General features: G+C 69.7%; 49 protein-coding genes, 2 tRNA genes, 1 pseudogene and 1 riboswitch (1 of these 53 only partly in view). Of the genes and pseudogenes, 16 read left to right on the top strand and 36 right to left on the bottom strand.

Translation table 11 applies throughout. From position 1 onward, the window contains the following. Positions 1-148: 148 nt before the first annotated feature. The gene (locus ACFPIJ_RS46415) at positions 149-622 is read right to left on the bottom strand and encodes a hypothetical protein (protein WP_380125904.1); all 474 of its coding nucleotides are present in this window, start codon (positions 620-622) and stop codon (positions 149-151) included. A gap of 734 nt (positions 623-1,356) precedes the next feature. On the opposite strand from ACFPIJ_RS46415, the gene ACFPIJ_RS46420 reads away from it, so the two are divergent. Next, positions 1,357-1,800, top strand: a complete 444-nt coding sequence (locus tag ACFPIJ_RS46420) for a tyrosine-type recombinase/integrase (RefSeq protein WP_380125905.1) — start codon at positions 1,357-1,359, stop codon at positions 1,798-1,800. 45 nt (positions 1,801-1,845) lie between these two features. Here ACFPIJ_RS46420 and ACFPIJ_RS46425 read toward each other — a convergent pair. After that, positions 1,846-1,919: transfer RNA gene (locus ACFPIJ_RS46425), tRNA-Gly, on the bottom strand. Between the two features lie 9 nt (positions 1,920-1,928). Continuing rightward, positions 1,929-2,435 (bottom strand): pyridoxamine 5'-phosphate oxidase family protein, encoded by a 507-nt coding sequence (locus ACFPIJ_RS46430; protein ID WP_380125906.1) that lies wholly within the window; start codon positions 2,433-2,435, stop codon positions 1,929-1,931. A gap of 66 nt (positions 2,436-2,501) precedes the next feature. Between ACFPIJ_RS46430 and ACFPIJ_RS46435 the strand changes: the two genes are divergently transcribed. Together ACFPIJ_RS46435 and dcd are read left to right on the top strand one after the other, a co-directional pair. Further along, positions 2,502-2,963, top strand: a complete 462-nt coding sequence (locus ACFPIJ_RS46435) for a MarR family winged helix-turn-helix transcriptional regulator (protein WP_380125907.1) — start codon at positions 2,502-2,504, stop codon at positions 2,961-2,963. A 13-nt stretch (positions 2,964-2,976) separates the two neighbouring features. Beyond that, entirely contained in the window at positions 2,977-3,558 is a 582-nt protein-coding gene (gene dcd, locus ACFPIJ_RS46440; RefSeq protein WP_380125908.1) for a dCTP deaminase, read from the top strand. A gap of 9 nt (positions 3,559-3,567) precedes the next feature. Here the strand turns inward: dcd and ACFPIJ_RS46445 are convergent, their stop codons facing one another. From ACFPIJ_RS46445 to ACFPIJ_RS46460, 4 genes are all read right to left on the bottom strand, one after another. Further along, entirely contained in the window at positions 3,568-4,554 is a 987-nt protein-coding gene (locus ACFPIJ_RS46445) for a C40 family peptidase (RefSeq protein ID WP_380125909.1), read from the bottom strand. A gap of 8 nt (positions 4,555-4,562) precedes the next feature. Further along, a riboswitch (cyclic di-AMP (ydaO/yuaA leader) is annotated at positions 4,563-4,702 on the bottom strand. A gap of 107 nt (positions 4,703-4,809) precedes the next feature. Continuing rightward, positions 4,810-5,601 (bottom strand): LamG-like jellyroll fold domain-containing protein, encoded by a 792-nt coding sequence (locus ACFPIJ_RS46450; RefSeq protein WP_380125910.1) that lies wholly within the window; start codon positions 5,599-5,601, stop codon positions 4,810-4,812. 115 nt (positions 5,602-5,716) lie between these two features. Next, positions 5,717-6,733, bottom strand: coding sequence for a hemolysin family protein (locus ACFPIJ_RS46455; protein ID WP_380125911.1), 1,017 nt, complete (start codon positions 6,731-6,733; stop codon positions 5,717-5,719). Next, the gene (locus tag ACFPIJ_RS46460) at positions 6,726-8,054 is read right to left on the bottom strand and encodes a hemolysin family protein (protein WP_380125912.1); all 1,329 of its coding nucleotides are present in this window, start codon (positions 8,052-8,054) and stop codon (positions 6,726-6,728) included. The genes ACFPIJ_RS46455 and ACFPIJ_RS46460 overlap by 8 nt, the downstream gene beginning before the upstream one ends. A gap of 170 nt (positions 8,055-8,224) precedes the next feature. On the opposite strand from ACFPIJ_RS46460, the gene ACFPIJ_RS46465 reads away from it, so the two are divergent. Next, positions 8,225-8,458, top strand: coding sequence for a hypothetical protein (locus tag ACFPIJ_RS46465; protein WP_380125913.1), 234 nt, complete (start codon positions 8,225-8,227; stop codon positions 8,456-8,458). 44 nt (positions 8,459-8,502) lie between these two features. On the opposite strand, the gene ACFPIJ_RS46470 is transcribed toward ACFPIJ_RS46465, so the two are convergent. Both ACFPIJ_RS46470 and ACFPIJ_RS46475 read right to left on the bottom strand, forming a co-directional pair. Next, a complete protein-coding gene (locus ACFPIJ_RS46470) occupies positions 8,503-10,644 on the bottom strand; it encodes a (Fe-S)-binding protein (protein ID WP_380125914.1) in 2,142 nt (713 codons plus the stop codon). 228 nt (positions 10,645-10,872) lie between these two features. Next, the gene (locus ACFPIJ_RS46475) at positions 10,873-11,157 is read right to left on the bottom strand and encodes a cell division protein CrgA (RefSeq protein ID WP_380125915.1); all 285 of its coding nucleotides are present in this window, start codon (positions 11,155-11,157) and stop codon (positions 10,873-10,875) included. A gap of 130 nt (positions 11,158-11,287) precedes the next feature. Here ACFPIJ_RS46475 and ACFPIJ_RS46480 point away from each other — a divergent pair, with 130 nt between their 5' ends. Genes ACFPIJ_RS46480 through ACFPIJ_RS46495 form a run of 4 tightly spaced genes read left to right on the top strand, consistent with a single transcriptional unit; the run spans position 11,288 to position 14,149 of the window. Continuing rightward, positions 11,288-12,097, top strand: a complete 810-nt coding sequence (locus ACFPIJ_RS46480) for a DUF881 domain-containing protein (protein WP_380125978.1) — start codon at positions 11,288-11,290, stop codon at positions 12,095-12,097. Between the two features lies 1 nt (position 12,098). Next, positions 12,099-13,199 carry a class E sortase gene (locus tag ACFPIJ_RS46485; RefSeq protein ID WP_380125916.1) on the top strand — a complete coding sequence of 367 codons (1,101 nt, stop codon included), beginning with the start codon at positions 12,099-12,101 and terminating at the stop codon, positions 13,197-13,199. 5 nt (positions 13,200-13,204) lie between these two features. Then, positions 13,205-13,495: a hypothetical protein gene (locus tag ACFPIJ_RS46490; protein ID WP_380125917.1), complete on the top strand. Its 291-nt coding sequence runs from the start codon at positions 13,205-13,207 to the stop codon at positions 13,493-13,495. Positions 13,496-13,504: 9 nt separating this feature from the next. Continuing rightward, positions 13,505-14,149 (top strand): aminodeoxychorismate/anthranilate synthase component II, encoded by a 645-nt coding sequence (locus ACFPIJ_RS46495; protein WP_380125918.1) that lies wholly within the window; start codon positions 13,505-13,507, stop codon positions 14,147-14,149. Positions 14,150-14,236: 87 nt separating this feature from the next. Here ACFPIJ_RS46495 and pknB read toward each other — a convergent pair whose 3' ends face one another. The 7 genes from pknB to ACFPIJ_RS46530 form a co-directional block, all read right to left on the bottom strand. Further along, positions 14,237-15,961, bottom strand: coding sequence for a Stk1 family PASTA domain-containing Ser/Thr kinase (gene pknB, locus ACFPIJ_RS46500; protein ID WP_380125979.1), 1,725 nt, complete (start codon positions 15,959-15,961; stop codon positions 14,237-14,239). Between the two features lie 65 nt (positions 15,962-16,026). Beyond that, positions 16,027-17,748 carry a serine/threonine-protein kinase gene (locus ACFPIJ_RS46505; protein ID WP_380125919.1) on the bottom strand — a complete coding sequence of 574 codons (1,722 nt, stop codon included), beginning with the start codon at positions 17,746-17,748 and terminating at the stop codon, positions 16,027-16,029. Between the two features lie 13 nt (positions 17,749-17,761). Beyond that, positions 17,762-19,282 carry a peptidoglycan D,D-transpeptidase FtsI family protein gene (locus ACFPIJ_RS46510; protein ID WP_380125920.1) on the bottom strand — a complete coding sequence of 507 codons (1,521 nt, stop codon included), beginning with the start codon at positions 19,280-19,282 and terminating at the stop codon, positions 17,762-17,764. After that, a complete protein-coding gene (locus tag ACFPIJ_RS46515) occupies positions 19,279-20,781 on the bottom strand; it encodes an FtsW/RodA/SpoVE family cell cycle protein (protein WP_380125921.1) in 1,503 nt (500 codons plus the stop codon). Before ACFPIJ_RS46515 ends, ACFPIJ_RS46510 begins: the two co-directional genes overlap by 4 nt. Positions 20,782-20,823: 42 nt before the next feature. Further along, entirely contained in the window at positions 20,824-22,227 is a 1,404-nt protein-coding gene (locus tag ACFPIJ_RS46520) for a protein phosphatase 2C domain-containing protein (protein WP_380125922.1), read from the bottom strand. Beyond that, positions 22,224-22,703, bottom strand: a complete 480-nt coding sequence (locus tag ACFPIJ_RS46525) for an FHA domain-containing protein FhaB/FipA (RefSeq protein ID WP_203849382.1) — start codon at positions 22,701-22,703, stop codon at positions 22,224-22,226. The genes ACFPIJ_RS46520 and ACFPIJ_RS46525 overlap by 4 nt, the downstream gene beginning before the upstream one ends. Positions 22,704-22,792: 89 nt before the next feature. Continuing rightward, on the bottom strand, positions 22,793-23,569 hold the full coding sequence (locus tag ACFPIJ_RS46530; RefSeq protein ID WP_033359881.1) for an FhaA domain-containing protein: 777 nt from the start codon (positions 23,567-23,569) through the stop codon (positions 22,793-22,795). A gap of 137 nt (positions 23,570-23,706) precedes the next feature. Here ACFPIJ_RS46530 and ACFPIJ_RS46535 point away from each other — a divergent pair. The 3 genes from ACFPIJ_RS46535 (at position 23,707) to ACFPIJ_RS46545 (ending at position 25,920) form a co-directional block, all read left to right on the top strand. Next, positions 23,707-23,789 (top strand) — tRNA-Leu (locus ACFPIJ_RS46535). Between the two features lie 248 nt (positions 23,790-24,037). Continuing rightward, positions 24,038-25,111: an NAD-dependent epimerase/dehydratase family protein gene (locus ACFPIJ_RS46540; RefSeq protein ID WP_380125923.1), complete on the top strand. Its 1,074-nt coding sequence runs from the start codon at positions 24,038-24,040 to the stop codon at positions 25,109-25,111. Further along, positions 25,093-25,920, top strand: a complete 828-nt coding sequence (locus ACFPIJ_RS46545; RefSeq protein ID WP_380125924.1) for a WecB/TagA/CpsF family glycosyltransferase — start codon at positions 25,093-25,095, stop codon at positions 25,918-25,920. The genes ACFPIJ_RS46540 and ACFPIJ_RS46545 overlap by 19 nt, the downstream gene beginning before the upstream one ends. A 76-nt stretch (positions 25,921-25,996) precedes the next feature. On the opposite strand, the gene ACFPIJ_RS46550 is transcribed toward ACFPIJ_RS46545, so the two are convergent. The 5 genes from ACFPIJ_RS46550 to ACFPIJ_RS46570 form a co-directional block, all read right to left on the bottom strand. Further along, complete coding sequence (locus ACFPIJ_RS46550; RefSeq protein WP_380125925.1) at positions 25,997-26,293, bottom strand: hypothetical protein; 297 nt, start codon at positions 26,291-26,293, stop codon at positions 25,997-25,999. A gap of 123 nt (positions 26,294-26,416) precedes the next feature. Next, entirely contained in the window at positions 26,417-27,385 is a 969-nt protein-coding gene (gene add, locus ACFPIJ_RS46555) for an adenosine deaminase (protein ID WP_380125926.1), read from the bottom strand. Positions 27,386-27,541: 156 nt separating this feature from the next. Next, entirely contained in the window at positions 27,542-28,009 is a 468-nt protein-coding gene (locus ACFPIJ_RS46560; protein WP_380125927.1) for a hypothetical protein, read from the bottom strand. Between the two features lie 150 nt (positions 28,010-28,159). Beyond that, positions 28,160-28,387, bottom strand: coding sequence for a DUF397 domain-containing protein (locus ACFPIJ_RS46565; RefSeq protein ID WP_380125928.1), 228 nt, complete (start codon positions 28,385-28,387; stop codon positions 28,160-28,162). Further along, entirely contained in the window at positions 28,387-29,187 is an 801-nt protein-coding gene (locus ACFPIJ_RS46570) for a helix-turn-helix domain-containing protein (protein WP_373318855.1), read from the bottom strand. The genes ACFPIJ_RS46565 and ACFPIJ_RS46570 overlap by 1 nt, the downstream gene beginning before the upstream one ends. A 397-nt stretch (positions 29,188-29,584) precedes the next feature. Here ACFPIJ_RS46570 and ACFPIJ_RS46575 point away from each other — a divergent pair. Further along, positions 29,585-29,859: pseudogene (locus ACFPIJ_RS46575) on the top strand (hypothetical protein); the annotation flags it as partial. Here ACFPIJ_RS46575 and ACFPIJ_RS46580 read toward each other — a convergent pair. Beyond that, the gene (locus ACFPIJ_RS46580; protein WP_380125929.1) at positions 29,839-30,822 is read right to left on the bottom strand and encodes a PASTA domain-containing protein; all 984 of its coding nucleotides are present in this window, start codon (positions 30,820-30,822) and stop codon (positions 29,839-29,841) included. The pseudogene ACFPIJ_RS46575 and the gene ACFPIJ_RS46580 sit on opposite strands and share 21 nt — an antisense overlap. Positions 30,823-30,976: 154 nt before the next feature. Here ACFPIJ_RS46580 and ACFPIJ_RS46585 point away from each other — a divergent pair, with 154 nt between their 5' ends. After that, positions 30,977-32,299: a hypothetical protein gene (locus tag ACFPIJ_RS46585; protein ID WP_380125930.1), complete on the top strand. Its 1,323-nt coding sequence runs from the start codon at positions 30,977-30,979 to the stop codon at positions 32,297-32,299. Positions 32,300-32,352: 53 nt separating this feature from the next. On the opposite strand, the gene ACFPIJ_RS46590 is transcribed toward ACFPIJ_RS46585, so the two are convergent. Then, positions 32,353-33,828, bottom strand: coding sequence for a glutamate-cysteine ligase family protein (locus ACFPIJ_RS46590; RefSeq protein ID WP_380125931.1), 1,476 nt, complete (start codon positions 33,826-33,828; stop codon positions 32,353-32,355). A gap of 222 nt (positions 33,829-34,050) precedes the next feature. Next, on the bottom strand, positions 34,051-34,626 hold the full coding sequence (locus ACFPIJ_RS46595; RefSeq protein WP_380125932.1) for a YceI family protein: 576 nt from the start codon (positions 34,624-34,626) through the stop codon (positions 34,051-34,053). Positions 34,627-34,722: 96 nt separating this feature from the next. Between ACFPIJ_RS46595 and ACFPIJ_RS46600 the strand changes: the two genes are divergently transcribed. Then, positions 34,723-35,211 (top strand): MarR family winged helix-turn-helix transcriptional regulator, encoded by a 489-nt coding sequence (locus ACFPIJ_RS46600; RefSeq protein ID WP_373318854.1) that lies wholly within the window; start codon positions 34,723-34,725, stop codon positions 35,209-35,211. 261 nt (positions 35,212-35,472) lie between these two features. Here ACFPIJ_RS46600 and ACFPIJ_RS46605 read toward each other — a convergent pair whose 3' ends face one another. The 12 genes from ACFPIJ_RS46605 to ACFPIJ_RS46660 form a co-directional block, all read right to left on the bottom strand. Beyond that, positions 35,473-37,821 (bottom strand): ATP-binding protein, encoded by a 2,349-nt coding sequence (locus ACFPIJ_RS46605; protein ID WP_380125933.1) that lies wholly within the window; start codon positions 37,819-37,821, stop codon positions 35,473-35,475. Between the two features lie 64 nt (positions 37,822-37,885). After that, a complete protein-coding gene (locus ACFPIJ_RS46610; protein ID WP_380125934.1) occupies positions 37,886-40,213 on the bottom strand; it encodes an MMPL family transporter in 2,328 nt (775 codons plus the stop codon). A 48-nt stretch (positions 40,214-40,261) separates the two neighbouring features. Further along, positions 40,262-41,419 carry an acyl-CoA dehydrogenase family protein gene (locus ACFPIJ_RS46615; protein ID WP_380125935.1) on the bottom strand — a complete coding sequence of 386 codons (1,158 nt, stop codon included), beginning with the start codon at positions 41,417-41,419 and terminating at the stop codon, positions 40,262-40,264. A gap of 12 nt (positions 41,420-41,431) precedes the next feature. Beyond that, positions 41,432-42,934, bottom strand: coding sequence for an acyl-CoA carboxylase subunit beta (locus ACFPIJ_RS46620; RefSeq protein ID WP_380125936.1), 1,503 nt, complete (start codon positions 42,932-42,934; stop codon positions 41,432-41,434). Between the two features lie 163 nt (positions 42,935-43,097). Continuing rightward, positions 43,098-44,717, bottom strand: a complete 1,620-nt coding sequence (locus ACFPIJ_RS46625; protein ID WP_380125937.1) for a chaplin family protein — start codon at positions 44,715-44,717, stop codon at positions 43,098-43,100. A 259-nt stretch (positions 44,718-44,976) separates the two neighbouring features. Beyond that, positions 44,977-45,903 carry a hypothetical protein gene (locus ACFPIJ_RS46630; protein ID WP_380125938.1) on the bottom strand — a complete coding sequence of 309 codons (927 nt, stop codon included), beginning with the start codon at positions 45,901-45,903 and terminating at the stop codon, positions 44,977-44,979. Between the two features lie 134 nt (positions 45,904-46,037). Next, complete coding sequence (locus ACFPIJ_RS46635) at positions 46,038-46,931, bottom strand: hydroxymethylglutaryl-CoA lyase (protein WP_380125939.1); 894 nt, start codon at positions 46,929-46,931, stop codon at positions 46,038-46,040. Continuing rightward, positions 46,928-48,280 (bottom strand): acetyl-CoA carboxylase biotin carboxylase subunit, encoded by a 1,353-nt coding sequence (locus ACFPIJ_RS46640; protein ID WP_380125940.1) that lies wholly within the window; start codon positions 48,278-48,280, stop codon positions 46,928-46,930. The genes ACFPIJ_RS46635 and ACFPIJ_RS46640 overlap by 4 nt, the downstream gene beginning before the upstream one ends. Positions 48,281-48,348: 68 nt before the next feature. Then, on the bottom strand, positions 48,349-48,972 hold the full coding sequence (locus tag ACFPIJ_RS46645; protein ID WP_380125941.1) for a TetR/AcrR family transcriptional regulator: 624 nt from the start codon (positions 48,970-48,972) through the stop codon (positions 48,349-48,351). 52 nt (positions 48,973-49,024) lie between these two features. Next, the gene (locus ACFPIJ_RS46650) at positions 49,025-51,835 is read right to left on the bottom strand and encodes a hypothetical protein (RefSeq protein WP_380125942.1); all 2,811 of its coding nucleotides are present in this window, start codon (positions 51,833-51,835) and stop codon (positions 49,025-49,027) included. Next, complete coding sequence (locus ACFPIJ_RS46655) at positions 51,825-53,621, bottom strand: HSP90 family protein (RefSeq protein WP_380125943.1); 1,797 nt, start codon at positions 53,619-53,621, stop codon at positions 51,825-51,827. The genes ACFPIJ_RS46650 and ACFPIJ_RS46655 overlap by 11 nt, the downstream gene beginning before the upstream one ends. Positions 53,622-53,664: 43 nt before the next feature. Continuing rightward, positions 53,665-54,888, bottom strand: a complete 1,224-nt coding sequence (locus tag ACFPIJ_RS46660) for a YncE family protein (RefSeq protein WP_380125944.1) — start codon at positions 54,886-54,888, stop codon at positions 53,665-53,667. Positions 54,889-54,925: 37 nt separating this feature from the next. On the opposite strand from ACFPIJ_RS46660, the gene ACFPIJ_RS46665 reads away from it, so the two are divergent. Both ACFPIJ_RS46665 and ACFPIJ_RS46670 read left to right on the top strand, forming a co-directional pair. Continuing rightward, the gene (locus ACFPIJ_RS46665) at positions 54,926-55,837 is read left to right on the top strand and encodes an ADP-ribosylglycohydrolase family protein (protein WP_380125980.1); all 912 of its coding nucleotides are present in this window, start codon (positions 54,926-54,928) and stop codon (positions 55,835-55,837) included. Positions 55,838-55,985: 148 nt separating this feature from the next. After that, positions 55,986-56,903, top strand: the 5' end (the start) of a protein-coding gene (locus ACFPIJ_RS46670; RefSeq protein WP_380125945.1) for a glycosyltransferase. It continues 1,536 nt past the right edge of the window; only the first 918 of its 2,454 coding nucleotides appear in the window; the start codon lies at positions 55,986-55,988; the stop codon falls past the right edge of the window.

Here is a 56,903-nt window from a genome sequence, read left to right on the forward strand (position 1 = left end):
ACCTCCGTCGTCACGTGCCTCACGTTCACGGTAGTCCACCGACCAATCGCAACGAGTCACGCCATTCATCTACGAGCAGGCCGAAGCTGACAGTAGTGCGCGGGCACTCGGCGCCTTGGGCGCAGGGAAGCCTGTCGAACCGACCACGTCAGGTGTCGTACTCGCCGTTCCAGGGCTCGTGGAACCCAAGCTGTTGAGGGTAAAGCTCGGCCCATGGACCCCCGTGGCCCTCGTATGGATCGTCGATGGTCTCGTCGATAAGGCCGAAGACGACGTCGTCGAAGTCGGCTCGGAAGGGCCGGATGGCGATGTCGCAGTAGGTGACTGCCTCAAAGTTCGACAGCCAGCCCGACACCATCTGCTGGGCACGTTCGATGACTTCAGGGCTGTCGGCCCTGACGCCGGCGAACCAGATGTCCGAACCCAGATGATGCCCGCTGTCGTCGAAGCGATGGAGAACCGCATAGATCCGCTGCTGGTGGCGCCAATCGGGCCCTCGGGTGACACCTTCTTGGTAGGCGCCAGTGATGTCGGCGAAGAACTGTCCGCCCGCATGTCGGCCAATGCAGCTGGTGCGGTAGTCGGGCATGTACTTGATCGGGATGACTTCCGGGAGCCGCACAGCGCGGATCGTAGCCAGCTTGGAGAAGGTCGGATACAAGGGTCGGCGGCGTAGCGCGTGACTGGGCGCTGCGATCGCGGTAGGCGTGGCGGGAGGCCAAAGTGCGACCGACCACCGCGGAGAGCGACCATCGATCGCGGGGTCTGGGGCTCGGGCCCCAGGCGAGAATGGCGAAGGATCCCCGGTTCGCGCTTTCCGCGAACAGAGGGCCCCCAGGTCCGAGCGGGTGAAGGGAATCGAACCCTCACTGTCAGCTTGGGAATCGCGTTGATCTACACGCAGAGTGGCCAGCTAACTGTCGGTTCGACTACAGAGAGTAGAGCATGGCACGCCATCGGCACCGGTGTTGACCGCTGAAGACCCCACAGTCGGGCACGGAACGGGCACGGGGAGGGGGTCTACCCGAAGTTGGATCGGTATCGTTCATTATCACGCTGGTGGCCGGGGCGCTATCGCCCGATCGGCCCGAAATTGACGCGCAGGAGCACGCTGGGGGGCGCCACACTGTTGGTCGCGGCGCTGGTTGTGGCACGATCGTGGGTAACCCGACCCTGACATGGAATCTCTGCTGCCCGAAGTCGGATCGATAGGTTTCGGTATCGCGCTGGTGGCCGGGGGCGCTATCGCCCGATCGGCTGTGTGGATAGTTATTGCCTGCCGATCGCGACGGGAGGATATCCCAGCGGTTGCCAAGGCATTCGCGCGGTCAGGCGGTCTCCTGCCAAGGAGACATGGTGGTTCTGGCTCATCCCGGTCGTGACACGTACGTGTCAACGGTGCCGACCGCGATCCGCCCGGATGTGCGCAAGCATCTGCACGACTTCACCGGCGCCGCAGCGGACTCGCTGATCTTCTCCGGTGTCACCGGCGCGCCGCTGCGCCGCTCCAACTTCCAGCGAACCACTGACTGGACCGTGGCGGTCACCGCGTGCGGGCTGCCGGGCTTCCACTTCCACGACCTTCGGCACACCGGAAACACGCTCGCTTCCCGCACCGGCGCGAGCCTCGCGGACCTCATGGCACGGATGGGACACAGCTCGACACGGGCCGCGCTGATCTACCAGCACGCGGCACATGAGCAGGACCGGAGCATCGCCGACGCGCTCAGCGCGCAGATCACCCGACAGTGTGATCGGGCACGTAACGGGCACGCCAGGAAACGGCAACGACCGGCATAGATGAAGGCCCAGGCTCGGCATCGCGCCTGGCCTGGGCCTTCGAAGTGGAGCGGGTGAAGGGAATCGAACCCTCACTGTCAGCTTGGGAAGCTGATGTTCTGCCATTGAACTACACCCGCGAGCGACGCCTACTGTACCGAATCCGCGGCCGCCGTGCACGGACCATTCCGGCGGGCTCTGGGAACTCGGGCTAAGCGGTCGCGCCAGAGGGTCTTCGTGGAGGTGAGCGGGGAGTCGCGTTGGACGATCATCGCCACCTCGATGGTGAGGGCGTAGAGCTTCCAGTCGACCCGTTGGGCGGCTCGCATCTGGAGGGCCAGGGAGGCCACGACCAGGGGATCCATGACGGGGGTGGCGCGGCCGGAGAGGTATGCCTCGTCGGAGGTGTCCTCGGCCGGGAAGCTGTGCAGCGCGTAGCGGCCGTCGCGGTCGAGGTCGTGGCGCTTCGGGGAGGGCAGGACGAAGCAGTAGAGGCCCTCGTCGGTGATGACGGGCATCACGGGGTGGACGCGGGGTCCTCCGTCGGGGCGGATGGTGGCCAGGTAGCCCATGCCGGGCCCGTACTGGCAGATCAAGGTGCGGATGGCCGTCGCCAGGAGGGGCTCGGCCGCGGAGAATTCAGCCCACGTCGCCATGCCTCCAAGTTACTCGTACACGTGTACGAAGAGTGTGTGATTCCTCGAATGGAGGACAATGACGTTGTGGGTGATGCGGGTGAGCTGATCGACCTCCTGCGGACGTTCAACCTCGAGGCGGATCGGTTCGTCGAGGTGTTCACGCGGGCGCACGGGCTGCATCGGACGGATCTCAACGCGGTGGCGTACATCTGGCGGGCCGCCGAGGAGGACAGGCCCCTCACGCCGGGCGAGCTGGCCCGCAAGCTCAGGCTGAGCCCGGCGGCCACGACCGCACTGCTCGACCGGCTGACGAGGGCGGGGCACGTCGAGCGGCGGCACGACACGGCGGATCGGCGTCGCGTGCACCTCGTGATGCAGCCGTCGGCACGGGCCTTGGCGCAGGCGTTCTTCACGCCGCTGGGGAAGCACCTGCGGGCGGCGTTCGACGAGTTCGACGACGAAGCACTGGACGCCGCGACCAGAGTGCTGATCAAGGTCAACGAGGCAACCGCAAAAGCCGCCGACGAAGCAAAAAGCACGGCGTAATAGGGTCAGGGACGTGCTGCTCTCCGATCGTGACCTGACCAAAGAACTCGCCGACGGCCAGTTGCGGCTGGAGCCGTTCGAGAAGGACCTGGTCCAGCCCTCGAGCATCGACGTGCGGCTCGACCGGTGGTTCCGGGTGTTCAACAACCACCTGTACACCCACATCGATCCGGCGATCCAGCAGGACGATCTCACCGCGATGGTGGAGGTCGAGGACGGTCAGCCGTTCGTGCTGCACCCGGGCGAGTTCGTGCTCGCCTCGACGCTCGAGGTGATCAGTCTCGGCGATCAGCTGGCCGGCCGGCTGGAGGGCAAGTCCAGCCTCGGGCGGCTCGGGTTGCTGACACACTCGACCGCGGGGTTCATCGACCCGGGGTTCTCCGGGCACGTGACGCTCGAGCTGTCCAATGTGGCCAACCTGCCGATCATGCTCTGGCCGGGGATGAAGATCGGCCAGCTGTGCATCTTCCGGCTGTCGAGCCCGTCGGAGCACCCGTACGGTGCCGCGGTGTACGGCTCCCGGTATCAGGGACAGCGCGGCCCGACGGCGAGCCGGTCCTACCAGAACTGGCGGACCTGGCCCACCGCTACGTGAGAACGGGCGTCAGGCGACCCGGCCGTACCCCGCGATCGGCGCGGAGTCGATCTTCTTCATCCTGACCACGTCGCCGCTGGTCGGTGCGTGGACCATCCAGCCACCGCCGACGTAGATGCCGACATGGTGCAGGTCGCTGTAGAAGAAGACCAGGTCACCGGCCTTCAGGTCGGCGCGTGAGACCCGCTTCGTGTCCGAGTACTGCCACTTGGTGTAGTGCCGCAGCGTGTGGCCGGCCTGCTTCCAGGCGTAGAGCGTCAGGCCGGAGCAGTCGAAGGTGTTGGGGCCCTCGGCCGCCCACACGTACTTCTTGCCGATCTGCTGGCAGGCGACCTGTGCGGCCTTCGCGGCGTCGCCGCCGGAGTATTCGACCGGGCAGGCGACGGGGCGCAGCTCGCCGGTGGCGCCGCCGGACCCGTACGCCTTGGTGCGCAGGTCGTTGAGCGTCTTGATCTCGGCGTTGATCGTCGTTTCCTTGGCCGCCATCTCGGCCTCGGCGGCCTTCTGCGTGGCGATCAGCTCGTCGAGGGGCTTCTTCTGCTCGTCCAGGACCTTCTTGCTGTCCAGGACGTCCTTGATGCCGGCGGCCTCGTCCTTGGCGAGCATGTTGAGCATGACCAGCTGCTCGGCGAACGTGTCCGGCGAGCCGGTGGTCATGAGGGCGTTGAAACTGGAGACGCGGCCGGTCTTGTACTGCAGCACCGAGAACGCACTCACCCGCAGCAGCGCCGTGTCGACCTGCGCCTGCAGCGGGTCGATCTGGTTCTTCAGCTGGGCCTGCTTCGCCAGGTTGGCCTTCAGCTCGCCCTTGAGTTGGTTGTGCTGCTCGATGATGGGCTCGACTTCGTTCCACTTCTTGTCGATCTGCGCTTCGAGCTCGGCCGGGGTCGGCTCCGCGTGGGCGGCACCGGTGATCCCGACGGCGAGCGACAGACCGCCGAGCGTGGCGACGAGGAGTCGCACCAGACGCTTGGGCCGCCTCGTATGGGTCTCCACCGAGGAGATGCTCCTTCTTCCAGCCGCCTACCGGGTTAGCTGACGGGTTCGGACGGAGAAGGTCGTCCTACCGCGACCTGGTCGCGGATTCACCCCGATGGCGCAGTTGGGTCCCCGGCTCAAAAATTCGACTCGGCGGTGCCGTCTGGCGCGCCCGTGCTGGGCGCGGACATCCATCCGACCGGAAATTACGGTATGGCGAGCGCTCCCAACCGGCAAGTCAACGAACGATTGTTGTCCGAATTGGGCGAAAAGTCATGAGGATAGAGTGACGAACACGTCATCAATTGCGCCGGCGAACTGATCGTTGTTCGGGCTGGTCCCCTTGCCACCAATACAGAGCGGATCCGCGTTCGCTATGGACAGTGACGAAGGAATAGCCAATCGCCCCTTGAGCTTGCCGTCCACAGCCACCGTGAGCAGGGCGTCACTGCGCGAACACTCCACCCGGTGCCACCGTCCGTCGGCCACGGTCAGCGATGCGAGAGCTACGTAAATGGCAGGTCCGGCAGTGCCGACAATCACACAACTCGGATGTCCGGCGACGCCGTCCACCTGCAACTTGAACTGACTGTCACCGACCGAGAACCCTTTTTGGATGACATTGGCGCCCTTGGAAGTCTCATCGGGCGTGACGAGCACACTCGCGCCATACGTGAACGCACCCTGACCCGGGTTGAGAAATTCCGCCGGGCCACTCTGCAGGATGGCGCGCGCACAACTCTCCGCACCGTAATGCTCACACCGCTGCGGAAATCGGACCGCCAGTCCGCCGCCGTGCGGCACGGCGGACAGTTCGCCGCCGGCCTTGCGGACCCGCAGCGGCAACCGGCCCGAGCCGTCCTGGACCTGACCGGCGATCCCGCCGTCGAAGGTGTACCGCACACCGGGCGCCGCGTGCGTCACGGGCGGCGGTGCGGCCGGATGAACCGCCTCGACGCCCGGGGCGGCAGGAGACGGGAGCGGCGAGGAGGCCAGGGCAGACGGCAGCGGCTCGGCCTGCCCCGTGGGGCCCCCGCGCAGAGCCCAGCCGCCGGCCGCGACCACCGATGCGAGCGCAACAAGAACTACGAGCCGTCGCCGGCGGGGCCACGTACGCATAGCCGGACATTATGCCGAGGAACGGACACCAAAGGTCGGTGCTCCACGGCGGAACCACACGTTAGAGCGAGACCGGCTGCCCGACGACCGCGGTGAGGACGTCGTCCAGCGTGACCACGCCGATCGGCACCCGGCCGTCGCTGACGAGCACGATGTGCTGGCGCTCGCGGCGCATCGCGAGCAGCAGCTCGGCGAGGGTCCGCGTCGGCGGCACGATGCCGAGCGGGCGGATCAGGTCCAGCGGGATCGGGGCGCGCCGCTGCGGGCCGACGAACCCGATGACGTCCTTCACGTGGACGAAGCCCAGCACGCGCCGGGACGAGCGCTCCACGACGGGGAACCGGGACCGGTTGGTGCGGGTCGCGAGAACCTCGAGGGAGGCCGGCGAGACGTCCTCCGCCACCGTGGTGATCTCGGACCAGAGGCGCAGCGCGTCCCGGGCGGTGCGCTGGCTCAGCGCGAGGGCCCCGGCGATGCGGGCGTGCTCCTCGGGTGCGAGCAGACCCTCCGTGGTGGCCTGGGCAGCAAGCCCGGCGAGCTCCTCGGCGGTGAAGACGGTCTTGACCGAGCCGGTCGTCTCGATCCGCCACAGCGACAGGATCGTGCGGGACGCCCACTTCATGGCGACCAGGACCGGCTTCAGCGCCATGCAGAACGCGAGCATCGGCGGGCCCAGCCAGAGGACCGCCTTCTCCGGTGAGGCCAGGGTCAGGTTCTTCGGGACCATCTCACCGACGACGGTGTGCGCGAACACGACCACGCCGAGCGCCAGGATGAACGCCACCGGGTGGATCAGCTGCTCCGGCACGTGCAGCGCCTCGAACGGGCCCTGCAGCCCGTGCGCGAGGGCGGGCTCGGCCAGCGCGCCCAGGCCGAGGGAGCAGATCGTGACGCCGAGCTGGGCACCCGCGATCATCAGCGGGATCTCGTTCATCGCCCGCAGCGCGGTGCGGGCCCGGCGGGACGTGGCGGCCATCGGCTCGATCACGGTGCGCCGCGACGCGATCAGCGAGAACTCGCTGGCGACGAAGAAGCCGTTGCCCAGCAGCAGCGCGACGGTGAGCAGAAGGTCACTCATCATAGGGCTCCGGGCGCAAGACGCGGACCTGCTCGATGCGGCGCTTCTCGACCTCGACCACGGTGAACTCCCAACCGTCCTCCTTCCAGATCTCCCCGACGGCGGGGATGCGGCCCAGGCGGGCCATCAGGAAGCCGGCAAGCGTCTCGTAGGGCCCTTCAGGCATCCGGAAGCCGGTCACCTCGGCCAGTTCGTCCTCCCGCAGCACGCCGTCGACGAGCATGGTGAGCTCGTCGCCGGGGGCGGTCAGGTCGGGCATGCCGTGCGCGGTGGTCGGCTCCTCCTCGATGTCGTGCTCGTCGACGATCTCGCCGACCAGCTCTTCGACCAGGTCCTCGACGGTGACGACGCCGTCGGTGCCGCCGTATTCGTCCACGACGATCGCAAAGTCGGAGCCGCTGCGGCGCAGGGCCTGCAGGACGCCGTCGAGGTCGAGGCTCTCCGGCACGAACACCGGCTCCCGGGCGACCGCGCCGACCCTGGTGGTGGGCCGGCGCACCGGGGGCACGCCGAGCGCGTCGGTGACCGTCACGACGCCGGTGACCTGGTCCAGCGTCTGCACGTAGATCGGGAAGCGGCTGTATCCGGTCTGCACCGAGGTGGCCAGCAGGTCCGCGACGGTGGCGTCGGCGCGCAGCGAGATGACGTCGACCCGCGGGGTCATCGCCTCCGCGGCCCGCTTGTCGCCGAAGCGGATGGTGCGTTGCAGCAGCACCGCGGTCTCGCGCGGCAGGGCGCCGGCCCGGGCCGAGATCGCCGCGAGCAGGCCGAGCTCCTCCGGCGACCGGGCACTGGCCAGCTCCTCCTGCGGCTCGACGCCGAACCTGCGCACGACCCAGTTGGCGGAGTCGTTGAGCAGCCGGATCAACCATGAGAACAGCTTGGAGAACATGCGCTGCGGGCCGGCGGTCGCACGGGCGACCGGCATCGGCTTGGCGAGCGCGGCGTTCTTCGGGACGAGCTCGCCGAACAGCATCGACAGCAGGGTGGCCAGGACCAGCGCGGCGACGTGCGCGGCGCCCTTGGTCATGGTGCCGAACACCGGCTTCAGGACCGGCTCGAAGATGTGCGCCAGGGCCGGCTCGGCGAGGTAGCCCGCGAGCAGCGCGGTGATGGTGATGCCGAGCTGCGCGCCGGACAGCTGGAACGACAGCTCACGCAGGGCCAGCCGGACGGTCCGCGCCTTGCGGTCGCCACCGCTGGCCTGCTGCTCGATCTCCGCCCGGTCAACCGTGACCAGGGCGAATTCGGCCGCGACGAAGCCAGCATTCGCCGCAGTGAGCAGCGCGAAGGCCAACAGGGGCAACAGGGTGGTGAACACGCGCGCGCGACGATCCCTTCAAGGTGACAGCCGATTGTTCCACGTGAACCCACGCACCGCCGACGGCGCCCGGCTCCACATCGAGAGGTGTAGATCACCCTCCCTCTTTCGGGGACTTCTCGCCTCCCCGGCCGGCGCGGATGCTGTGGAAACGAGACAGGGAGGGCGAAATGGGAGCGGCACTGATCGGTGTCTGCATAGCAGTCATAGCCGGGTTCGCCGCCGGCAGCGCCAACACCAAGGCCAAGCGGGCCCGGCTGGACTACACCCGGACCAGGGCGCTCGTGCCGTCGGCGCGCAAGGCCGCGTGGGCGGAGAGCCTCCGGGGCTTCCGTGTGATCGCGACGGCGGCGGCGGTGCTGGTAGCGCTCGCGATGGCGATGAACGTCATCGGGCAGCGCTGACCCGACGCCGGAAATTAAGGCTAAAAGTCCATTTTGTCATAAAGTCACGACGACGACAGCGACCGCAGCAGCACCGACGCCACGTCCACGACCTCGACGTCGTCCGGCGCCGCACCGGCCGCCTTCTTGCCGGTCACGCCGTCGCCGAGCATCGTCAGGCAGAACGGGCACGACACCGCGACCGTCTTCGCACCGGTCGACAGCGCCTCCTCGACGCGCTCGACGTTGATGCGCTTGCCGATGCGCTCCTCCATCCACATGCGCGCGCCGCCGGCGCCGCAGCAGAACGAACGCTCCGCGAAGCGGTCCATCTCGACCAGACCGGCGTCCTCCTGGGAGGAGGCGACCGCGCCGAGCACCTCGCGCGGCGGCGCGAAGACCCGGTTGTGCCGGCCCAGGTAGCAAGGGTCGTGGTAGGTGATGGCGCCGTCGAGCGGCTGCACCGGGGTCAGCTTGCCGGCGGAGACCAGCTGAGCGAGGAGCTGCGTGTGGTGGATGACCTCGAAATGACCGCCGAGCTGGCCGTACTCGTTGGCGAGGGTGTTGAAGCAGTGCGGGCAGGTCGCGACGATCTTCTTGACGCCGGCCTCGTTGAGGGTCTCGACGTTCTGCTGCGCGAGCATCTGGAAGACGAACTCGTTGCCGATGCGCCGGGCCGGGTCGCCGGTGCAGGTCTCGCCCTGGCCGAGGATCGCGAACGACACGCCGGCCTCGTTGAGCAGGGTGGCAACGGCGCGGGTCGTCTTCTTCGCACGGTCCTCGAAGGCGCCGGCGCAGCCGACCCAGAACAGGTATTCGAAGTCGCCGCCGTCGGCGACGTTGGGCACCGTGAAGTCCAGGCCCTTGGTCCAGTCGTCGCGGGTCGACTGGGCGGCACCCCACGGGTTGCCCTTGTTCTCGAGGTTGCGGAGCATGACGCCCGCCTCGGTCGGGAAGTTCGACTCGATGAGCACCTGGTAGCGCCGCATGTCGACGATGTGGTCGACGTGTTCGATGTCGACCGGGCACTGCTCGACGCAGGCGCCGCAGGTGGTGCATGACCACAGCACGTCCGGGTCGATCACGCCGAGCTCGTCGACGCCGCCGATCAGCGGCCGGTCCTTCTCCGCGAGGGCGAGGACGTCGACCTTGGCCAGCGCCTCCTCGCTCGCCGACGAACCGCCGGCCAGCAGGTAGGGCGCCTTCGCGTAGGCGTGGTCGCGCAGGCTGAGGATCAGCAGCTTCGGGGAGAGCGGCTTGCCGGTGTTCCAGGCCGGGCACTGCGACTGGCACCGCCCGCACTCGGTGCAGGTGGAGAAGTCGAGCATCCCCTTCCAGGTGAACTGCTCGACCTGGGCGACGCCGAACTGGTCCTTCTCCGGGTCGGCCTCCTCGAAGTCGAGCGGCTTGCCCTCGCTCATCATCGGCCGGAGCCCGCCGAGGCCGGAGCCGGCGCGGCCCGGGTTGCGCTTGAAGTAGATGTTGAAGAACGCCAGGAAGCGGTGCCAGGCAACGCCCATCGTGACGTTGCTGGCGATCACGATGACCCAGGTCATCGAGACAATGATCTTCAACATGGCGATGAGGCTGACCGCGGCGGCGCTGGCGGGCAGCACGGCGCCGAGCCCGTGGCTGACCGGCGCGGCCCACACCGGCCACTCGAGCGTGTCGTTGGCGGCCTTGAAGCCACGGATGAAGAAGCCGCAGAGCAGCACCGCGAGGATCGTGTACTCGACGTAGTAGGCCTGCCACATCGTCGACCCGGCGAATCGGGAGCGCCGGTCCGGATTGCTCGGCAGGTTGCGCAGCCGGATGCCGATCAGGACCAGGATGCCGATGAAGCCGAGCACGCCGATCCACTCGGTGACCAGGCCGTAGACGTTCCAGGCACCGATCAGCGGCAGGCCGTGGTCGGGCACGGCGACCTCGAAGTACGCCTCGAGCACCAGCGACGACAGCGCGATGAACGCGATCATGACGAACCAGTGCGCGGCGCCGACGACGGTCCAGCGCAGCATCCTGGTGTGCCCCAGGGTCTCGGCGAGCATCGTCTTGAGGCGCAGGCCACGGGAGCCGCCGCGATCCGGATCGGGCTGGCCGAGCCGCACCACGGAGATCATGCGCCGCACGGTGCGCACAACGAGCACGGTGGCGACGACGGTGATAACCGCCGCGACGCTCGTCGCGATGATCTGCACTGGGCCCATGCCGATGCCTCCAACGCTGCTGGTCCTGGGAAGGACCTTAGTCCCCTCGTTACCCGCGAGTAACGTGAAGTTTCTCGCAGCAAACGCTAAGACACCCGCCAGCAGGGCAAACAGTCGACTCGGCAAGTTGTGACACATTCGCACCAAACAACCCGGTACGCACGCCAAGAAGCCCCTTCAGCACGTTGGTGTGCCGAAGGGGCCGCAGGGTCGACGCTGAGCCTTAGCTCAACGCCACTTGGACAGCACGCCGAGCGACGCCACGAGGAACCCGAACCCGATGGCCAGGTTCCAGTACTGCAGCTTGGCAACGGCGGAGAACGCATCCACGTCGAAGAAGCCCTGCGTCAGGTAGTAGGCGACCAACCACCCGATACCGATCACGATGAAACTCACCGCGAGGACCGGCACCCAGACCGGACTCGGACGGCGCTTGGCGGCCACCGTCTCCTGTGGGCGCAACTCCGCCGGTGGCGTGTACACCTTCTTCTTACGAACTGTCGACTTCGGCACGGCGCTCTCCTGGAGGGGTCGTCTGGCCAACACTATCCACGTGACGCCGCCACCTCCGCCAGCGTCGGCCTGAATAATGTTCTACGTCTAGCGTAGTCAAGTCGGCACGCGTCTGCGGGGAGGGGTCGTGGTGGAGTACACATCGGGCGACTCTTCGTGGGCTCGCGCCCTGCGCAGGCTCGGTCGCGCTATGCTGCCCCGTCGCCGCCAGGACCGACGTTTGGGCTGGTCAGTGGCGACTCCGGTGGTGTTCGGAGCGGCCGGGCTGCTCTTCTCGCTGACGGCCGCGACGGCGCACGGCACTGACCTGCGCGACGACCGGCGACCCGAGCTGACAAATCTGATCGCCGAAAGAAAACAGGAAATTGCCACGGCCCGCGCCAGGGCCGGCCGGCTGCGCGCCGAGATCGAGGCGCAGCAGCGGGGGCAGGCGGGCGCCGACGGCGCGGTCGACGAGCAGCGCCGCCGCGGCGAGAGCCAGCTGGCCGCGGCGGGCCTGACGGCGGTGCACGGTCCGGGCGTCGTGGTCGTGCTCAACGACGCCCCCAGACGGCCCGACGGCAGCCGTCCCGCCGGCGCGCGCCCGGACGACCTGGTGGTCCACCAGCAGGACGTCCAGGCCGTGGTCAACGCCCTGTGGGCCGGCGGCGCCGAGGCGATGACGCTCATGGGTGTCCGGGTGATCTCCACCAGCGCGGTACGCTGCGTTGGCAACACGCTGCTGCTCGACGGTCAGGTGTATTCACCCCCGTTCGAGATCGCCGCGATCGGCGACCAGGCGCGCCTCCAGCGCTCGCTCGACGAGACGGAGGGAGTTGCCCTGTTCAGGGACGCGGCGGACAACTTCGGCCTGGGCTACCAGGTCCGGATGGAGGCAGACGTGCAGGCAAAGGCCTACGACGGCTCCACCGCGCTGCGCTCGGCAACGACCGGGCCCTGACATGAGCGACCCACACCGCCCCCGCCACCGCGCGCTCGACCAGGACGACATCGCGACCCGGCTGATCCCTCGCATCCGGGACGACCACCCGCCGGCGGAGACCGCGCCGGGCACGGCTCCCCCCGCCAGCACCGTCCCCGACGACGCCACGGCCTACATCCCCCGGTTCACGGAGCAGCGCTCCAAGGAACCAGAGCCGGCCGACGCGACCACCGTGCTGCCCAAGATCCCGGCAGCGGACGCCACCACAGTGCTGCCGAAAATCGCGGCAGACCCGGAAATCACCACAAATACCACCCCCCAGGATGAACCGGAAGCAACTCCCGAGCCTGACCCCGAAAAGGGTGTCAAGGTCGTGCCGTTGCGGCCGGTCCGCACCCAGGAGGGTTATCGCAGCGTGTACTCCGAATACACGAGGACCACGTTCGGCACGGTCGTGCGGGCGGTCAGCCGGGGCACCGGCGAGCTGCTCATCACGTTCGGCCTCATCGTGCTGCTCTTCGCCGGCTACGAGGTCTGGGGCAAGTCGGCGATCGTCGAGGCGCATCAGGACGAGCTCAACCGCCAGCTGGAGCAGCAGTGGGCCCAGCCTGGCTCCGATCCCACGGTGTCGCCGTCCGGACCGCCCAGCCCCGTCGCCAAGCCCACCAACGGCGCGGTGATCGCGTCCGTGCACATCCCGCGGCTGAAGAAGAAGTGGGCCGTGGTCCAGGGCGTGACCCCCGCGGACATCCGCTACGCACCCGGGCACTACCCGGACACGGCGCTGCCGGGTCAGATCGGCAACTTCTCGATGGCGGGGCACCGGACGCCGGCGATCTGGTGGGACCTCGACCAGCTCAAGCCCAACGATCCTGTGGTCATCAAGACCGCCGACACGTGGTACGTCTACCGCGTCACCGGTCATGAGATCGTGCTGCCGACCGCGGTGCAGGTCGTCGCGCCCGTGCCGGACCAGCCCGGGGTGGCGCCGACGAAGGCGCTGCTGACGATGACGACGTGCAACCCGAAGTTCAACAACTACCAGCGACTGGTCGTGCACGCTGAGCTGAACCGGACCCAACCGGTCGCCGACGGCGACCCCGCCGAGCTGAAGGGCTAGCCGCGGTGTACGCATGGATCTGGCGGCACATCCCGTTCAAGCAATGGCAGCTCAAGTCGCTGGTCTCGGTGGTTCTGATCGGCGCCGTCGGCGCGCTGCTCTGGTACAAGATCTTTCCGGCCGTCGAGCCCATCCTGCCGTTCGACGACGTGCAGGTGGAGACCACCGACCCGGCCGGTGGGCAGATGGAGCCGCCCAGCACGGCACCGTCGACCGCGCCGTCCAGCGGACCGTCGAAGCTGCCGTCCAAACTGCCCACGAAGACACCCTCCGCCCCCCAGGTCCTACCGAGCTAGGTGAGCCGCTTGCGCGTCCTTGTCATCGACAACTACGACTCGTTCGTGTTCAACCTGGTCCAGTACCTGGGCCAGCTCGGCGTCGACTGCGACGTGCGCCGCAACGACGAGATCTCCGTCGACGAGGTCGGCGCCGCCAAGCCGGCCGGCATCCTGCTCTCCCCCGGCCCGGGCACCCCGGAACGCGCCGGGATCTGCATGTCGGTCATCGAGCGGTATGCGGGCGAGATCCCGATCTTCGGCGTGTGCCTCGGCCATCAGGCGTTCGGCGCGGCCTTCGGCGCCACGGTGACCCGCGCGCCGGAGCTGCTGCACGGGAAGACCTCCCTCGTCAGCCACAGCGGCCAGGGCGTCCTGAAGGGGCTGCCGGACCCCTTCATCGCGACCCGCTACCACTCGCTCGCGGTGGTCGAGTCGACGCTGCCCCCGCAGATCGAGGTCACGGGCCGCACCGAGTCCGGCGTGATCATGGCGATGCGCCACCGTGAGCTGCCGATCGAGGGCGTGCAGTTCCACCCCGAGTCCGTGCTGACCCAGGGCGGGCATCTGATGCTGGCGAACTGGCTGGCGGCCTGCGGCCTTCCCGCCGCCCTCGACCGGGCGCCGGAACTCGTCGCCGAGGTGGAAGCGCGCCGCGTCGCCGCGTTCGCCTAGGTACTCCTGTGCACAACCCTGTGGATAACTACCGTGTTATCCACAGGGCACGCACGGTGACCGGTGGAATACCGGCCTAAACTCGGACTAATTGTTCGGCGACGTGGACCCGCTCGGTTTCGGCGAGCCCGACGGGTTGCCCCCCGCCAGCACCCCGATCCGCAACGTGATCACGGCGGTCTTCGGCAGCGCGTTGCCGACCGGTTGCGACGCGCTGATGACCAGACCGTCCTTGCTCGGGTCGGTCACCTGCACCTCCTGGGTCTTCGCCGTCGAGGTGAAGCCGGCCTGCTCGAGCGCCGCCTGCGCCTGCTCGAGCGTCCTGTTCGTGACCTCGGGCATGATCGCCTGGTTGAACTTCGAGACATACAGCGTGACCACCGTGTTGGGCGCCACCTGCTTGCCCGCCGGCGGGTCGGACTCGATGACCTCGTTCTTCGGCGCGGCCCCGTCCTTCTCGACCACATTCCACTTCAGGTTCAGGTTGGTCAGCTGCTGTTTCGCCGCGTCCGCCTGGGACTTCACCAGGTTCGGGATGGCGATCAACGCGGGCTCGCCACAGATGTCGTAGTCGATCTGGGCGCCTTCCTTCACCTCTTTGCCCTTGGCGGGGCTCTGCGAGATGACCGTGCCGGCCTTGCAGTTCTCGCTCGAACCGGTGCGCGGGTCGCCCTCCAGCTTCAGCAGCCGCAGGGTCGTGGCCGCCTCGGTCGACGACTTGCCGACCAGGTCCGGCACCGGGACCATCGGGTCCTGGTTGGCCAGGTAGAGCCCGATCGACAGGGCGGCGACCGCGAGGAGGCTCAGCACCGTGAGCGCGACCGCGATGCCGGTGGAGCTCTTCCGCTTCTGCCGCTGCGCGGCGCGGGCGGGCTGGCGCGAGGCCGGCGGAGGGCGGTAGGCGGTCTGTGCCGCCATCACGGTCGCCATCTCGTCCTCGGTCATGACCGGCGGCGCCGAGACCGGCCGGCCGGCCGCCGCGCGCATGACGTCAGCCCGCATCTCGCCGGCGCTCTGGTAGCGGTTGAGCGGGTTCTTGGCCAGGGCCTTGAGCACGACCGCGTCGATCTCGGGGGTCACGTCGCGGTTGCTGCTGCTCGGCGGCCGCGGGTCTTCCCGGACATGCTGATAGGCCACCGACACCGGGTTGTCCCCGACGAACGGCGGATGGCCGCAGAGCAGCTCGAAGAGCACACAGCCGGACGCGTAGACGTCGCTGCGGGCGTCGACGGGCTCGCCGCGGGCCTGCTCCGGCGACAGATACTGCGCGGTGCCAATGACCGCGGACGTCTGCGTCATCGTGGTGGCGCCGCTGGCCAGGGCCCGCGCGATGCCGAAGTCCATCACCTTGACCTGGCCGGTCTGGGTGAGCATCACATTGCCGGGCTTGATGTCCCGGTGGATGATGCCGTGCCGGTGGCTGAACTCCAGCGCCGCGCAGATGTCGGCGGTGATCTCCAGTGCCCGCCTGGGCATGAGCCGCCCCTCGGCCGCGAGCACCTCTTTGAGGGTGCGGCCGTTGACGAACTCCATGACGATGTAGGGAAGTTCCTCGCCCGCCGGGCCCCGCTCGTCGCCGGTGTCATACACGGCGACGATCGCGGGGTGGTTGAGCGAGGCGGCGTTCTGCGCCTCCCGACGGAACCTCAGCTGGAAGGTCGCGTCGCGGGCCAGGTCGGTGCGCAGGGTCTTGATCGCGACATCGCGGCCCAGGCGCAGGTCACGGCCACGATGGACCTCGGCCATGCCGCCATAGCCAAGCAGCTCCCCGACCTGGTATCGGCCGCCGAGGAGGCGAGGCTGGGCGGTCATGTCGTGTCGTCCTTCGGTCATCGACTCTTACCTTGCCACGTCTTGCGACGAGAACCCATTCTGGCCTAACCCACGCACTGGTTCCCGACGAGTACCGCCGGTGGAGTGCACGACGGCTTGGCCCCGGCGCTCGGCTTCGTCGAAGCCCCTCCGGACTCCTCGGGCTCCGCCGGGACGGTCGAGGGTTCCGTGGTCTTCGGCCCCCTCGATCCCGACTGGTAGACCAGCGTGACCTCGCTGCCCTCGACCACGTCGCCGCACGGGCTGACCTCGAGCACGGTGCCCGGGATCGGCTTGCTGTCGTCCCGCTCGACCAGCTTGAGCTTGAACTTCTTCAGCCTCGACTGGACGAGCGACCGCGGCTGGCCGATCATCTTCTCGCAGTCGACCTTCGAGGTCTTGCCGGTGGGCTTCGCGCTGGCCGTCGGGGCCTGCGACGCGGGCGCCGTCGTGCTCTCGGCCTTCGGGTCGTCCGTCTTGTTGCCGCTCGTGGCGTACCAGATGCCGCCGACGCCGATGAGCAGCACCAGCACCGCGGCGGCCGCGCCGAGGACGACCATCAGGTTGCGGTTGCCGCCCGGCTTGTTGTTGCGGGACGGCGCGGGCTGGTAGCCACCGCCCGGAGGCGGCTGGTAACCGCCGGTCTCACCGGCGAAGTAGGCGGTCTCGTTGCTCGGCGGCGGCGGGACGCCCGCCGCGCCGCGCGCCGCGTGCCCGGACGTCGGGGCACCAGGGGGCGGCGGGACCGCACCGCCGGGCATGATCCGCGTGCCGCCGGCGCCGACGCCGGGAGACGTGGGCGCGCCACCGGAGATCGGCGAGCCGGACATCGGGATGCCGGACATCGGGCCACCGGAGACCGGCGGTCCGGAGACCGGGGTGTACGCGACGGGCGAGCCGGGCATGCCGACCGGCGACCCGGGCGGGCCGAGCGGCGCCGCCATCGGGATGCCGGGGCTGGCGGAGGTGCCGCCGCCCCCGGAGACCCTCCGCGCGGCCTGTGCGAGCGCGGCGGCGCTGGGCCACCGGGCCGCCGGGTCCTTGGCCATCGCGCGCTCGACGAGCTGCACGATGGCCGGCGGGATGTCCGCGGGCAGCGGCGGCGGCATGTCGCGGACGTGCCGCATCGCGATCTGCAGCGGGTTGTCGCCCTCGAACGGCCGCTGGCCGGACAGGCACTGGTAGGCGACCACGCCCAGGGCGTAGACGTCCGACAGCGGGGTCGCCTGCGCGCCGGAGGCCTGCTCGGGCGAGATGTAGGAGGCGGTGCCGAGGACCGATCCGGCGGCGGTGAGCTGCGCGATGGCGGCGGACCGGGCGATGCCGAAGTCGGTGAGCACCAGGGTGCCGTTGGGCCGCACGAGCAGGTTGCCGGGCTTCACGTCACGGTGGACGATGCCCTTCTCGTGCGCGGCGTGCAGCGCGTCAGCGGCCTGGGCGACCAGCGCCATGGCCCTTGCCGGGGTGAGCCGGCCGACCCGGGACAGGGTGCGGGAGAGCGCATCGCCCTCCACGTACTCCATGATCAGGAAGGCGGTCCCGTTCTCACTGCCGTAGTCGTAGATGTCCACCACGCCGGGGTGGTTGATGGTGGCCATCGTGCGCGCCTCGCCGCGGAAGCGCTCGGCGAAGCCGGGCTCCTCCAGCAGTGCGGGCAGCAGCACCTTGATCGCGACCGTGCGGCCGAGCACCTCGTCGGTGCCACGCCACACGTCACCCATCCCACCGCCGGCGATGCGCTCGTCCAGGCGGTAGCGCCCACCCAACGTGGTGCCGGCGCTCAACATGTCGCGCACCTCATTATTTGATGCCCTTTTCGTCCGCGTATGCCTTCATGACCAGGCCTGCAATGCGAGCCGCCTCGGCGCTGCCGCCCTTGCCAGCGTTCTCGAGGAAGACCGCGACCGAGACGATCGGCTTGCCGTCCTTCATTGCGAAGCCGATGAACCAGCCGTGGTCGCCGGCGTCGTCACCGTCTTCCGCCGTTCCGGTCTTACCACCCACCTGCAAGCCGGCGATGTTGGCGCTACGGCCGGTGCCGTCACGCGAGGTGACGACGCTGAACATCATCTGCTGCAGCGAGGTGGCCACTTCACCGCTGATCGGACGGCCCAGCTCCTTCGGGTCGGTCCGGTCGGCGTTGGAAAGGTCGGCGTTCTGCAGACGGTCGACGATGTAAGGACGCATCTCGCGCCCCCCGTTGGCGACCGTCGCCGCAATCATGGCGCCTTGCAGCGGAGACATCTTCACTTCCCGCTGTCCGATGCTCGACTGAGCAACGGCCGGCGGGTCGACGCGGTTGTCCGCACCCGCGGTCATCGGGCCGGTGTGGCTGGCCGCGACGTTGCAGTAGTTCTTTTCCTGGTCCTCGATGAAGCGGGGCTGGGCCTCGAAGCCGAAGGCCTGGGCCATCGCCTTGAGCTTCTCCGCGCCGATCCGCTCGACGCCCATGCGGGCGAAGACGGTGTTGCAGGAGACGGTCAGCGCCTGCTTCAGCGTGATCTGGTCGGGGCAGATGCCCTCGTGCGCATTCTTGATGCGGAAGTCCGACACCTGCGGCGGCGTGTAGAACTCGCCGCCCTGCACGGTCGAGTCGGGCGTCAGCGACGAGTCCGCGGTCATCGCCGCCGCCGCAGTAATGACCTTGAACGTCGAGCCGGGCGGGTAGATCTCCTGCACGGCACGGTTGAGCATCGGCTTGGCCGGGTCGCTGTCCAGCTTGTTGTAGGCGGCACTGGCGGACTTGCCGTCGTGCACGGTCAGCAGGTTGGGGTCGTAGCTGGGCAGCGACACCTCGGCGAGCACCGCACCGGTGGACGGGTCGAGCGCCACGACCGCGCCGCTCTTCACGCCCTTCTTGTTGTTGCCGAGCTGGGTGTACGCGGCCTCCTGCGTCGCCTGCGACAGCGTCAGCAGCACGTTGCCGCCGGCCGGGTCCTTGCCGGTGAACAGCCCGGCGATCCGGTCGGCGGCCTGCTTGTCGGAGGTGCCGATCAGGAAGTCGTTGTTGAGCTTCTCCAGGCCGGTCGCGCCGAGGTTGACCGGCTTGAAGCCGAGCACGTGCGCGTACTTGTCCTTGAGCGGATACGTGCGGAGGAACTTCAGCGTGTCGCCGGTCTCCTGCGAGTCGGCGATCGCGACGCCCTGAGCGTTGATGATCTTGCCGCGGGCGCGCTCGTACTCGCTGGCCTGGACCCGGCCGTTACGCGCGTTGGTCCGGTAGTCATCGGCCTTCACCACCTGGCGGTAGTTCAGGTTGACGAACAGCATCGCGAACAGCACCAACGCCACGACACCGACCCGGCGAAGCGGGGGGTTCATCGCACGACCTCCGTGGGAAGCTCTTGGATCTGGACCGGCGCGCCGCCACCACCACCGCTGGACGCCCCACCGAGCCCGATCGACGGCGCACCGCCGGCCGGGCGACGCGACGCGTCGGAAATGCGCAGCAGCAGGCCGATCAGCAGCCAGTTGGCCACCAGCGACGAGCCACCCGCCGAAAGGAACGGCGTGGTCTGCCCGGTCAGCGGGATGAGCTGGCTGATGCCACCCACAATGACGAACACCTGCAACCCCAGCGTGAACGCGAGGCCACCGGCGAACAACTTGCCGAACGAGTCCCGCACGTTGATCGCGGCCCGCAGGCCCCGCTCGACCAGCAGCAGGTAGATCACCAGCAGGGCGGTCAGGCCGAACAGGCCGATCTCCTCGCCCAGGCCGGAGAAGATGAAGTCGGTGCGGACCTCGGGGACGTTGAGCGGTTGTCCGGCTCCCGGGCCGGTGCCGGTCAGTCCGCCGGTGCCCAGCCCGAGCAGCGACTGGACCAGCTGGTAACCCTTGTTGTCCGCGTCGGCGAACGGGTCGAGCCAGGTGGTCGCGCGCTCGGAGAAGTTGAGGAACGGCCCGCCGACGGTCTTGCCGAGGAAGTACGCGAGGAACGCACCGCCGATGAAGAACCCGAGACCGAGGATCAGCCAGCTGACCCGGACCGTCGCGATGTAGAGCGTCACGACGAACATGCCGAAGTACATGAGCGAGGTGCCGAGGTCCTTCTCGAAGACGAGGACCATCAGCGACAGCAGCCAGACGAGCACGACCGGGCCCAGGTCGCGACCGCGGGGGAAGTCGATGCCGAGGATGCGCTTGCTCGCCCGCGACAGCACCTCGCGCTTGCGCACCAGGTAGTAGGCGAAGAAGACGAGCAGGCAGATCTTGGCGAACTCACCCGGCTGGATCGAGAAGCCGGGGAACTTGATCCACAGCTTGGCGCCGTTGATCGAGGAGAACCTGGCCGGCAGGACCGCCGGGATGAGCACCAGCACGATGCCGGTGAGTCCCAGCGTGTACGCGTACCGCGACAGCGACCGGTGATCCCGCACGATCAGCATCAGGATGACCGCGCCGACGATCGCGGCGGCCGTCCAGCCGAGCTGCCGGAAGCCGTCACCGCCGAACACGCTCAGGTCGGCGCGCAGCGGCGCCTTCGCGCGGCCGATGTCCAGCCGCCGCAGGAACCCGATGCCGATCCCGTTGATGAGCGCGACCGCAGGGAGGATGACCGGGTCGGCGTACGGCGCCACGAACCGGATCGCCACGTGCGCGGCCCCGAAGATGACCGCGAGGATCGCGACCTGCACCCAGAAGTCGGGGGTGACCTCACCGATCGCGTTGCCCTCGACGACCGCCGCGTAGACGAGCAGGATCGCCGCGACGAACAGCAGCAGTCCCAGTTCGACGTTGCGTCGGGTGCGGGGCCGCGGCGCGCCCGCCCCGTCACCCGGGTTCGTGGGCGACGGGGAAGGGATGGCTGTTGCGGTCACAGCAGGATTCCTCTTGGCCTCGCGGTCAGGATCATCGTCAGATCAGCAGCTGGCGCTCGGGGTCGGTGTCTCCGACGCCATGGTCGGTGGAGCCTCGGTGCTGGCCGCCGCCGACGTGGGAGCCCCGGAGCCACTGAGCGTCGCGCCGGGCACTGCCGCACCGGTCGAACTCAGGGTCGGCTCCGCGGTCGGCTCGCCGGTCGGGCACGCCTGCTTCCGCGACGGGTTCTCGGGGTCGTTCAACGCGGCGAGCTTGTCCTCGGCCTCGGCCAGGCTGTCGGCCGGGATGCCCTGCTTGACAGTTCCCTGCGCGGCCGGGGTGAGGTCGTCGAGCGTGAGCGTGCTCTGCTCGTAGACCTCGGAGAGCTCGATCCAGGCGATCTTTCCGGGGACACCCTTGAAGATTGCCACGGTGCCGTCGTCGGTCGCGCCCACGTAGTAGCGCGACTGGGACAGGCTCCACCCATACCAGAGGCCACCGCCGAGCAGGCCGAGCAGCACCACGAGCAGGAGGACGGTGCGCACCGGGTGGCGCTTCGGGCGGGCGGCCTCGGCTCCGGCGTTCGCCGCTGCCCGGATCCGCGCCTCTTCCTCGGGCTCCGGCACCGGTGGGCGTGGCGCGGAGAGCGCGGCACCCCGGGCCGAGGACATCGACTGGTCCGCGGACGTGGCCATGCCCCGGTCCTGGGCGGCCGCACCCCCGACGATCGGCCGCTCCTCGACGATGTCCTCGTCGGTGACGTCGGCGACGATCACGGTGATGTTGTCGGGTCCGCCTCCGCGCAGCGCCAGCTCGATGAGCCGGCCGGCGCACTGGTTGGGGTCGACGTATTCGCGCAGCGTCGACTCGATGGTCTCGGCGCTGACGACGCCGGAGAGCCCGTCGCTGCACAGCAGGTAGCGGTCCCCCGTCTTGACCTGACGCACCGAATACTCGGGGTCCGCGTCGCGGCCGTCGAGAGCTCGCGTCAGCAGGGAACGCTGGGGATGGCTGTTGGCCTCCTCCAGGCTGATCCGGCCTTCGTCGACGAGCATCTGGACGTAGGTGTCGTCCTTGGTCACCTGGGCGAACTCCCCGTCGCGCGTGATGTACGCGCGGGAGTCACCGATGTGGACCATGCCCATCTTGCTGCCGGAGAACAGCATGGCGGTGAGGGTGGTGCCCATGCCTTCCATGGCGGGGTTTTCCTCGACCGCGTCCCGGATCTGCTGGTTGGCCAGGTCGACGGCGCCGCGAAGCGTGTCGATCATGGCGTTGCCGGGCACATCTTCGTCGAGTGGCGCCATGGTGGCGATGACAATGTTGCTGGCGACGTCACCGGCGGCCATGCCGCCCATGCCGTCGGCCACGGCGAGCAGCCGCGGTCCGGCGTAGACGGAGTCCTGGTTGCCACTCCGAATCAGACCGCGGTCACTGCGGGCCGCATAGCGCAAGGTGAGGGTCATGGCCGTAACTCGAGAGAAGTGCGGCCGATGCGAATCGGCACGCCGAGGGGGACGGGGGTAGGCGCACCGACCTTGGTCTTGTCCAGGTAGGTGCCGTTGGTGGAGCCGAGATCCTCGAGATACCACTGGCCGGCTCGGGGCACGAGGCGGGCGTGCTTCGCCGAGGCGTAGTCATCGGTGATCACCAACGTCGAATCCTCGGCGCGACCGATCGTGATCGGTGCCTCACCAAGGGTAATCCGGGTGCCCGCCAGCGAACCAGCGGTGACAAACAGCTGGTGAGCGGCCTTGCCGCGCTTCACCTTCGCCGGACGGCCAGGAGCCGTCGCCGCACCAACCCCCCGGGGTGCGGCGACGATCCGGCTCGACTGCGAGCCCGCGAACAGGTCCCGCCGGATCACTCCCACGACCGTGAACACGAAGATCCACAGCAGCACGAGCAACCCGTAGCGGGCGACCGTAATGACAAATTCCATCTACGACCTATCAGGGGCCCGGTCAAGGCCCGGTCGAGCAGATGCGCTCATCCAGATCCGCCTAACGTCGACCACGTGGTGCAGGAACTTCAGCCATCCACGCGGTAGGTGAGCGTGGTCGTGCCGAGCTGGATCATGTCACCCGGATTCAACGCGACCGCAGAGACGCGTTGACCGTTGACCATCGTGCCGTTCGTCGAGCCCAGATCGGTGAGCACCACCTGCGCACCGTCAAAGTCGAGTCGCGCGTGACGACGCGAGATGCCGACATCTGGCAGCCGCATGTTGGCCTGGTCGCCCCGGCCGATCACGGTCGAGCCGATCGACAGAGGGTAGCTGCGCCCGTCGCCGGACACCAGTCGTACGTTGCGGGCGGGCCCACCGGGGCCGCCGGCACCTGGCCCGTAGCCACCGCCCTGGTTGTAGCCGCCATATGGATCGGGCGCGGCCTGCGGCGCGACCTCGCCGCCGGTGTAGACCTCGGCCGTCACCCGGAACATGCCGGTGTCGAGGCCGTCACCCCGCTCGATCTCGACGATGACGTCGCCATAGACCGTCCACCCCTGCTCGCCGATGAACTCCGCCTGTGACTGGGCGAGCTCCTGGGCGAGCGCGGCGGCATACGGCGCCAGCCGACTGTGGTCATAGGGCGAAAGGTCGATCACGTAGCGATTCGGCACGAGCGTGCGCCCGCCAGCCAAGATCGCCTTGTGGGCTTCCGCCTCCCGTTGCATGGCGTTGAGGATCTCCACGGGGTGGACGACCCCCTTGAAGACCTTTGCGAAGGCCCCCTCGACCAGGCCCTCTAGGCGCTTCTCGAAGCGCTGCAGCACACTCACCGGTTCCTCCTCGGGTTCCGAGGTCATGATGGTATCCGGACCCCGCACGCCCGGTTGCAACCTCACCGGCTAGCCCGTGCTACTCTTCCGTGGCGCCCAGGGCAGCCTAGTACTAACCCGGTGAAATCGCCGAGTTGAGACACGCTAGTCTGGGGGCACTGCCAGGGGAAGTGGCGGAATGGCAGACGCGCACGGTTCAGGTCCGTGTGCCCGAAAGGGCGTGGGGGTTCAACTCCCCCCTTCCCCACGTAACGATGAGCGCACTCTGTTCGCGGAGTGCGCTTACTTTTCGTTCCGTCATTCCTCGCGCTCGGCTGCGCCTTCGCTCCCCAGTGGGGGAGCCTCGCTCCACCCACACCCCCTCAAAACCGTCGTGGCTGGCCTTGTCGGTCTGTCGCTGTCTTCTCCTTTCGGCTGGTGTACTGGTCAAAAAGGTGACTCTGGGTGCGGGGTATGCTCGGCCGGTCCTGCTGGAGCCCGCAAGGAGTTCTTGTCGTGAGCGTCGTCATCGTCACCGGGTCTGCCGGGTTGATTGGGTCCGAGGCTGTTCGGCACTTCGCCTCGCTGGGGCTGGACGTCGTTGGGATCGACAACGACATGCGGAAGCAGTTCTTCGGGGCTGAGGCTTCCACGGCGTGGAACGTCGTGGGGCTGACCAGTGATCTCGGGGATGCGTACACGCACCATGACGTGGACATCCGGGACCGGGACGCGCTTGCGGCCATCTTCAAGCGGTACGGGTCGGATGTGGCGCTGGTCGTGCACACGGCGGCGCAGCCGAGCCATGACTGGGCGGTGCGGGACCCGTTCACGGATTTCGACGTGAACGCGGGTGGCACGCTCAACATGCTGCAGAACGTGCGGGAACACTGCATCGAGGCGCCGTTCATCCACTGCTCGACCAACAAGGTCTACGGCGATCGGCCCAACAGCCTGCCGCTGGTCGAGCAGGAGACCAGGTGGGAGATCGAGGCCGGTCACCCGTACGAGAACGGCATCAAGGAGGACATGTCGATCGACGCGTGTCTGCACTCCGTCTTCGGGGCGTCGAAGGTCGCCGCTGACGTGATGGTGCAGGAGTACGGTCGCTATTTCGACATGAAGACCGCGTGCTTCCGGGGCGGGACGCTGACCGGGCCGGCGCACTCGGCCACCGAGCTGCACGGCTTCCTGGCGTATGTGATGCGGTGCAACATGGAGCGCCGGACCTACCGGATGTTCGGATACAAGGGCAAGCAGGTCCGGGACGCGATCCACTCGCACGACGTGACCAGCGCCTTCGAGGCGTTCTTCCGCAACCCTCGCTCCGCCGCGGTCTACAACCTCGGTGGTGGCCGGCACTCCAACACCTCGATGCTGGAGGCGTTCGCCGAGGCGCAGCGGATCACCGGCAACGAGATGGTGACCGAGTATCACGAGGCCAACCGGGTCGGCGACCACCAGTGGTGGATCGGGTCCAACGAGCGGTTCCAGCTGGACTACCCGGACTGGAAGCAGGTCTACGACGTGCCGATGATCTGTCAGGAGATCTACGAGGCCAACGTCGACAAGTGGACCCCGGAAGCCTGACCGTGATCGACCAGGGCAAGCAGAATGTCCTCGGCGTGCAGGTCAGCGCCGTCGACTACGACAGTGCCGTCGATCAGGTCATGAGCGCCGCGCGGGACGGGCGGTCGCTCGCGGTGACCGCGCTGGCCGTGCACGGCGTGATGACCGGCGTGCAGGACAGGGCGCACGGCGCGCGGCTCAACGCGTTCGATCTGGTCACGCCCGACGGGCAGCCGGTGCGCTGGGCGCTCAACCTGCTGCACCGGGCCAGGCTCGCCGATCGCGTCTACGGGCCGGAGCTCACGCTGCGGGTCCTGCGGGCCAGCGCCGAGCAGGGCCTGCCGGTGTATCTCTACGGCTCGACCGAGCAGACGCTCGAGCTGCTGGTGCGCAAGCTGCACGAGCGGTTCCCGGCGCTGAAGATCGCCGGCATGGAGGCCTCGAAGTTCCGTCCGGCCCAGCCGGGCGAGCCCGAGCAGATCGCCGCGCGGATCAAGGAATCCGGGGCGCGCGTGGTCATGGTCGGGCTCGGCTGCCCCCGCCAGGAGATCTTCGTCTACGGCATGCGTCATCTGGTGGACGCGCCGATGCTGGCGGTGGGCGCGGCGTTCGACTATCACGCCGGCGGGTTGAAGAACCCGCCCGCGTGGATGCAGAAGTACGCGTTGGAGTGGCTCTGGCGGCTCGGGCTGGAGCCCAAGCGGCTCTGGCGTCGCTACGTGCTGCTCAACCCGGCGTATCTGGCCCGGCTCGGCGCGCAGAAGGCGCACCTGTGGCGGGCGACCCCGCCGGCGCCGGCGACCGAGCCGCTCAACACGTTCGCGGTCTGAAGCTCAACACGTTCGCGTTCTGAGGACAGCCTGAAGCCGGCCCCCCGTTCGGGGAGCCGGCTTCAACCATTCGTGTTCAGCGACCGGTGATCGCGTCGACCTTGACGGCCCGGCGCTTGAAGGTGCCGCGCTTCTCCAGCGCGCGCTCGGCCGGCACCAACATGAGCGCCAGCGGCGCCGCGATGTACCAGCGGTCGAGCATCACGTACGCGACGATGTTCATGACGACGCCGAACGCGTAGAGCGCGATCAGCCAATCGACACGCTTCTCGCCGATTCCCCGCTTGTGGTAGGCGTCAAGGACGCCGAACGCGCCGATGCTGAGAGCCAGGAGGCCGCCGCCACTCATCATTGCGAACATCAGATCAGACACGTCACTCACCCTTGCCTCCCCGTTACCACCAGCGAACCCGCCCAAAGCTAAGCGGACATTTCAAGATCGACCATCAACTTTGCGACACCGGCCTAAGCCGAACGTAGCTAGCCAATCGGACATTCAGCCGATATCACTGATCTTGCTTGTCAGCAGTGACCGGGTGGCGTCGTCGCAGGCCGCACCCGCGACGCCGGCCAGGTAGGCCGCCCTCGCACCAAGACCAAGATCGGCAGCGACCCGGTGCTCCTGAGTCAGATCCGTGTTGAACATCGCCGGGTCGTCGGTGTTGACCGTGCAGGGCACACCGGCCGCCAGCAGCACGGGAAGCGGGTGTTCGGCCAGTGACGGCACCGAGCGGGTCCGGACGTTCGAGGTCGGGCACACGTCGAGGACCAGGCCACGATCGACGATTTCCGCCAGTACACCGGCATCCTCGACGGCACGGATGCCATGACGCAACCGGTCGGGTGCGAGGGTCAGGATCTCGCGGACCGACTCGGCGCCGGCCGACTCGCCGGCGTGCGGCACGATGGCCAGGCCGCCGTCGCGGGCCAGTTCGAACGCCTTCGCGTAGGTCACCGCCGGGCCGGCCTGTTCGTTGCCGCCCAGCCCGAGGCCGACGATGCCCCGGTCGGCGTAGCGCACGCTCCACCGCGCGACGTCCTCGGCCAGGTCCGCCGGCATGCCGCGGTAGAGGTCCGGGGTCAGCCGGACGATCACCCCGTGCCGTTCCTGCGCCTCGACGATGCCCTCGGTGTAGCCCTCGTACAGGTCCTCCCAGGCGACACCGCGTTGCGCCCGCTCGCCGGGGGAGAAGATGGCCTCCAGGTACACCGCGCCGTGCGAGGCCGCCACGCCGGCGTAGTCGACCACGATCTGCCGGAAGTCGGTCGCGGTGCGCAGGCAGTTCGTCGTGAGGATCCAGACCTCCACGAACTTCTTGAAGTCGGTGAACTCGTAGAGCTCCCGCATACCTTCGACGGTGTCGACCGGCAGCGGCAGGTCGTTGCGGCGGGCGATCTCCAGCAGCGTCGCGGGTGGGATCGCCCCCTCGAGGTGCACGTGCAGCTCGATCTTGGGGAAGCTCATCCGTTCAAAATAGCGACGGGCCCCGGGCACGCACGCGCGCACCGGAGCCCGTCCGACCTCCCCAGGCCGAGTCTCCCTGCGTTTCTACGGCATGGGATTCGACCTGTCGACAGGCGAACTGGTGTGCTGGTGCGTGCTGCTGCGTGCTGGTGGGCGCTACTTCAGCCCGCGCGCCTCCTGCGAGTAGATGAGTTCCAGGATCGAGCGGGCCGCCTCGAACCAGCGGTCCAGCCATTCCTGCTGCGGCATCGTGCCCTTGGGCGGCAGCTCCAGCAGCAGCCCCCGCAGCAGCGGGTGGTCGGCCATCGAGGCAGCGGGGCCGTCCAGCCAGGAGTCCTGCAGCACGCCCGCGCGGCCGAACATCGGCTCGGTCAGCGGACCGAGGTCCGCCACCAGTGAGGACTCGGGCAGCTTCGGCGGCGTCAACGATGCGGCGATCGGTGAGTTGTCCAGCGGCAGCGACGCACGGTCCAGCGGCGAGCCGTTGCGCGGCGACAGGTCGTCGATCGGCCCGTCGCCGATGACGTCCCGGCGCCCGCCCGGGCGGTAGCTTCCGAGCTGCCCGGAGAAACGGTCGTCGGTCTTCGACGATCCGTTGCCGAAGTTGTCGGGGCCATTGTTCATCGGATACAAGCCTTATCTGACTCGGGTGTGTTCGGGTCTCCAGTGGAAAGTGCCTGAGCGCTCATCGAATACAACGATGACCGGCCCGGTCCGCAACGGCGGTGCCACCGTCGCGGGCCGGGCCGGTCGATTTCAGACCTGGCGTTTCACTTACGCGAGATCGAATTCCCCGTCCTTGGTCCCACCGACGAAGGCCAGCCACTCCTCCGGAGTGAACAGCAGAACGGCCCCGGCCTTGTCCTTCGAGTCACGGAGCGCCACAGCCCCGCCGACGAACGCGACCTCGACGCAGTTGTCCGAGTACGGACCGCTGCGGGTGCTCTTGCGCCAGCCGGCACCCTCGAGATTCACGCTGAAGCCCTTGGCTTCGATTTCCACTACAGCTCCTTTGTCAGCTTCACGATCATTGACACTGACTCGTCCGGACGGAGTGCGTTGGCGCGCAAGTAGTCAAAGATGAATCCGTAGCGCTGAAGCTCGTCGTCCTTCTCGAGAAAGAGACCGCCAGCCGCGTTCGAGGCGAACACGAAGTTTTGCCCGGCAGACTCGTCGTACAGCAACATCGTGAATGTCCCGTCCATCCCGGCATGCGCACCGGCGGAGAAGGGCAGGACCTGGAGGGTCACATTCGGCCACCCGGCCGCCAGGCTCAGATGCTCGAGCTGGCGGCGCATGACCGCTCTTCCACCGACCGGGCGGCGCAGCACAGCCTCGTCCAGCACCACCCAGAGATCGATCGGGTCATCCTGAGTGACCAACGACTGGCGGCCGATACGGACACGCACCCGTTTCTCCACCTCGGTGACGCTGATGTCCGGGCGGGCCGCATGGATCATGGCCTGCGCGTACTCCTCGGTCTGGAGCAGACCCGGCACGACGAGTGCCTCGTAGGAGCGGATGTGATCAGCGGCCGCTTCGAGGCCGACGTAGGCGCCGGTGAGCACGTCACCGTAGAGCTGCCACCAACCCTTCTGGCGCGCCTCCCTGGCGATCTTCAACAGCTGATCGGCGTATTCGGGCTCGACGCTGTAGATGTCCAGCATGTCCCGGACGTCCCGCGGAGTGACGCCGGTCTGTCCCGTTTCGATCCGGGAGATCTTGGATCCGGAGCACTCCAGCCGCTCGGCGACATGATCAATGGTTACGTGCGCCGCCTCGCGGAGCCGGCGCAATTCCATACCGAGCTGTCTCCGTCGAAGCGTCGGGCTGCCTCGTCGACTTGCCACGCGTCGCACCTCCGCCGAGCCACGTAATTCGGATACGTATAGATCAGCGCAACCTCATGAAGCTGCGCAACCCGGCTGCGACACGACATTTTCGCCATCGTCTGGGGTCTCCGCCACTTGGGGGCGGTTCACTCATGCGTGAGATGGAATTTTCGTCATGCAAGTTGCAATGATCACTATCCTCGGGCAATCTGTGGGTGTGGCGGCGGTTACGGTCCGTTCATCTTCGAGCCATCGAGACGACCTTGTCACCACCGCGGACGCAGCGACAAACGATCGAGCCGATCGGCGGTTACGGCAAGCTCGTAACCGGCCTTCCCCATGCCGACGGATGACGGGAGTCTCAACTGTGTTACCGAAGACCGGTGACGTGCTGCGCGTGACCAAGTCCGCGAGTGTGCAGTTCGTGCAGCCGATGCTGTTCCGGGTGATCCGGGTGCACGACTGGCAGACCTATGACGGATGGGCGTGGCTGGACGGATACCAGCTCAACGCCACGGGCGATGCGATCGAACGCCGGTCGATCTTCGTCCAGCTCCAGGGATTGCAACCCGGATTCGTCAAGGCCCTGCAACGGGTGGCCAGCCGAGTGCCGGTCTCCGCCTAGTTCCCGGTGGCCGAGGGGGACACCGAACTCTTGGACGGTGCGGCCGTCGGGGCAGTCGCCACGTAGAGCGTGATGGTCTCGCCGGCCGCGACCACCTCACCCGGGCCCGGGTCGGACTCCAGGACCTCGCCCGGTCGCACGGAGCCGTCGGCCCGGCGGACCACCTTCACCTCCAGACCCAGCTGCTGCAGCTTGATCGTCGCCTGGGCGAGGGTGTTGCCGCGCAGCGGCGGGATCGCAACGGCGGTCGGCGGTGCGGCCGTCGTCTCGGACGGGGCGGCCGACGAGGGTGCCGCGCTCGTCGGCGGCGGGGTCGGCGAGGGCACGACGGCGCTGGTGTTGCCGCCCGCGGTCGGCAGCTGGTCCGGCGGCGCGTTGTCGCCGTCTGCGGTCGCCTGATAGATGAGGTACAGCCCGACGCTCAACGCGCCGACCAGAACCAGCGCGACGACGCCGACGATCACCGGGGTGAACCAGGACCGGCCCTGATACGGGTCCTCCTCGACCCATTCCTCCGGGCTCGGCTGGCGCAACGAAGGGTCACCCGGTTGGGGGACATTGGCGCGGGCCGTCCACCGGGGCGGCTCGTCGTGGCCGAGGGGACCGCCGATCCTGGTCGCACCGCTGTCGTCCGGGCGCAGCGGCGAGGTGCCACCACCGATCCTGGTCGCGTCCGGGTCGGCGTTCGCCGGCCCGGTCCCGGTCTCGTCCGAATCCTTCGACCAGGGGTCGACCGGGTCCGACGGGCCGATCCTGGTCGCGTCCGGGTCTTCTCCCGAGGGCCCCGGTCGATCGAACGGGGCGGTGGCGTCCGGCTCGTCAGGCATGGTTCCCAGTTCACCACCTTGTCCGACATGTCGCGTGCTTGTGCACAGGTTGCCCACCTCAGGTCCACCCTCCGCGACCACCGCCGGCACCGCCTGACGTTCCTCTGACATCGACTCGCCCAGGTGGACTGCTGGGCGTACGCTGCGCGGCATGGCCGCAAGAAGCTGGGCAACCTCAATATTCACCGCGATCGGTGTCGCGGCGGGCGCGGGTGCCGCGCAGCTCGGTCTTGGCTACGGCCTGGGGATCATCTCCTGGCAGCCGACCGGTAACAGCGCGACCGTCTGGGTCAGCAGCCTTGCCTGGGTGGCGTGGCTCGCGGCGTCCTCGACGGTCATCGGCGCGCTCTGCGCCGACCGGCTCAGCCCGGCCGACACCCCGGTCCCGGGTGACGCCTCGACGCCTGCGGCGCACGCCCTGACCGCCGCCTGGCGGATCGTGATCGCGTTGTCCGCCGCGGTCGGCGCCCTGATCATCGTGCCGCTGGTCGCCGTGCCGTCCCGCACGCCCCGGCCCGACAACGTCGCGCCCTACTTCACCGCCGGCGGCTATGCCATCGCCGGCATCATCGTCGGGCTGCTGATCGCTGTCGCCGCCCTCGCGGCACGGGCGATCGCCGCCAACGTCATCGCCTCCTCGGCGTGGCTGTGGATCCTCGCCGTCGTCGCGGTCGTCGACGTGGTCCGCGCCGACGGCAATCTCGCCACCGCCGCCCAGCTCGGCACCTGGCAGTTCACCGACGCGACCTGGATCCGGGGCATGGTCAACCTGCCCGGGGCGCTGCTCATGCTCGCCATCGCGCTGGTCATCGGCGCGCTCGCGGCATGGCCCGCCAGCCGGCGCGGCGACAACCGGGTCGGCGTGGCGGTCTCCGGCGCGGCCGGCCCGCTGCTCGTCGCCCTCGCCTACTTCCTCGCCGCGCCCGCCGTCGGCGAGCAGAACCAGCAGCTGTCCGCGTTCGTCATCGCCCCGTATGCGGTGCTCGCCGGCCTGGCCGGCTCGGTCATCGTGTCGGCGATCGGCCCGCGCGGCTCCCGCGCACAGGCCCGGGCGGCCCGCAAGGCCGCCGCCGCGGACCGGGATGCGCGGGCCGCCTCCGACATCGCCGACTGGACCCAGGCGCTCGCCGACGCGGACGCCGCCGAGGCCCGCCGCCGCACCGAGACGGGCGAGCAGCCGGACGGCGACGACCCGTGGGCCGCCGCACCGGACCGCTCCGCCGAGCCGGTCACGATCGGCGCGGGCAGCAAGGCCCCGGCCGGCACCGGCAACAAGGCCGCGACCACCAGCAAGACCCCGGCGACGACCGGCAAGGCAAGCGTCACGGCGGCCAAGGCGAAGAGCGCCGACCTGGACTCGGCCAAGGACCTGGAGTCCGACGCGTACGCACCGGCCCGCGCCTATGGCGGCAGCGAGTCCGGCCGCACCTACACGTCGGAGTCCGCGAACCGGGCGTACGCCGAGGACACCGTGACCGACGATGCTGACGCCGCGCCCGCGAAGCCGGCTGCGGCGCGTGGCTCGGTCGAGCCGCTCTGGCCCTCGGACGCCGGGACGGGAGCCCCGACCGAGCCCAAACCCGCTCCGGGCCGCGGCCGTGGCCGTGGTCGCGGCCGGTCCGGCGAGTAGCCGCCCGCTGCTGCGTCAGACGGTGCCCTAGCTGTGCTGAACCGATTCGGCACTCAAATCGGCCAGGTGTGGACGGGTTCGTTGGCGTGCAGCCCGACGCTGTAGCGCTGCAACATCGCCCGCAGCGCCGAGCGGCGGTCGAGGTGATGCCTGGTCTGCAGGTCGTGGACTGTCTCGGTCTGCCAGGCCGCCCCGTTGCGGCCGGTGCGGCAGCGACCCTCGATCACGCCTAACAGCCGGTCGCGGGTGCCGGGGTGGACACCGAAACGGTCCAGACCGGCGGATGCCAGCGGCAGCAGCTCGTCCAGCACCAGATCGGCAACTTGCACCTCACCGCGGTCGGGCCACCACAGTTGCGCGTCGAGTCCCTCGCGGGCGGCGGTGTGGAAGTTCTCCTCCGCCGCGGAGAAGGTCATTTGCGTCCAGATCGGACGATCCTGCTGCACCAGCTCACCGACCAGGCCGAAGTAGAACGCGGCGTTGGCGACCTGGTCGACGACGGTCGGGCCGGCGGGCAGGACCCGGTTCTCAACGCGCAGGTGCGGCCGGCCGTTCATGACGTCGTAGACCGGGCGGTTCCACCGGTAGATCGTGCCGTTGTGCAGCCGCAGCTCGCCGAGGTGCGGAACGCCGCCGGCCTCCAGGACCGAGACGGGATCCTCGTCGTCGGTGATGGGCAGCAACGGCGGGAAGTAGCGGACGTTCTCCTCGAACAGGTCGAAGATCGAGGTGATCCAGCGCTCGCCGAACCACACCCGCGGCCGGACGCCCTGCGCCTTGAGCTCCTCCGGCCGGGTGTCGGTGGCCTGCTCGAACAGGGCGATGCGGGTCTCCGCCCAGAGCCGCTTGCCGAACAGATACGGCGAGTTCGCACCAACCGCGACCTGAACGCCGGCGATCGCCTGGGACGCGTTCCAGTGCATCGCGAAGTCTTCGGGCGCGACCTGCAGGTGGAACTGGACGCTGGTGCACGCGGACTCGGCGGCGATCGAGTCGGACTCCGCCTCCAGCCGCTCCTGGCCGCGGATGTCCAGGGCGATGTCCTCACCGCGCGCGTTGATGATCTGCTCGTTGAGCAACTGGTAACGCGGGTTGTTGGACAGGTTCGCCAGCACCGTGTGCTCCTGGCGCAGCGTCGGCAGGATCCCGATGAGCACCAGTTGGGCGTCGGACTTGCGGGCCCGCTCGTCGGCGTGGACGAGGCTGGCGAGGACCTCCCGCTCGTAGACGTCGAGGCCGTCGCCCTCGATGACGCGCGGCGCGACGTTGATCTCGAGGTTGAACTGGCCGAGCTCGGTCTGGAACGACGGGTCCGCCAGGTCGGCGAGCACCTCGGCATTGCGCATGGCCGGCTGGGCGTCGGGATCAATGAGGTTGAGCTCGATCTCGAGCCCCGTCATCGGCCGGTCCGAATCGAACCGGAAGTCGTTGAGCATCAGCGCGAAGACATCAAGACATCGGCGGACTTTATACCGATATCGGGCACGGTCCTCACGCGAGAATGCCCCTCGAATGACGTCTTGCCCCATTGTGTTCCCCAAATCCCCGGCCGACCCCGTGGACCCTCCACGTTAAGAGTGGGCGGGGTGTACCGCTAGGGACAAAACGGGCGCAACCTCAGCCTAGGGTGATCAAAACCTTGCAGAGGGTGGGAGATTTCGCCCACCCTCTGCACGATGGTCAAACTCCGGCATAAGCCATAATCGGCCCAACCACGGGTCTTACAGCTGGCGTCGCCGACCGAGGCCGACTCAGGCCTGGCGCACACCCTCGGCACCGATCTCGATCTTGATCTTCTTGCCGACGAGGACGCCGCCGGTCTCGAGCGCCTGGTTCCAGGTGATGCCGAATGCCTCGCGGTCGATCTCGGTGGTCGCGCTGAACCCGATGACCTCCTGGCCCCACGGGCTCTTCGCGTGCCCCTCGAACTCGACGTCGAGCTCGACCTCGCGGGTGACGTCGCGGATCGTCAGGTCGCCGACGAGCTTGAACTCACCACCGGAGAAGCCGACCACGCGGGTGCTCTTGAAGGTCAGCGACGGCCACTGCTCCACGTGCAGGAAGTCGGGGCTCTTCAGGTGGCCGTCACGGTCGACCACGCCGGTGTCGATGCTGGCGGCGTCGATGTCGACCTCGACGTTCGACTGCAGCGGGTCCTCGGCGATGACAATGCTGCCGCTGGCCTTGGTGAAGCCTCCGCGCACCTTGCTCACCATGAGGTGCTTGGCCACGAAGCTGACGCGCGTGTGGGCCGGGTCGAGGTCGAACTTGCCCGGCGTGGGGATGGTGACGCCGTTGAACTCGCGGGTGTTGACCGGTGCGGTCATGATGCCCTCCAGATGAGCGGTTTGGAAGATGTTTGCTGGAGCAAATATACGCTCCGCAGACTCTCGTTTGTCAAGCTCTTCTGTTAGACTCCCACTGTGACCGACGAGATGCTGGAAGATCCGCGAATCACCGCCATGGGCCTGTTCGTCGAGGCCTTCACCGGTGTGACCGCGCGTCTCAACGTCCAGTTGGCGGAGCACGGCCTCGGCAACGTCGACTTCGAGGTGCTGGTCAGGCTGTCCCGCTCGCCCGGCGGCGAGCTGCGGATGACCGACCTCGCCGCGCAGACCGGGCTGTCGACCAGCGGCGTGACCCGGGTCGTGGACCGCCTCGAGCGCGACGGCCTGGCGACCCGGCGGGCCTGCCCGACGGACCGGCGCGGTTCGTTCACCGTGGTGACGGCCGCCGGCGTGGCCAAGATGCACGAGGTCCTCCCGGATCACCTCGCCCTCATCGAGGAGTGGTTCACCGGCCGGCTGTCCCCCGAGGCGCTCGAGGCACTGCTGTGCAGCCTCCGCACGGTCCGCGACGCGGTCCGTCCCGGCGCGACGTCCGGTGCCGCGACGACCGCGGCGGCCGCCTGACGCAAAGCCATGAAAATCCTGGAATGCGACCGGCAGGATCACCGGCAGCTTCTGCCGGTTCCTCACGGTGAATAGCAGGTAAAGCCGCATTCCGGACGAACGGCTTCGTTACTGTCCGCCCCGGGGAGGCACCACCACGGGGACCGGCACGGACGAAGCAGGTGGGAAGGCAACACGCGCCCGGGGGGTCTTCGTCCGTGCCCAAAGGCGCGTTTGGTACGTGGGTCCGCCGCAGCCCGGCATCCACGTGCCAAACACGCCTTAAATTCCCAGCAGGTCACGCTCGCGTGGTAGGAGCGCCAGCCCACCCCTGGCACAGATGCCGTCCAGCTCGCCCAGCACGCGCTCGCGATCGGCCGGGTCGGCGCTGGCGGCCAGCCCGGTGAGCGCCTCCAGGACGTCCCGGATGTCGTCACGACCGGCGAGCAGGTTGGCCGCCGCCTCGAACGCGGTCGCCGCCGCCGGCCGGTCATCGCGGGCGAGCGCGAGGTAACCGCCGATCATCGCCGACATCCCGGCGCTGCCGGGCAGCTCAGCCAGCTCGACCAGGACGTCAGCCGCCTCCGGGAGCCGGCCCGACTCGGCGAGCGCCTGGCCCAGCGTGCCGAGCGCGCGGACGCGGTGCGTCGGGTCCCCGACCTCCGCGGACGCGGTGGCGGCGCGGCGGGCCAGGTCGACCGCCTCGTCGAAACGCCGGTCCAGCCGGGCGACCTCGGCCAGATTCGCCTGCGTCAGCGCCTGGATGCGGGCGTCACCGGCCTCGAGCGCGCGGCGACCCGCGGCGACCAGCCGGCGTGCCGCCGTGGCCAGATCGCCGGCGCGGATGTCGTGCCAGGCCAGGTTGTTCTGCGAGACCGCGATCTCACGGACCCGTCCGGTGCGGATCGCCAGGCCGAGCGTGGCCTCACCGTGCCGGCGGGACTCCTCGGCGCCGCCGACCGCCTGCCAGACCCCGGTGAGCACCGAGCGGGCGGCCAGCTCCCCGAGCGCGTCGCCGCGGGCGACGAGCACCTCGAGCGCTGCCTCGGTCGGCCAGAGCTCGGCCACGCCACGCCCGTGCGCCATCGCGAGCATCCCAGCGGCGACCTGGGCGTTCGCCCGGACCAGCGGGTCGCAGTCGCTGGTGCGGGGATCGTCGAGCAGCCGCCGGAGCAGCTTGTGCGCCTCGACGTCACGGCCGCGCAGCCGGCACCACCGCGGGATCGCCCCGGCCAGGCGCAGCGCCATCGCCGGTGCACGGACCGAGGCGTAGCGCAGGGCCGCACGGATGTCGCTGTTGAGGTAGTCGAGCCGGGACACGGCGGTCGCACTGGCCGAGCCGGTGAGGTCCGCCGCGAGCCGGACCGCGAGCCTGGTGATGATCTCGGCGTGCCGGAGGCGGACGCTGCGCAGCTCACCCTGCTCGACACAGCGTTCGGTGGCGAAGTCACGGACCACGTCGAGAAGGCGGAACCGCAGGTCGCCCGGGCCTCGGACGCTGACCAGGCCGAGCCCCACGAGCTGGTCGAGCACCGCCTCGGCGTCGTACCCGAGCAGCGACTCCGCCAGCTCGAGCGACCAGCGGGCGCGGAACATCGCGAGGGAGCGCAATGCGGTCTGCCCCGGCTCGTCCAGCAGGTGGTAGCTCGCCGCGACCGCGTCGCGCAGCCGTTGACCGTCCGGATCGGTGGCGGCGAGGTCGAGGACGCGGTTGCCGTACCGGGACAGCAGCTCGGGCAGCTCCAGAACACGGCCCCGGGCGGCGGCGAGCTCGATCGCGAGCGGTAGGCCGTCGAGCCGCCGGACCAGCTCGGCGACGGAGGCGATCTCCACGTCCGGCACCGGCTCGCGGCGGACCTGTCGGAGCCGGTCGAGGAACAGGGCGACGGCCGGAGCGCGTCGCGCCTCACTCGGCGAGCTCGGCGCGTGCGGCAGGTCCAGCGGCTCGACCCGCCAGTCGACGGCGCCGGGCAGCACGCCGGAGAGCGGGCGGCGGCTGGTCGCGAGGATCTTCACCGCCGGCACCCTGGCGCGCAGCCACGCGATCGCCTTGACCGCGCTGCGGTGCGAGCGGTCGATCCCGTCGAGGACGAGCAGCGCCGGGCGGTCGACCAGCTCCTCGGCGCGGGCCACGCCGAAGACGGCAGCGACCGCGGCGAACACGTCGGTGGGCTGCGACACATCGGTGACGGTCACCGAGACCGCCGTCCCCGTGACCGCGTGCGCGACGGCGTGGGCAAGGCCGGTCTTGCCGACACCGGCCAGGCCGACGAGCACGACGAGGTCGGCGCGCTCCAGCAGGTCGAGCAGTTCGGCGATGTCGGCGTCGCGGCCGATCAGCGCAGGGGCGGTGGGGAGCGGGAGGGTCGTCGGGGCGGAGGTGACGGTCCCGGCGAGGAAGTCCTCCCGGTCCATGCCGACGAGGTCCAGCGCGTCGGCGAGCAGGGTGAGGGTCCCACGCTGCGGCCGGGCGACCCGGCCGCGCTCCAGCTCGCGCAGGGTGCGCACGCCCAGGCCGGCCCGGGCGGCCAACTCGTCCTGCGTCAGTCCCCGGGCCAGGCGGCGGGTCCGCAACGCGGCGGCGAACCCTGCCCCGGCGCCCCGCGGATCATGATCCGCAACTGGAGACATGTTGAGGAACAGTACTAATTGGAGTCGTTACGAAGAAGGCGGGCGTCGGAACTACGACGGTTATCTATGCGTTACCTGACGGCGGCGGATCGGACGGCGGCACGTCGGCGGGCGACTTCCCGGTGAGCACGGATGCGGGCACCTCGACGGTCAGCTCCTCCGCGGGCGGCCGCCCGGCGGGCGCGGGCACCTCGACCGTCAGATCGTCCGCGGGCGAGGCCGGACCCGCAGCCGGGGCGGCAGCCGTGGGTGCCTTGACGGGCTGCTTCGGCACCACGACCTTCTTCCGCTGCGGCGCCGCGCCAGCCGGAGTCACCGGAGCCACGCGCAACGACCGGAGGAACCCGGGCGCCCACCAGTTCCAGCTGTCGAGCATCGTCATCAACGCCGGCAGCAGCAGCCCCCGGACCACCGTGACGTCGATGATCACGGCGACCGTCATCCCGACGCCGATCTCCTTCACCGCGACCAGCCCGCCGACCGTGAAGCCGAGGAACACGATGACGATGCAGATCGCCGCCGCGGTCACGATCGGTCCGGACTTGGTGATGCCGCGCAGGACCGCCCGGTTGGTGTCGGGGCGCTGGTCGTACTCCTCCTTGATCCGCGCCAGGAGGAAGACCTCGTAGTCCATCGACAGACCGAAGATAAACACGAACAGCAGCACCGGCGTGGTCAGGTCGATGCCGCCCCAGGAGTCGAAGAAGAGCGGCAGTTGCCCCCAGCCCCACTGGAACACCACGACCAGGACGCCGAGGGTGGCGATCAGGGTCAGCAGGTTCATCAGGACGGCCTTGAGCGGGATGACCACGGAGCCGGTGAGCATGAAGAGCACCACGACGGTCACGATCAGGACGATGAGCGCCGCGATCGGCAGCCGCCGGGCGAGGGACTCCTGATAGTCGACGACCTCGGCGCTCGGGCCGGTGACCCACTTCGGGAACGGCGTCGGCATGTCCCGCAGCTTGCGCACCAGGTCCAGGCTCTCCGGGCCGCCGACCTCACCCTTCGGGGTCAGGTCGAGGACCGTCCAGCCCTTCGGCACGTCGGGACGCACCTCCTGGCGGAACACCTGCGCGTTCAGCTGGCTGTTGACCTGGTTCATGAACATGCGGACGTCGGCGCGTTCGGGGCCGGCCTGCAGCAGCACCACGACGTCCTCGGGGTGATCGTTGTTGAACTTCGCCTGCAGCGCGTCGTAGGCCTGCCGCGCCTCGTTGCTGTGCGGCAGTGCCCGGGCGTCGGAATTGGCGAAGTTCGCGCCGAGCAGCGGCGCGGCCAGCACCAGCAGGCCGACGGTCACGCCGAGCGCGACCGGACCGGGCGACTGCTGCGCCTTTGCGGCGAGCTTCGCCAGCAGGTCCGTCTTGAAGGTGAACCGCCCGGCGCCGGCGGCCGGGATCCGTTCCTTCGCAAGCGACAGCAGCGCCGGTACCAATGTCAACGCGGCAACCGTCGCCAGGACGACGACGGCGGCGCCGCCGAGCGCGACCGCGGCGAGCAGCGGCTCGGCGAACACGGTCAGCCCCGCGAGGGTCGCCGCGACCGCGATGCCGGAGATCGCGACCGCCCGGCCGGACCGCGCGACCGCCTCGACCAGCGCCTCGGTCGGCTCGTGCAGGAGCCGCTCCTCACGGAACCGGGCGACGATGAGCAGCGAGTAGTCGACGGCGAGGCCGATGCCGAGCAGGGTCACGACGTTGAGGGAGTACTCACTCACCTTCGTCGCGTAGCTCAGGCCGAACAGGAGCAGCAGCGAGCCGGCCACGCCGACGAGCGCGACCGCGAGCGGCAGCCCGGCGGCGATCACCCCGCCGAAGATCAGCACCAGCACCACGAGCAGGGCAACCAGGGCGACGCTCTCGCCGATCGCCAGGTCATGCACCGACTGCTCACCGAACGCCCGCTCGGCGATCTTCGTGCCGCCGACCGTGACCTTCGGCGCCTCGATCAGCTTCAGGCGCGCCCTGACCTTGTCCTCGAGCCGCTCGCGCGCGTCCTCGCTCAGCTTCGGGTCGAGCTCGACGCGCACCGTCGTGCTCATGTTGTCGGCGCCGATCTGGCCGCCGGGGCCGTTGTAGAGGTCGTTGACCTCCACCACCCCGGCCATGCCCTTGATCTCCTGGGTCGCCTTGGTGACGCTGGCGTTGAGCCCGGGGTCGTAGACGTCCTTGCCCTCGATGACGGCGATGACCATCGAGCCCTCGGGGGCGAGCTCGTCGATGCGCTGCTGGGCGATCGCCGACTCGCTGTCCGCGCGGTTGGTGGTCGTGGTGGCGAGCCGGTCGAACAGCCCACCACCGAAGACCGCGCCCGCCACGGTCACTGCCAGCCACACCCCGATGACAGGCCAGCGGTGGCGGTCCATGAGCGTGCCCAGTTTCGCGAACATCGGAGTATGCAAGCACGATGGCGAAGCAGGGCAACATCCCCCATGTCGCTACAGACCCAGTGAACGAGAAATGATCATGCGCTGGACCTCCGAGGTGCCTTCGCCGATCTCGAGGATCTTCGCGTCGCGCCACATGCGGGCCACCGGGGTCTCGTTCATGAAGCCGTAGCCGCCGTGCACCTGGGTCGCCTCCCGGGCGTTGGTCACCGCGGCGTCGCTGGCCTGCAGTTTCGCGATGGCCGCCTGCCGCTTGAAGTCGCGGCCGTTGACCAGGCGCGACGCGGCGTCGTAGTAGGCCAGCCGGGCGGTGTGCGCCCTGGCCTCCATGTCGGCGAGCTTGAACTGGATGGCCTGGTACTCCCCGATCGCCTTGCCGAAGGCGCGGCGCTGCTTGGCGTAGGCCACCGACTCGTCGACGCAGCCCTGGGCGAGGCCGACGCCGAGCGCCGCGAACGCGACCCGGCCCTCGTCGAGGATCCGCAGGAACTGCGCATAGCCGCGGCCTCGCTCGCCGAGCAGGTTTGCGGCCGGCACGCGCACGTCGTCGAAGTTCAGCTCGTGCGTGTCGGACGCGCACCAGCCGACCTTGGAGTAGCCCGGCTGGACGGTGAACCCCGGGGTGCCGTTCGGCACGATGATCGCGGAGAGCTCCTTGGAGCCGTCCGGGTTGACGCCGGTAACCGCGGTGACGGTGACCAGCGCGGTGATGTCGGTGCCGGAGTTGGTGATGAACGCCTTCGAACCGTTGATCACCCACTCGCCGGCGGTCTCGTCGAGCACGGCGCGGGTCTGGGTGCCGCCCGCGTCGGAGCCGGCGCCCGGCTCGGTGAGCCCGAACGAGGCCAGGGCCTCGCCGGACACGAGCCGCGGCAGCCACTGGGCCCGCTGCTCGTCGGTGCCGAAGCGGTAGATCGGCATCGCGCCGAGGGAGATGCCGGCCTCGAGGGTTACCGCGACCGAGGAGTCGACCCGGGCCAGCTCCTCCAGCGCGACGCAGAGGGCGAAGTAGTCGCCGCCCATGCCGCCGTGCTGCTCGGGGAAGGGCAGCCCGAAGAGTCCCATCTTGCCCATCTGGCGCACGATGTCGTAGGGGAACGCGTGCCGCTCGTAGTAGTCGCCGATGACGGGCGCGACGACGTCGTTGGCGAACTCGCGGACGCTGAGGCGGAGGGCTTCGAGATCCTCGCCGAGGGTGAAGTCGACCATGACAGGTGCCTCTCAGACGGGCGTCACGCCGTGGCGACGGCGCGAGAATTGACGGTTCTTCCCAGTGGCGGCGGCGAAGCGGCGGGTCAGCTCGTCGCGCAGCGCGCCCGGCTCGACGACCGTGTCGACGACCAGCTCGCTGGCCAGGCGCATGATGTCGATGTCGCGCTCGTATTCGGCGCGCTTCTCGGCAACGAACGCCGCGCGCGTCTCCTCGTCGGGCAGGGCGGCGATCTTGTTGGCGTAGACCGCGTTGACGGCGGCCTCGGCGCCCATCACGGCGATCTTGGCGGTGGGCAGCGCGATGGTGGCGTCGGGTTCGAAGCCGGGGCCGGCCATCGCGTAGAGGCCTGCACCGTAGGCCTTGCGGACCACGACACAGATCTTGGGCACGGTCGCCTCGGAGATCGCGGTGATCATCTTGGCGCCGTGCCGGATGATGCCCTGCTTCTCCACCGCCGAGCCGACCATGAAGCCGGGCACGTCCGCGAGGAAGAGCAGCGGCACGTTGAACGCGTCGCAGAGTTGGACGAAGCGGGTCGCCTTGTCGGCGGAGTCCACGAAGAGCACCCCGCCCTTGAACAGCGAGTTGTTGGCCACGACACCGACGGGCTTGCCGTCGATGCGGGCGAAGCCGGTGGTGAGCTCGCGCGCCCACAGCGCCTGGATCTCGAAGAACGAGCCCTCGTCGACCAGCCCCTTGGCAAAACGGCGCATGTCGAAGGCCTGGCGCTCGCTGGCGGGGATCTCCGGCAGGCCGGTGGCGTCCGCCGCGGCGGCGACCGGCGCCGGCTGCGTCCAGTTGGACGGCAGGTAGGACAGGTAGCGCCGGACCGTCTCGATCGCCTCGGCCTCGGTCTTGCACAGGAAGTGCCCGACGCCGGACTCCGCGCAGTGGACCCGTGCGCCGCCCATGGCCTCGAGGGTGGTCTTCTCCCCGGTGACCATCTCGACCATGCGGTCCGAGCCGAGGTACATCGAGGCGTTGCCCTCGACCATCGCGACGACGTCGCAGAAGGCGGGGATGTAGGCGCCACCGGCCGCGGACGGGCCGAACAGGGCGCAGGCCTGCGGGATGCTGCCGCTGGCGCGGACCTGGGTGTGGAAGATGCGCCCGGCGCCGCGGCGGCCGGGGAAGAGGTCGACCTGGTCGGTGATCCGGGCGCCGGCCGAGTCGACCAGGTAGACCATGGGGACGCCGGTGTCGTAGGCCTTCTCGATGATCCGGATGATCTTCTCGACGGTGCGGGCTCCCCAGGAACCGGCCTTGACCGTCGAGTCGTTGGCCATCAGGCAGACCGGCCGGCCGTCGACGGTCGCCGTGCCGGTGATGACGCCGTCGGCCGGGAGGCCATCGGCCATGACGTTGGCGAACATCCCGTCCTCGACGAAGGTGCCCTCGTCGACGAGCAGTGCCACCCGTTCCCGGGCGAAGAGCTTCCCGCGGGCGGCGTTGGCCGCGTGATACTTCTCGGCACCGCCGGCCTCGACCCGCTTCCGAAGACCCTCCACCATGGCGCGACCTCCGCGTCAGCAACCTGAACGATCGTTATGCCTAACGATCGTTCAGGTTAGCCGAAACGGAGGTCAAGTACCAATGGCTCGTCGGGCACGGGTCGGTGTGTACCCGGCGTGGGCCCTGGGTCCCCTGCGGATCAGAGGGACCCCGGTACCGCTGTCAGCAGGAGTACGCGACCGCGCCGCCCTGGCTGGACGCCTGCGAGAAGCCGAACAGGCTGATCGCGTTGCCGCTGATGTTGATCGGAACCTGCAGCGTGGTGTCGAACTGATTGCCGTTCAGCAGGCCCGCGTTGTAACCCGTGGTCCAGTCGCTGCAGGAGTTCTTGACCGCGGTGGCGCCGCCGCCGTTGCCGTTGCCCCAGCCGCCGTTGTCGTGACCGTTGCCGTGGCCGTGCCCGTTGCCGTGGTGGCCGTTGCCCCAGCCGCCGTCGTCGTCACCGTTGCCGTTGCCGCCGTAGCCGTCGTCGTCACCGTTGTCGTCGGCGTCGCCGTTGTTGTAGCCGCCGTTGTTCTGGCCGCCGTAGCCGTCGTCGTTCGCGGTGCCGGTGCCGTGGCCGTTGCCGCGGCCGTGCTCGCTGGCGACCTTCTTGGGCTTGGCCTTGCCGTGCGACGCCGAGGCGCCGTTCGAGCTCATGTTGCTGGCGTTGCCCGCGGCGTTGCCGTACGCGTTCGGGTTGGCGTGGTGGTTGCTGTTGCCGTAGCCACCGTTGGTGTCGGCGTCGTCGTCGCCGTAGCCGCCGTTGCCGTTGCCGTTGTCGTCCCAGTCGTCGTCCCAGTCGCCGTTGCCGCCGCCGTTGCCGTGGTGACCGTGGCCGTGCCCGTTGCCGTTGCCGTTGCCGCCGCCCCAGCCGTCACCGTCGACGGCGACCGCGGCGCCGCCGCAGGAGGCGCTGGAGAAGCCGAGCACCGCGATCGCGTTGCCGCAGACGTTGACCGGCACCTGGAGCGTGGTGTCGAACTGGTTGCCGTTGAGCAGGCCCGCGTTGTAACCCGTGGTCCAGTCCTCGGTGGTGTTCGCGCTCTCGGTGGAGGCGCTCTCACCCTTGACCGCCCAGGCACCGCCGGCGCTCTGGGCGCTGGAGAAGCCGAACAGGCTGATCGCGTTGCCGCTCAGGTTGATCGGCACCTGCAGCGTGGTGTCGAACTGGTTGCCGTTGAGCAGGCCCGCGTTGTAGCCCGAGGTCCAGTCCTCGGTGCGGTTCCCGGTGCTCTCGGTGTAGTCGCCGTCGGCGTCAGCGTCGGCGGCGTAGCCACCGTTGTTGTTGGCGTTGTAGCCGCCGTTGCCGTTGCCGTTGCCGTTGCCGTGCCCGTGCCCGTGACCGTGACCGCGGCCGTGCCCGTGGCCGTTGCCCCGGCCGTTGTCCGACCCGAGGCCGCCCTTGACGGCGTACGCGCCGCCCTGGCTGGACGCCTGCGAGAAGCCCATGACGCTGACGGCGTTGCCGCTGACGTTGACCGGCACCTGGAGCGTGGTGTCGAACTGGTTGCCGTTGGCGACACCGGCGTTGTACCCAGTGGTCCAGTCCTCGGTCGTCGCGCTCTCGGTGTCGATCGCCGCGGCGCCGCCACCGCAGGACGCGTCGGCGAAGCCGAGCACCGCGATCGAGTTGCCGCAGACGTTGATCGGCAGCTGGAGGGTGGTGTCGAACTGATTGCCGTTGAGCAGGCCGGCGTTGTAGCCAGTCGTCCAGTCGGCGTGCGCGGCCCCGCCCGAGATGAGCAGGAAGCCCGCGGAAAGCACGCCCACGTTGAGCGACTTACGAACCCACGTCTTCATGGTGAAAGTGAGACCCTTCGGTAGGTGTTTCTCTTCAGTGCTGCTGAAGTGCTGCTGTTGAGGTGCTGCTTCGATGGGCGCGGATCAGAGCCGCGAACCTGCGTGCGGGCAGGCTCTGCCCGGCTCCGCCCTGTCGACGTGCGCCCGGATGGTGCGTGTTCGGTATTGCGAGATGCCGCGATGTGGTCGATGCGGGTCAACGGACCCTGGCTGGCCCCGGCTCGGCCCGCTTCGCTTCGCGTCGGCTGGCCGGCCAGCCTCAGTCGGGTGAGGCTGTCGGCTTCTCGGCTGCGAGCAGCCGTAGCTCGGCGTCTTCGACCGCGTCCAGCCGGAAGGTGAGCACCTTCGTGCCGGCCGGTGCGGCGGGCAGCGTGGCGGCGGCGCCACCGTCGTGGTTGAGGCCCGAACCGCTGCCCGGGGCTCCCGAGGTGATACCGACCGCCGGCGCCGGAACGGGCGCCGGGCGGGGCAGCAGGGGCACGTGGCGCGTACCCTGCGCTTCAGTCCGGTCCGCGACCGGCTTCACGTGCGTGGCGTCGCCGGCGTCGAGCCGGTCGGACTGGTCCAGGGCACGTGACATGACGACGCGTGTCGACCCGACGCCGACCGGCTCGGCCTGGACGGCCGGCTCCTGCGTCTGCGTCTTTCGGGCGTTCTTGATGCCGGCCTTTGCCGGCCTCTTGGTGCGTGAGTTCGTGGCGCTCAACGCGTTCACCGTCGTCAAGCGGGACATCTTGACGGATGCCGGAGTGACGGCTTTGCTGGCCGCCTTGTCCGTGGCCCTGCCGGTCGTCGTCAGGACGGTGCCCGTCACCGGTTGCAGGACGGTCAGCACCGTCCCGGTGAGCAGGTCACGCTTCGACTCATGCTTGGTCGCGCCGGAGGGCACACCGGTGGACCCGATGTGACCGCCGGAGGCGCCGTGGCGGCTGCCGACGGCACCGAGGTCGAGCAGGTCGAGTCCTGAGCCGCCGGCCCCGGTGACCAGGTTGGTCACCGGCGCGATCAGGGAAGCCCCGGACGCGAAACCGTCGGAGCCCGACGAGTCGGAGGCGTGCGCCGCCGACGCCGACAGCAGCCAGGCCACACCGGCGAAACCGGCGACGACCAGACCCCGGACGGCGATCCGGGCAGCAGACCGGGCGCAGCGGGTCGTGCGCGGGTTGCGCTCGCTCCTCTGAGCCATGGCCGCCTCTCAGTACGGGCTCAATGTCGGGCTTGACGCCCCACATGTGACTGTTTCCGTACTGAGCAACGAACCGTCCCGGCCGGGGACACGCCACTATCCCGGCGAATCGGGCACAAGTGGGACAGCCGGCGTCAGAAAGGGATTCGCGGACCGGCCTTGAGCACGCCCGATGGCAGCTCCCGCCCGACGATCTCCTGAGCCATCGCGGCCGCCTCGATCAGCGCCTTCAGGTCGATGCCGGTCTCGTAGCCCATGTCGTGCAGCAGGTGCACGACCTCCTCGGTGGCGACGTTGCCCGTGGCGCCCGGTGCATACGGGCAACCGCCGAGCCCGCCGACGCTCGCGTCGAACTCCGTGATCCCCATCCGCATTGCGGTGAGGATGTTGGCGAGGGCCGCACCGCGGGTGTTGTGGAAGTGCAGCAGCAGCGGGATGTCGGGATGACGGTCCCGGACCAGCCCGACGACGTCCTGCACCCGGCGGGGCGTCGCCATACCGGTCGTGTCGCCGAACGCGATCCGGTCGGCGCCGTCGGCGACGACCCGGTCGACGATCCCGAGCACCCGCGCCGGGTCGATGTCGCCCTCGAACGGGCAGCCGAAGCTCGTCGAGATGATCACCTCGGCGGTGGCGCCGGCGCCGTGCAGCAGGTCGATCAGGCCGGCGATGTCGTCGAGGGACTCGCCGGTCGACCGGTTGACGTTGCGCTGGTTGTGCGTCTCGGACGCGGAGACGACGACCTCGATCTCACCGAAGCCGGCCTTGAGCGCCCGCTCGGCGCCCCTCGAGTTGGGCACCAGCGCCGAGTAGTGGACCGCCGGGTTCTTCCGCGCGGCCGCCCACACCTCGTCGGCGTCGGCCATCTGCGGGATCGCCTTCGGGTGGACGAACGAGACCGCCTCGATCCGGCCGACCCCGGTCGCCGACAGCGCGTCGAGCAGCCGGACCTTGGCTCCGGCCGGGACCGGGTCCTCGTTCTGCAGGCCGTCGCGGGGACCGACCTCGCGGATGGAGACAAAGCTCAACGCACACCTCCGCTGCGCATGCGGCCCACGATGCCGGTGTCGTAGTCGCCGGAGACGAACTCGGCGTTGTCGAGCAGCTCGGCGAAGAACGGCAGGTTGACCTTCGGGCCGACGACCTCGAAGCCGGCGACCGCGGTCCGCAGCCTGGCCAGGGCGTCCGCCCGGTCGGCACCGTGCACGACGAGCTTCGCCATCAGCGAGTCGTAGCTGGGCGTGACGACCGTGCCCGGGCCATACCCGGCGTCGACGCGCACGCCGGGACCGGTCGGCTCGACCCACGACGTGATCGCCCCGGGACCGGGCAGGAAGCGCTTCGGGTCCTCGGCGTTGACCCGGACCTCGATGGCGTGCCCGGTGACCCGCAGCGCGGCGGGGTCGAACGCCGGCGCCAGGCCGGACGCCACCCGCAGCTGCTCCTCGACCAGGTCGACGCCGAACACGGCCTCGGTGATCGGGTGCTCGACCTGGAGCCGGGTGTTCATCTCCAGGAAGAAGAACTGTCCGGACGTCGGGTCGAACAGGCACTCGACGGTGCCGGCGTTGCGGTAGCCGACCGCCTCGCCGGCCCGGACGGCGGCGGCGAGCAGGTCGGCCCGCTGCCCGGGGTCGAGGGCCGGCGACGGCGTCTCCTCGACCAGCTTCTGGTTGCGGCGCTGCACCGAGCACTCGCGCTCACCCAGGGCGACGACCCGGCCGTCGGCGAGGCCGAGGATCTGCACCTCGATGTGGCGCACCCGGGGGAAATACCGCTCGATGAGCACCGCGCCGTCGCCGAACATCCGCTCGGCGAAGCTGCGGACCTTCTCATATTCGGTGCGCAGGCCGGCGTCGTCGGCCGCGACGGCCATGCCCATGCCACCGCCACCGGCGGCGGCCTTCACCATCACCGGGTAGCCGATCCCGGTCGCGGCGGCGAGGGCGTCCTCGACCGTGGCGGCGGGGTCGGTGGTGCCCGGCGCCACCGGCACCCCGGCGGCGGCCATGAGGTTCCGCGCGTTGATCTTGTCGCCCATCGCGGTGATCGCCTCCGGGCCGGGACCGACCCAGATGAGACCTTGCTCGACGACGGTGGCGGCGAAGGCCGCGCTCTCCGACAGGAAGCCGTAGCCGGGGTGGATCGCCTCCGCACCGGTCGACTTGGCCGCGGCCAGGATCGCCTCGGCGTTGCGATACGACTGGGCCGGGTTGGCCGGGCCGATCAGCACCGCCTCATCCGCCTCGCTGACGAACGGCAGCCCGGCATCGGCCTCGGAGTACACCGCGATGGTGCGGATCCCCAGCCTGCGTGCCGTGCGGATGATCCGCCGGGCGATCTCTCCGCGGTTGGCGACGAGCAGAGAACTCAGCATGCGGAGCGTCTCCTGTGGATAACTCTGTGGGTTTACACGTGACTGGCTTGTGGATAACCCCCGGAGGGTCACCCCTGCAGCGCGGAGAGTGTCGCGGCCCGGAGCAGCTCGGCGCGGCGGGCCCGATCGACCTCACCACCGAGGAACGGCGTGGAGTTCATGAGACCGAAGGCGGCATGGGCCAGGACGCGGGCCTCGCCGGCATTGAGCTCCTCGCGCAGCACGGTGAGCGTGTTGACCCACTCCTCGACATACAGCCGCTGGAGGCGGCGGATCTGCCGCCGGGGCTCCTCGGGCAGCCGGTCGAGCTCGTGCAGGTGCAGGGCGATGACGGCCGGGTTGGCCAGGGCGAACTCGACGTGGAAGTCGACCAGCGCGGCGAGCGCCGCGGCTGGGTTCTCCGACGCCTCGGCGATACGCTTCTGGCCGCCGGCGAGCAGCTGCTCGCTGACCGGGATGAGGGCGGCCGCCAGCATCGCCTCCTTGCCGGCGAAGTGGTGGTAGAGCGCCGGACCGGTCACGCCGGCCGCCGCACCGATGTCGTCCATCGACACGCCGTGGTAGCCACGGGTCGCGAACAGGCCCACGGCGATCTCGAGGATCTCCTCGCGCCGTGAGCGGCGGCGTTGTCCGGCGGGGCCGGCGCCACGGGTCTGTGCAGGTGGGCGGACGGCCGATTGTTCCAGCGTCATTGGCAAAGCCTAACCGGGTGTCAAGGCAAGTGCTGAACGGTCGTTAAGTTCATCACTGCTCGAGATGGAGTTGTCGGATCTCGGCGGCCTCGGCCGGGCGGTCCATGGCTTCGAGCGCCTCGGCCAGCATCCAGGCCGCGTTCTGTCCCGCCTGCGAGCCCGCGGGTGCCGTGCCGAGCACCGAGCGCAGCAACGGCTCCGCGGCCGCCGGCTCACCGGAGCGCATGAGCAGCTCGGCGTGCAGCAGGTCGGCCTCGAGGGCGTCACCGAACGCGCCGATACCGCGCAGCGCGCGGGCTGCGCCCTTGATCCTGGCCAGGGCCTCGTCGCCCTGGCCGGCACCGAGGTGGACGCGGGCCCCGTCGCAGTCGAGCATCGCCTGGTGCCACACCAGCCACGCCTCGGACGCGCCCACAGTGCGTGCCAGCTCCGTCACGAGCGCGTCGGCCTCGGCCAGCGCGGTGAGCGAGTCCTCGATGCTGCCGGCCCAGCGCAGCGCGAGCGCCCGCATCCGCCGGCAATACAGCTCGGCCTGGACTGCCTCCGCCGCCTTGGACCCGGCCGTCTTGAACGCCGCCGCCGCGGCGGCGAACTTCTCGGCCGCCTGCGCGTCGCGGTCGATCCGGTAGAGCAGCTGCGCCGCTTCCTGCAGCATCCTGCCCCGGGACTGCAGGTTGTCGAAGCCGTCCAGGTTGCCGGCCAGGGTCTCCAGCAGCGCCAGGGCCTGGTCGGGCTCGTCGAGCTCGCGGTAGATCCGCGACAGCAGATACCGGGTCTGGTCGGCGTGGTCCTGCGCGCCGATCTGGTCCAGCACGTCGATCGCGCTCTCCGCCGCCTCGGCCGCGTCGAGCGGCTGACCCGCCTGGTCATAGGCGCTGGCAAGGTCGAACCGCAGGATCGCGGCCGGGGCGTCCTCGCCGTGCGCGACGTGATCGGCGATCGCCTCGACGAGATCGTCGACGGCCTCGGCCGGCTGGCCACCGGCGAGCCTGGCCCTGGCCCGGCCGACCAGCGCCGACAGTCGCGGGTCGCGCTCGACGGCGGCACCGAGCGCCGCGTCGAACGCCTGCACGGCGGCGTCGAACTGTTCGAGGTTGGCCAGGGCGTGACCGTGGATCAGCGCCGCGAGCGCGACCGGCGGCGGGTCACCGAGCCGGCCATACTGCTCCCGGCAGTCGGCGGCGGCGGCCGCAGCCGCCTCGAACCGCTCCAGCACCAGCAGGCACCGGGCGCGCCGACCGGCCAGCTCCGCCCGCAGCGCCGGCCGGGGCGGCTCCTCGGCGATCGCGCTGTCGACGGCGGCGAGCGCGTCGTCGAGCCGGTCGAGCGCCAGCAGCGGATATTCCAGCCGCAGCCGTGCCTCCGCGCGAGTGTCGGCGTCACCGATCGCCACGATCCGCTCGGTGACCGCGGTCAGCTCGGCCAGGACCTCCTCCTGCCGCTCCTGCGCGTCCGGGGCGAGGATCGCGCGGGCCTCGGCGACCAGCGCGGCCAGCTCATCGCCGAGCGTGCGGTAGCCCGCGGCGGCCTCCCGGAACGCGGCCTCGGCCTGCTCCGGCGCCTGGTCGACGCCGGCCATCCGGCCGCGCCCCTCGACCCGCCGGACCGCGAGCGCGAACGGCGGCTCCGGGTGCAACTCGTCGAAGCGCTGCCACGCGGCGCGGGCCTCGGTGAAGCGATACTCGTCGAACAGCTCCTCCGCACGGTCGAGCAGCCCGGCCGGGTCGCTCGGCAACGGGCCCGCCGCGGCCCGGGCGGCCGCCGGGACGGTGGCGCCGGCCCGCAGCGTGCGGGCGACGGCGCTGAGCGGCAGGTGCTCCACGATCGGCTCCGCGTGCAGCCGGGCCTCGATGAGCGTGCCGATGTTGGCGGTGCCGTTGCGCGCGTCGAACCGTGCCGCCAGGGCCCGGGCCCGGGCGGCGAGCCGCTCGGCGAGCTCCGGCGCCGGCACGTCGCCGATCAGCACGTCGGCGTCCAGGCGGCCGAGCAGCAGCGCAGCCGCGGCGGAGAACCACATGTCGGCCTGCGGGTGCGGCGCCTTGTCGAGCCAGCTCAGGTGCCGCTCGACGATCTCCAGACCGCGGGTCTCGTTGCCGGTCCGCGCGCAGAACACCACGTGCTCGCCGATGCGCTGCAGGTCGGCCAGGTTGCCGCGGAGGCTGCGGTAGGCCCGGCGGTGCGCGTCGGCGGCGTCGCTGAGCCGGCCGGTGCGCAGATACGGCAGGAGCAGCGACGTCAGGATCGACTGGGGCTGCTCGGCGCAGGTGAGCTGACCGGCGAGCACCGGCTGGGCGAGCGCGACCGCCGCCTCGTCGTCGCCGGCCGACACCAGGTGATACACCTTCGAGGTCGGGTCGCAGCCGACGCAGTCGGAGTTGTCGTCGCGGGGCGTCGCGCACCATTTCTCATACCACTCGTCGGCGGCCGGGTCGCCGACGTGCGCGGCCACGGCATGCCGATACGAATAGACGGCCTGCAGGCTGTGCCCGCCGGCCCGGAAGCGGCGCTCCATGTCGTCGAGGACGTCACGGGTGCGCCCGAGCGGCACCTCGGGAAACTTCAGCAGCCCCGACACCATGTATTTGAACTGCCACAGCAGCAGGCTCTCGGCGTGCCGGTCGAAGCGGTCCGGGTGCGCGTCATACTCCGCGCGGCACCACGAGAACGTCACGAACGACTTCGCGGTCTCCCCGCCGTGCACGTATGCCGTGGTGGCCTGCATCCTGGCCGCGAAGCGCAGCTCGTCGAAGCCGCCCGCGTCGGCGTGCTGCACGATCTGCTCGACCAGCGCGATCTGCCCGCTGCCATAGGGCATGTGGTCGGCCTCCCGCAGCAGGCCCCACAGCTCGTCTTCAGTCTTCATGTGCGACCGCCTTGTTGAGCAGACCCAGGAATGAGCTGTTGAGCAGGGCCGCGTCGGCCGGTCGCAGCGGATGATGGCCGAGCAGCAGCGCCTGGCCATACAACCCTTCCACGGCGAGCCGCACCAGGTCCTCGTCCGCCAGCTCGCTGACCCGCCGGACCAGCGGGTTGCGATGGTTGAGCACCAGCTGGGGCCGGTCCTCCTCGTCGGTGCGGGCGAGCGCGTCGAGGACGTCGGCCCACACCTCGTCGACCCGCTCCCGGGTCGCCCGCAGCTCCGCGGCGAACGCCGCCGAGCGGTTGACCAGATACATCGCCGGCATGCCGGCCGGGTCGAACGCGCGCAGGACCACCTCGCAGCCGAGCCGGTCCATGGCCCGCTGCGCCCTGGCCACGAACGGCCGCCTGGCCAGCTCCAGCCCCGGCTCCAGCGCGTCGAAGTGGGTGGTCAGGTCGCTCGGCTCGACCCGCTCGATGAGCGCGCCCGGCTCGATGAGCGGCAGCCGCTCGATGAGCTGTGCGTCATAGACATAGCCGGCGTTGACCACCGGCATCCCCTGCGCGGCGGCGACCGCGCCGATCTGGCGGAACTCGTCGACCTGGACCGTATACCGCACCAGGCCGTGCTGGGCACGGAAGTCGGCGAGGGTCATCCGGCCGGTGTTGGTCTCCATCGGCCACCAGCGCTCGACCAGCCGCAGCATCTCGTCGTCGTGGACCGCGAGCGCCTTGACCCCGAGGTGATGAATCTCCAGGAACTCCGTCAGCCGCCGCGGGTCGCGGGTGGCGAGCCGGACCAGCCAGCCGCGCAGCTGATCGCCGAGCAGCTCACGGGTCGACTCGAGCAGCTGGTCCTCATACAACGCCTCGCGGCTCGCGGTCGGGCGCAGCTCGCCGGCGTCGAAGACACAGCGGGCGAAGAACGCCCACTCTGGCAGGACGCCCTCGGCGCCCTCGGCGAGCAGCATCCGCTTCAGATAGACCCGGTGCCCGGCCCGCGCCGCGGGGTTGGCCGGCGTGGGCAGCACGAACGCCACCCCGGTCAGCCCAGCCTCCGGCACGGCCAGCTCCACGATGTCGAACGGGGTGAACCCGAAGACCTCCTGGCAGTATGCGACCAGCCGCTGCCGGCGGTCCTCGCCGCCGAGGCGCCACGGCAGCCCGTCGCCGGTGACCTCGACGTCGCCGACCTCGACCGTCACCGGGAGCAGCGAGCCATAGAGCGTGGCGAGCTCGGTCACGGTCCGCCGCACCAGCCACTGGTCGGCGTCGCGCCGGGGCACCAGCGTCACGGTCGTGCCGACCTGCAGGCGGTCCTCGCCGGCGAGCGCGACGCTGTAGCGACCGTCGGCGAAGCCGCGCCACAGCACCGTCGGGCTGCCCTGAGGTTCCGCTGCCCTGGTGAGGACCCGGATCTCGTCGGCGACCAGGAAGCAGGAGAGCAGGCCGATGCCGAACTGGCCGAGGAAGTCGTGGCGGGCGAAGCCGAAGTCGTCGCGTTTGGAGCTGCGCCCGATCGTGGCCAGGAACTGGTGGACCTGCTCCTCGGTCAGCCCGATGCCGGTGTCGGACACGCGCAGGGTGCCGTCGCCGGTCACATCCGGCGGCTCGATGCGCACCCGGGCCGGCACGGGTGGATCCCCGGCGACGGCCGAAGCGCGCCGCGCGGTGATCGCGTCGACGGCATTCTGGAGCAGCTCACGCACGTAGACGCGAGGGCTTGCATAGAGGTGGTGACTGAGCAGGTCCACAACCCCGCGCAGGTCCACCTGGAACGTCCGATCCACGGGCGCACGCTACCGCGACCCACCGACATTCTCCGCCCCGTTCTCACCCGATGACGCCCTCCACGGCGGTGAGGCCGGGCACCGAAACGGTCGCGGTCGTCGCCCCGGTCGACGGATCCAGCCGGTGTACGCCGTCGGGCTGCCCCACGTACACCTGCGTCCCCGACACCGCCACGCCCCGCGCGTCGCCGGGCAGGGCCCACGTCGCCCGGACGGTCTTGGCACCGACGTCGAACACCTGGACCTGTCGGCCGGCCGCGAGGTATGCCGCCGACCCCGACACCGCCAGCCGGGCCCGGCCGGTCACCGGCTGGAACGCCTGCTCATGGATGACCGCCAGGGCGTCGGCGTTGATGACCGCCAGGACCCCCTTGCCGGCGTCGGCGACCCAGACCTCGTCGTTGTGCTGCGCGATCGTCAGACCCTCGACCGCCCCGGTGCCGAACGACGAGGGCAGGTCGACGCAGACCGCCCACGCGTCGGCGACGTTGAGCGTGTGCACGAACGGGTGCACCTCGGGTTTGCCGTCGCGCGCCCCGGTCTCGGGGTGCAGCAGGTCCCGGACGTGTAGGTGGTCCGGCTGGTGGCTGTACAGGGTGAAGAGCCGCTCCCGCTTCGGGTCGAAGACCGCCTGCCGGCCTTCGCCCCGCATCTCCTCCTCCGCGCCCTCCGGCACGAGGACCTTCACCCCCGCGTTCTCCCCCGGCAGGTTCAAGGCGTTGACCTGCCCCGCGGCCAGGTCCAGGACCCGCACCCGGTAGTGGTCGGGGTGCTCGGGCGGCAGCATGTCCAGCACGAAGAGGCTCGTGCCACCCGATGAAAACGCCTCTGGTTGGACGAACCCGGGCAGTTTCAGCCGGTGCCGCTCCCCCGCCGGCCCGGCGACGATGATCGTGGTCTCCAGCCGCCCATCGGGGTCGCCGTCGACGAGCGCGACGAGGCCGGCGTCCGGCGCGACGGCCGCGAGCCGCCCCGCGCCCCGCACCGTTGTCTGCGTGACCAGGTCGCCGGTGCGCGCGTCCCGGGTCACGACGCGCGACGTGCCCGACTCGGCAACGGTGCTGACGAGCCGCCTGCGGTCGGCCGTCGCGAGGGTCGCGGCGGGTGCCACGATCCGGCGCCCGGTGCCGGACTCCACGACGGTCAGGCCGTCGCTGACGGCAACGGCGAGCAGTTCACCGGGCTCGACCGGGCGGGGCTTTCCGGCCGACCCGCAGGAGGCCAGGAGGACGACCCCGCCCAGGCCGAACAGTTCACGACGCTTCATGTCCAGCACGAGCCGCGATCCGCAGGTCTCGTTCCCCGTGGGCATCGACTATTTTCGGCAGGTGGATCTCCGCGCCGCAGTCGACAGCCTGACCGGACTCTCCGTTGGTGACGCGCTCGGCGCACCCTTCGAAATGCACCCGCCGTTCGAGGACGGCGCGGTGTTCGCCCCACCGCCGGCGCCGTGGCGCTGGACCGACGACACCGAGATGGCCTGCACCCTGTTCGAGGGGCTCCGCCGCGACGGCCGGGTCGATCAGGGCTGGCTGGCGACCGCGTTCGCGCAGCGGTGGAGCGCCGATCGGGGCTATGGCCGCGGCTCGGTCTCGCTGCTGTCCAGCATCCGCGACGGGGTCCCGTGGCAGACCGCGGCCGGTGCGCTGTTCTCGGGCCGGGGCTCGTCCGGCAACGGCGCGGCGATGCGGGTCGCGCCACTCGGTGCGTTCTTCGCGGACGACCCGGACGTCGCGGTCCGGCAGGCCGCGCTGTCGGCGGAGGTCACCCACCGGCACCCGGAAGGGGTGTCCGGCGCCGTGGCGGTGGCCCTGGCCTCGTCGCTGACCGCCCGGCACACGCCGCGCGAATCACTGCTGCGGATGGTGCTCAACCAGCTGCCGCCGTCCGACGTCCGCGACGGCATCGGCCGGGCCGTGCGCATGTCGGAGAAGTCCGATCCCCGCGACGTGGCGGCGGACCTCGGCAACGGCTCCCACGCGTTGGCGCAGGACACCGTGCCCTTCGCGCTGTGGGTGGCCGCGACCCATCTCGATGACTACCCGAGCGCGATGGCGGCCTGTGTCCAGGCCGGCGGCGACACCGACTCGATGTGCGCGATCGCCGGCGGGGTCATCGCGGCGCACACCGGTGTCGGCGACGACGCCGCGCGCGGGACGATCGGCGTTCCGCTGCAGTGGATCGAGCACCGTGAACCGCTACCCAGCTGGGTCTAAACACTCTACGTGATCAGTGAACCGTTTTCACCCAAACGATCATGCCCGAACGGGTTTCCTTAAAGCCCAACTGAGCTGCACATTCACCCCAGACACCCATCCGGGCGTATCAAGGTTTTTTGGCGACGCCCGGGGTAACAATGTGCACATGTCACACCCTGCCGCGACCTATCGCCTCGGTATCGTGTCGACCTATCTGCCTCGCCGTTGCGGGCTCGCGACGTACACCGCGGACCTGCGCGAGGCACTTGGTGTCGCCAGCGACGATCTGGAAACAGTCGTCGTGGCCATCGACCGTGACGGGCACAGCTTCGGTGACGAGGTCGTCGTCACCATCAACCACGACCGCATCGAGGACTACTCTGCCGCCGCTCGCGCACTGCGCGAAGCCGGCGTCCAGGTCGTGCTGATCCAGCACGAGTACGGGATCTTCGGCGGCACCGACGGCTCTCACCTGCTCGAGTTGACCCGCGCGCTCAACGCGTGCGGCATCCCTTACCTGTTGACCCTGCACACCGTGCTGTCCCGGCCCTCGTCCGGTCAGGCGGCGACGCTGCGCGCGTTGTGCGCTCGGGCGGCGAGGGTCACGGTCTTCACCGAGACCGCCCGCCGGGTGGCGATCCGCACCGGCGTGGCCGCCGGTCACCAGCTCGTGGTGGTCCCGCACGGCGCGCCAGAGGCGATGCGCCACGCGCCGGACCCGACGACGCTGCGCCCCGACCTGCGCGAGCTGCTCGCGGCGGTCGCGGACAAGCCGACGCTCACGACGTTCGGCCTGCTCAGCGAGGGCAAGGGCATCGACATCGCCATCGACGCACTGGCCGCGGTGGTCAAGGAGCATCCCGACACGCAGTACATCGTGGCGGGCGCGACCCATCCGGAGATCAAGCGGCGGGACGGCGAGGTCTACCGGGAGAGCCTGCAGGCCCGGGTCGAGCTGCTCGGGCTCACCGACAACGTGCATTTCGTCGACGCGTTCCTGGCCGAGGACGAGCTGTCGGCGATCCTGCACGCCAGCACGCTGTTCGTCACCCCGTACCGGTCGCCGGAGCAGATCTGCTCGGGT

The sequence above is a fragment of the Dactylosporangium cerinum genome (genome assembly GCF_042653625.1).
Classification (GTDB): Bacteria; Actinomycetota; Actinomycetes; order Mycobacteriales; family Micromonosporaceae; genus Dactylosporangium; species Dactylosporangium cerinum.

What these genes read in the sequence shown, in the direction of transcription:
- ACFPIJ_RS46430 (WP_380125906.1), bottom strand. Translation starts at nt 2,435, where the DNA reads ATGGCGACGTGGGCTGAATTCTCCGCGGCCGAGCCCCTCCTGGCGACG.
- ACFPIJ_RS46455 (WP_380125911.1), bottom strand. Translation starts at nt 6,733, where the DNA reads ATGAGTGACCTTCTGCTCACCGTCGCGCTGCTGCTGGGCAACGGCTTC.
- ACFPIJ_RS46465 (WP_380125913.1), top strand. Translation starts at nt 8,225, where the DNA reads ATGGGAGCGGCACTGATCGGTGTCTGCATAGCAGTCATAGCCGGGTTC.
- ACFPIJ_RS46470 (WP_380125914.1), bottom strand. Translation starts at nt 10,644, where the DNA reads ATGGGCCCAGTGCAGATCATCGCGACGAGCGTCGCGGCGGTTATCACC.
- ACFPIJ_RS46485 (WP_380125916.1), top strand. Translation starts at nt 12,099, where the DNA reads ATGAGCGACCCACACCGCCCCCGCCACCGCGCGCTCGACCAGGACGAC.
- pknB (WP_380125979.1), bottom strand. Translation starts at nt 15,961, where the DNA reads ATGACCGCCCAGCCTCGCCTCCTCGGCGGCCGATACCAGGTCGGGGAG.
- ACFPIJ_RS46505 (WP_380125919.1), bottom strand. Translation starts at nt 17,748, where the DNA reads ATGTTGAGCGCCGGCACCACGTTGGGTGGGCGCTACCGCCTGGACGAG.
- ACFPIJ_RS46510 (WP_380125920.1), bottom strand. Translation starts at nt 19,282, where the DNA reads ATGAACCCCCCGCTTCGCCGGGTCGGTGTCGTGGCGTTGGTGCTGTTC.
- ACFPIJ_RS46520 (WP_380125922.1), bottom strand. Translation starts at nt 22,227, where the DNA reads ATGACCCTCACCTTGCGCTATGCGGCCCGCAGTGACCGCGGTCTGATT.
- ACFPIJ_RS46525 (WP_203849382.1), bottom strand. Translation starts at nt 22,703, where the DNA reads ATGGAATTTGTCATTACGGTCGCCCGCTACGGGTTGCTCGTGCTGCTG.
- ACFPIJ_RS46530 (WP_033359881.1), bottom strand. Translation starts at nt 23,569, where the DNA reads ATGACCTCGGAACCCGAGGAGGAACCGGTGAGTGTGCTGCAGCGCTTC.
- add (WP_380125926.1), bottom strand. Translation starts at nt 27,385, where the DNA reads ATGAGCTTCCCCAAGATCGAGCTGCACGTGCACCTCGAGGGGGCGATC.
- ACFPIJ_RS46560 (WP_380125927.1), bottom strand. Translation starts at nt 28,009, where the DNA reads ATGAACAATGGCCCCGACAACTTCGGCAACGGATCGTCGAAGACCGAC.
- ACFPIJ_RS46570 (WP_373318855.1), bottom strand. Translation starts at nt 29,187, where the DNA reads ATGGAATTGCGCCGGCTCCGCGAGGCGGCGCACGTAACCATTGATCAT.
- ACFPIJ_RS46580 (WP_380125929.1), bottom strand. Translation starts at nt 30,822, where the DNA reads ATGCCGCGCAGCGTACGCCCAGCAGTCCACCTGGGCGAGTCGATGTCA.
- ACFPIJ_RS46590 (WP_380125931.1), bottom strand. Translation starts at nt 33,828, where the DNA reads ATGGGGCAAGACGTCATTCGAGGGGCATTCTCGCGTGAGGACCGTGCC.
- ACFPIJ_RS46595 (WP_380125932.1), bottom strand. Translation starts at nt 34,626, where the DNA reads ATGACCGCACCGGTCAACACCCGCGAGTTCAACGGCGTCACCATCCCC.
- ACFPIJ_RS46605 (WP_380125933.1), bottom strand. Translation starts at nt 37,821, where the DNA reads ATGTCTCCAGTTGCGGATCATGATCCGCGGGGCGCCGGGGCAGGGTTC.
- ACFPIJ_RS46610 (WP_380125934.1), bottom strand. Translation starts at nt 40,213, where the DNA reads ATGTTCGCGAAACTGGGCACGCTCATGGACCGCCACCGCTGGCCTGTC.
- ACFPIJ_RS46615 (WP_380125935.1), bottom strand. Translation starts at nt 41,419, where the DNA reads ATGGTCGACTTCACCCTCGGCGAGGATCTCGAAGCCCTCCGCCTCAGC.
- ACFPIJ_RS46620 (WP_380125936.1), bottom strand. Translation starts at nt 42,934, where the DNA reads ATGGTGGAGGGTCTTCGGAAGCGGGTCGAGGCCGGCGGTGCCGAGAAG.
- ACFPIJ_RS46625 (WP_380125937.1), bottom strand. Translation starts at nt 44,717, where the DNA reads ATGAAGACGTGGGTTCGTAAGTCGCTCAACGTGGGCGTGCTTTCCGCG.
- ACFPIJ_RS46630 (WP_380125938.1), bottom strand. Translation starts at nt 45,903, where the DNA reads ATGGCTCAGAGGAGCGAGCGCAACCCGCGCACGACCCGCTGCGCCCGG.
- ACFPIJ_RS46640 (WP_380125940.1), bottom strand. Translation starts at nt 48,280, where the DNA reads ATGCTGAGTTCTCTGCTCGTCGCCAACCGCGGAGAGATCGCCCGGCGG.
- ACFPIJ_RS46645 (WP_380125941.1), bottom strand. Translation starts at nt 48,972, where the DNA reads ATGACGCTGGAACAATCGGCCGTCCGCCCACCTGCACAGACCCGTGGC.
- ACFPIJ_RS46650 (WP_380125942.1), bottom strand. Translation starts at nt 51,835, where the DNA reads ATGAAGACTGAAGACGAGCTGTGGGGCCTGCTGCGGGAGGCCGACCAC.
- ACFPIJ_RS46660 (WP_380125944.1), bottom strand. Translation starts at nt 54,888, where the DNA reads ATGAAGCGTCGTGAACTGTTCGGCCTGGGCGGGGTCGTCCTCCTGGCC.